Here is a 57,671-nt window from a genome sequence, read left to right on the forward strand (position 1 = left end):
TCTTTATATTGTTTTGCTTTCGGGAATACTTTGGCAGCATTGTCAAGATGCGGCTGGTAAATATCGCACAAAGCAACGACTTCGGCATGAGGTATTTGTAAGAGGTGGTTGATATGGTACATGCCTCTTGATCCTGTTCCGATAATGGCAAGCCTGGCCTTCTGGCCTTTTACTTGCTTTTCTCTTTCCTGAGCAAGGAGATGCAATTGAGGCAAGGAGGAGAGCAATAGGCTTCCTCCACCTATTGCTCCTAAACTTTTAATAAAATCCCGTCTATCAATATCTTTTCTTTCCATTTGTATATGTTTTAATATCTAACCTAATTCATCATCTGACCTTCACATTAAACGGGACAGCGACCTGTTTATAATCCGGTGAATCATAACCATGATTAGTCACAACAACCGTAAATTCAAACTCCCCGGATTGAGGATATTGATAAGTGGCAGTCCAACCGATAGTAGAATTTAAGGACGTTTTCAGCCCCTGAGCTTTCAGCAATCCATAATCCTTATAGCAATCACTTTTAGACAATACCACGTTTCCGTTAACATCGGTAGAATCTATATCAGTACCGACTTTCTTTACTATCTGACGGATTCCCCCAGGCCATAAAGAACAGATATCCGCATCCGTATCCACTCCTATTGTATAGGTAATACCGCTTACAGGATTCAATTCTTCTATAAATTCTTTATTTTCATTAATTGTATAGAACTTTAAACTGTGTACCTTAGGAGCTTTCACGTCATCTTCATTCAGACAAGAAGACATCATCGTCCCCACAAGAAATATAAACATTAAAATATAAGCAGTTCGTTTCATCTTTATTTCTTTATATAGGTTTAACATATTAGTATCCTTTATTCTGAACAAGAGTTTGGTCTATTTCTATCTGAGTTGTTGGAACAGGAAGCAGCAACTGATATTCCTGTATAGGCTCCAATGTCGGTTTATCATCCAAGTCACAAACCGTCATCAATGCTTTGGAGATAATTTCAACGGCTTTACCCGTACGGACCAAATCAAAATAACGATGTCCTTCAAATGTAAGCTCCATTCTTCTTTCATGCAGTATCCAATATATATCCAACGGATAATCATTCGGCAATGCTTCCATACCTGAACGGTTCCTTACCATATTAATATATTTTATCGCCTCCGTTTTATTGCCGGATTGCATCAAACACTCTGCATACATAAGTAAAGCATCTGCGTAACGATATACCATAAAGTTATTATCCGTACCTGTATTTTTAACGGCGGCTCTCATGCTACCTTCCGGTCCGAATTTAACAGGAAACGCCTGAATATAAGGAGAGGCATTAGGAACATAACCGGAATCCAATGTAGATTTATAACGTATATCCTCCTTATAGTTTACAAATTCACGCATCAAATTATGTTCCGCCTGATATGCACTGTTATACGTCGTATTATAGCGGATTGCTATATCGTTAATCATAATCTGAAAATAATAGCAGGGCTGTCCTCCTGAGACATTGAAATTGACCTCAAATATCGATTCTTTATTGAATTTATTCTCTGGCTGGAATACATCATGCATAGTAGGCATCAATCCATACGTTCCGCCTTCCTGGTCAACAATTAATCTCTTTAGAATCTTCTCCGCTTCGGAATGATTATTCATTGTAAGATAAACCTTTCCCAACATCATTAACGCACTGCCTTTTGTAGCCCGGGCCTCCATTCCGATAAGCTCTTTTGCACCCTTTTTATAGCAATTGGTTATCGCGTTTTCCAGATCAGGAATTATCACATTCGTATAAATATCATTTACAGCCGTACGTCCTATCCCAAAAGCATCTGTAGGATTCTTGAACATTTCCGTCACTTTAGGCACATCGCCATAAATTCGCACCAGATTAAAATAGGCCAATGCTCGCAGGAAATGGCATTCGCCTTCCATCGCCAATGCTTCAATACGGTCGGTCTCATTTGTAGGAGAATACCCTGCAAGGATATTCAGCAGTGAATTACAATTATAAATCATTTTATAATTCCAAGTCCATATATTTGCCTGCGAATGGGCATTGGTTTTACGAAATACATGAAACTCATCTGTATTACGGGGATCCTTTCCGTCGTCAGACATTAATTCGAGCACTTTCGTCATATCTGTCGGACTATAAATATTTTGAAGAATCTTATAGCATCCGGATAAACCCGTTTTCAACTCTTTTGTATCATTGTAGTATGCATCAGGCGATAGTGTATCTTCCGGTAACCGGTTCAGGAAATCTTCGCATCCTGTGAAGATACAAGCTAATAATATTATATATAGAATATTTTTCATAATGTTATGTCTTTAGTGATTAAATACCCAGATTTATACCGAAAGATATAGTTCTTGCCAATGGATATGAGGCCGTTTGGTCTATACCTTGAGACAAGGCTGAATCACCTTGATAGTTTGTTTCAGGATTATATCCCGGGAACTTAGTAAACATACAGGCATTATTTATATTAAAGTATATACGTATTGAACCTACATCAAATTTGCGAGTTAACTTACTCGGTATTGTATATCCCAAAGTAACATTATCGAGTTTTACGTAAGATGCACTGTATGTTAAACCTCCATCTAATATAGAACCATCGTAGTTCTTACGGGAAGGTGCAGGATATTTAGCATCCGTATTATCAGGTCTCCAGTAATTATCAAAATAATCTTGTGTAATATTCTTCATACCGGAAGCACGGAATGCCATATCTTGAAATCCGAACATGGATATTTTACCACCTACAACACCTGTAAACTGGAATGAGAAATCAAATCCTTTATATGCAAAATCGTTTGTCATACTCCATACAAAATCAGGAACTGCATTTCCCAATATCGTTTTATCCGAAGCATCCAGAATACCATCACCATTTACATCGGCCGCCTTTGGTGTACCCGGATTTGAACGTTCACGCCATGTTGTACGGTTTGCATTAAATATAGGAGATGTTTTTACATCCTCCCAATCTTTATACGGTCCTAAACTTACCATACCATAAATACCGGCTAAAGGCTTACCTTCTGTTGTATAGCAATTATAACTAATCAGCGGTCGTTTGTCATTTCCTATATCGGTTACACGATTACGGTAATAAGAGATATTGGCAGAAGTGCTCCAGTTAAATTCTCCCACAAAGTTCTGAGTAGTCAGGCTATATTCAAAACCTCTGTTTCTCATAGAACCGATATTCTGCATTACATTCCCAAAACCGGTAATAGATGGTAACGGAAGATTAAACAGCATATCCGAAGTTCTGCGATCAAAATAATCCACAGACAAATTAATACGGCTATGCAAGAAAGAAGCATCTGTCCCTATGCTGAGATCCGAAGTTGTTTCCCATCCTAGCATTCTATTGGCAATACGATTATCAGAATAGGCAGCTGTAACATCCGAGCCACTGCCAAACACATAAGAACTTGAACCTAATGTAGCCAAATGCAGGTAATTCGTAATACCGGAGTTACCAATGCGTCCCCAACCTCCACGGATTTTCCAGTCATTGATATAAGGTCTGAACATAGTAAAGAACTTCTCGTCTGAAACACGCCATGCCAAAGAGAAAGAGGGGAATACTGCCCAACGGTTATCTACCCCGAATTTGGAAGAACCGTCTCGTCTGACAGATGCAGTAAGATAATACCTGCTATTGTAATTGTACATCAAACGAGCAAATGTTCCGACCATATTCTCTCCTGAACGGTTTGTACGGGCATCCGTCAATTGGTTAGAGACGGTTGTTGCCTGATTCAAAGTAGTAATCAAATCCTGCGGGAAGTCATATTTCTTAATATATGCACTTCTTAAGTTCGCTTCTTCAAACGAAATACCAACCATAGCAGTCAATGAATGTTCTTTTATTTTCTTATTGTAAGTCAACACAGACTGTATATCCCAGTATATTCTATTTGAATTTTGATAAATACCTTCCGACCGGGAATTCATCAATGCTGTTGTCGGCACATAACTTGGCAGATAATAATCCCTCTCCCACATGCGGTATTCATTATGGAAATCTGTTTTCCATATTAAATCTTTAAAGAACTTAACCTCTGCATACAATGCGCTTACAACTTTGGCTGTACGTCTCTTATCCCTGATTTTTACGGATTGAAGGGGATTTACAAAAGGAGCAAAGTTCCAGTCCCAAGGGTTATCGAGCTCTGTCCCATAATAAATAGGATTTCCTTCTTCATCCGTTGGATTCAGAATAGGAGGTAACGTTAAGGCATTAAAGAATGGATTATTACTGGCACTGCCTGATAGATTCGTATTAGACAACACGCTTGTATTTTCTAAAGACGGTGCAATATTCAAACCTATTTTCAACCAGCTATTCACTTTTCCTTCCACATTAGCGCGCAAAGAGTAACGTTCGTAGTCTGTATTTTTAATAATACCCTGATTATTGTAATAACCTCCGGATATCATATAATTCATATTTTCCGTACCTCCATTCATTGATAGTTGTACGTCTACAACACTACCATCACCTAACAAAATATCTTGCCAGTCAGTATCATAAGGCGAATTATAGCAAGTATCTGTTACTGCAATCCAACGTTCTTGCTTAGCTCCGGGAACCATTGATGCGGAATGCTGGGAATATTTCCGCCAGTTTTCTATCCTTGTGTTGAAATCATCATAATATGACCATTGCGGAGCGTTCGGATTATCTGTTCCGAAATTCGGGTCTTCCACAATATAAGCATTGGCTCTTGATTCATTCATAAATGTAAGAAAGTCTTCACGCCCCAAGACCTTCATCTTGCGCATGGCATTCTGTACGCCTCCGCTTATATTTACATTAATCTTTGGCTTCCCTTGTTTTCCTTTTTTTGTTGTTATCAAAATAACGCCATTAGCTGCACGCGTACCATAAATAGCGCTTGAAGAAGCATCTTTTAATACTTCTATAGACTCAATATCAGCAGGGTTGATAGAATTAAGCGGAGATTCCGTTACATCAAATCCATCCTGCATCGGGAAACCATCCACAACATATAAAGGAGAGTTACTGGCATTTACAGAACCTACACCACGTATTACAATGTTCTGTCCGCCACCCGGAGCTGAGTTTGTATTAGAAACACGTACGCCAGCCATCTTTCCGGCAATACCCTGAGCAAAGTTTGAAATCGGTTTATCCTGAAGAGCATCTGCACCTACCGAAGTAATAGCAGAAGAAACATCTCTCTTTTTCTGGACACCATAACCAATAACTACTACTTCATCCAGATTTTCAACATTCTCGGCTAATGTTACATTTATAACAGTCTGGTTGCCTACCGTTCTGTCAACAGAAATATAACCCACCGACGAATACTGTAAAACAGATTGATCTCCTCCAACTGTAATAGAGTAATTGCCATCAATATCCGTAACAGTTCCGTTTCCGGTACCTTTTTCCATAATATTAGCACCGATAACAGATAATCCCATCGGATCTATAACCCTACCGGTAACCTTACGGGCTTGTTGTTGCAAAGCACTGGCTGCTACTTCTGAGGGAGCTAACACAATTTGCCTGTCAATAATTTTATACTTAACATTAGTATCATCGAAGAGTGTGGAGAGAACATCGTTTATTGTTGCATCGTTTTTGTTTACGGATACTTTGCGTGAAACATCGACAAGTTTATCATTATACATAAAATAAAACTCGCTTTTCCGTTCAATCGTATTAAGGCATTCTTCCAGTGAAACATTACTCAAACTCAATGAAATTTTGGCCGATTGGGAATACATATTTTCCCCAATAACAGGAAATAAAAAGATAAATAAACAGAACGTTGTAAGTTTCATAATAGTCAACAATTTTCGGCTGTGAGAAAAAAACTGGTCATTTTCTCGTGGTTTTCCATGTTTGTTCATATTTTTGTATCGAATTAAAGTTGTTAACTGCACTCTCCTCTAGCTTCTTGCCGGTTGCATTCAGGAGAATGCTATTCTCAAATACTTTGATTTTAGGGTAAAAGACTCAAACCTTTTACCCTATCTTTTTAATAGTCTTTATTCCATAGGCATTCATTTTGTGGTTTTTATTCTAAAAATGTTTTTACTCTATTTACGTTTATAAATTACAAATGTCTTCTGTTTTATCTCTCCAGTTTTCTCATCTATTTTCCGGGGCAACTCTTTATACATAATAGGAGATGTGGCCTTTATCAAGAAAAGTATATCATTAATAGTTTCATCTTCAAATGTTGCTCTTAATGTATATTTCTTAATCTCCGGATCTTCAATTATAATCTTCACATTATACAAATGACTCAAACGTTCCATCACTTCATCCAGCGGGTCACTACGGAACACGATCTTCGCATCTTTCCAAGCATAACGTTTATATACATCTTCATTTATAACCTCCGATTTATCCAAAGCCAGATCATACCTAAGTGTCTGGTTCGGACTTAACCGGGCAATCAGCCTGTCATCCGGATACTTTACAGAAACACGTCCTTCACCCAACGAAACTGTCATCTTTTTAGCATTGTACGCCTGTACGGAGAAACGCGTACCTGTAGCAACTATTTTCTGAGACTGGCAGGTTACGATAAAAGGAGACGTTTCATCGGCCTTCACTTCAAAATAACCTTCACCGTTTAATTCCACTTCCCGTTTTCCTTTTTTAAAACACAGCGGATATTTCAATGAGCTTTTCGAATTCAACCAAACTTTTGACCCGTCAGGTAATGTAATTGCAGATCGCGTAAACGAATCGGCAAAGACCTCATTATAGACTACCGGAAGCTCCTCGTTTTGCCCTTTCTCATTATATGTGTAGCCAAGAACAATTAATAAAGGTATAAACAGAATAGCCGCTACCTGACGGAATAAATAAAATACTGTCTTTATCTTATTTTTACGTTTACGAATAGACTTCAACACCTGTTTTCTGGCTTTCTCAACATCTATTTCATCTCTTGAAAAAGAGAGGTTCATGCCTGCCCATATTAATCTCAATTCATTATAATAATGTCTATTTTCCTCTGACGCGCCATACCACTCATTAATAAATTGTTGTTCTTCGGCAGTCAATTTCTCATTGGCAAAAAGCTTGCTTAACAGTACTTCTATATCTCTACTTTCTTTCATCATTTTCCGTTTTACATATATAATACGTTTGAGGCTATTTTTATCGCAGTAAAAATGTGCGCTTTTTTAAAAAATAGCAATGATAAATTATAACGGATATTAATTCGGAATAAGAAGGAGAGTATTACATCATATTTACAAACAAGCAAATAATAAAATAATCTTTAAGGAGAGTCTTTATCAATTTAAGGGCTTTGGCTACCCGGAATTCAACTGTCCGCAACGGCAAATCCAGTTCTTTTGCTATTTCCTGGTATTTCTTTCCTTCAAAACGATTCATTTTAAAAGGCTGTAAAAGTTCAGGCGGTATTTTAGAGAAAGCATCTTCCAATTTCTGTTGCAAATCGGCCAAAAGAACGGAAGCCTCTACATCATACGGATTTCCTAAGTCTTCTTTAGCCACTACTTCTATATAATTTTGTTTTACTTGGCGATGTCTAAGTAAATCCATACATTTATTATGTATAACAGTTAACATATATGATCGTAAAGAACCACCTCTTCTTAACTTGCTTCTGGATTCCCATAATTCAATGAATACTTCCTGAACAATTTCTTCCGAATCTTCTTTTCCTCCTACAAATGTGCCCGCAAACACAACAAAATCCACATAATATTCAGAAAACAAACATGAAAAAGCATCTTCATCATTGTCTGCAATCCTATCCAATAGATATGAATCTATCTTACTATGTTTTATTTTATTCATAAGTATTACAATAAGGCTAAAGGAGATTCATTATTAAGACATCTCAAGAAATTCATTAATTTCGTAAAGTAAAATAATTAAACTATAAATTCATAATTTATTTATGTACTTTTTTCAATTACGTATAATATAAAAAGCCGTTCCCCTGTATAGAGAAACGGCTTTCACTCTTTATTCTTTATCTAGTTACTTTCCGTGCAAATGCGCATCCATCGCAGCTGCTGCTTTGCGTCCATCACCCATTGCCAGAATCACAGTTGCACCTCCACGTACAATATCACCTCCGGCATATACATCGCTTAATGTGGACTGCATACTTTCCTCATCTACCACTATTGTCCCTTTTTTACTTACTTCCAATCCTTGAAAAGCTCTTGGGATAAGTGGATTCGGAGAAACTCCGACACTAACAATCACTTCATCTACATCTATCGTTTCTATCGCTCCTTCTATGGCTACAGGACGACGACGACCGGAAGCATCCGGTTCTCCCAGTTCCATCTTCTGCAACTTCATTTGTTTTACCCGTCCTTTGTCGTCACCAACATATTCGATCGGATTATGGAGAGTCATAAATTCCACGCCTTCCTCTTTCGCATGCTTTACTTCTTCCAGACGTGCCGGCATTTCTTCTTCGCTACGGCGGTAAACAATCATTGCGCGTTCAGCACCTAAACGGCGGGCTGTACGGACAGAGTCCATAGCCGTGTTTCCACCACCAATAACAGCAACCTTCTTTCCTTGTAATACAGGTGTATCGCTGTCAGGATTGGCAGCATCCATCAAATTCACACGCGTCAGATATTCATTGGAAGACATTACGCCAACCAAGTTCTCTCCAGGAATATTCATAAAGTTAGGCAATCCGGCACCACTGGCTGCAAAAACACCCTTAAAACCGTCTGCATGCAAATCATCATAAGTGATTGTTTTACCAACGATGCAATTCGTAAGGAATTTAACACCCATCTTACGAAGTCCCTCTATTTCCACATCGACAATTTTATTCGGCAAACGAAATTCAGGAATGCCATACTTCAACACACCGCCGATTTCATGTAATGCTTCAAAGACTGTTACTTCATAGCCTTTCTTTGCCATATCTCCGGCAAAAGACAATCCGGCAGGGCCTGAACCTACTACTGCGACTTTAATGCCGTTTTTTTCTGCCATTTCAGGAATAGAGATATTACCGCTTTCACGTTCGTAATCGGCAGCAAATCGTTCCAAATAGCCGATAGCTACAGCCTCCTTGCCCATTTTCAGATGGATACATTTACTTTCGCATTGTTTTTCCTGAGGACAAACGCGACCACACACTGCCGGCAGAGCACTTGTTTCTTTCAACACCTTAGCCGCCTCCAGGAATTCTCCGCGTTCTATATTCTTAATAAATGTAGGAATACTGATGTTTACCGGACAACCTTGCATACAAGTAGGGTTCGGACAATCCAGGCAACGTTGGGCTTCTTGCATAGCCTGTTCCTTCGTCAAACCCAGATTCACTTCTTCCAAACGCGTATGACTACGATATTCCGGGTCCAGTTCATTCATCTTTACACGGGGAATATCCGTGCGTTCTTTATTCTTTTTGCTCTTACGAAGTGCCTCTCTCCAAGGTTCGGCACGACGGGCAGCTATTAATTCTTCTGTTGTCATGATTCTTTCCGCTGAGTGGTTTTACTATTTCTTTTCTACATCTTTATAAGCACCAAGACGCATTATCATCTCATCAAAATCTACCTGATGGGCATCAAATTCCGGTCCGTCCACACAAACAAACTTGGTCTTTCCTCCGACAGTGATACGACAAGCTCCACACATGCCGGTTCCATCCACCATAATAGTATTCAAAGAGGCTACCGTAGGTATTTCATATTTCTTTGTAAGAGCTGACACAAATTTCATCATAATAGCCGGGCCGATTGTCACGCATAAATCCACCTTCTCCCGGTTGATTACGCTTTCAACACCATTCGTAACCAATCCTTTTGTTCCGTAAGAACCATCATCGGTCATCACTATAACTTCATCTGAATTGGCGCGCATCTGTTCTTCCAATATAACCAGGTCTTTAGTACGGGCAGCCAGCACCACGATTACACGGTTTCCTGCCTTATGGAAAGCTTCTACTATAGGAAGCAGCGGGGCAACGCCTACTCCTCCTCCCGCACAAACAACGGTACCAACTTTTTCTATATGTGTGGCTTGTCCAAGCGGACCTACTAAATCAGTGATATAATCACCAACATTCAAATCGCAAATCTTCTTTGAAGAACCGCCTACTGCTTGTATAACTAAAGTTATCGTTCCTTTTTCCGTATCCGCTCCTGCGATAGTCAATGGGATACGTTCGCCTTTTTCGCCCACCTTTACAATCACAAAATGACCGGCTTTGCGGGAACGCGCAATTAAAGGAGCTTCCACTTCCAGCTTTACTACATTGGCGGAAAAATGTTCTTTACTTACAATCTTATTCATTATAATCGCTACTGTTGATCGTTTATTTTGCTATTTGGGTAGCAAAAATACATTAAAAAAGTCAACATCCTAGTATTTTGCCAAATAAAAAGCCATTACTCAAACAAACCCTCATCCCTTACCAGCATAAGGATAGCAGAATGAGGTACGATCAGAAACTTCTCTTCGTTAAAATTAATCTCATAAGCTGCATTTTGCAAGTAGACCGCCAAATCGCCTTCATGAGCCTGCAAAGGCAAATAATGTACTCCTTCTTCTTTCTTTTTCTGCCATATTTCCTGCTCCTCCGTCTGAGACGGCAAAGGATAACCCGGCCCTGTCTTTATAATATATCCGGTCTGAATTTTCTCTCCTTCCTGTACTGAAGGAGGCAGATATAAACCTGTTTTTGTCTGGCTCTGCGGATTTTTAGGTTTAATAAGCACTTTATCGCCTATCATCAAGAATTTATCTATGTCTTTTTGATCTATGGATAGTTGCATAATAAATAGAATTAAATAGTGAGTTGCAAAGATATAAAAAAAGAGACGTAGCCAAACCACGTCTCTTTCCATTCTGTATATCAATATAATTATAAAGAGCGTCCTTTATATACATTTGATTGTTCGGAAGGATACAAATTACCAACAAACGACATTCTGTTGCTATTAAAGTTAGGACTTACTGTCGCCGTACATTTATTTGTTCCTTTCGGCATACGGAAATTAACACTGGCTGAAACGCCAACACCTTGAACCATCATGCTAAATGTTATATTTCCTTTTTTGTCTGTTTTCATTTCCACATTAGATGCATTACCATCCACCGTAATACCGCCGATTCCGTTCGGACCTGAGAAAGAACCGTTAAATGCCAACTGAATTGTCGCTTTATTTCCTTTCATTGATACAAAGTTCGTTGACGGGGTTACATAGGCAAAACTACCACGTTTAAATTCCACACGTTCGGCTTCCAAAACGAAGTCTCGATCTTTCAATGCCTGAACAGCCTGTTCAAACAATGCGTTACTCTCCGCATCCTCAGCTGCCTTCTTAGCGGCTTTTTCTGCTTTTTTCGCTTCCTTTTCAGCTTGCTTGGCTGCTTTCTCAGCAGATTTATCTTGTTGAGCCATCATTGAACCTGCTCCAAACAATAATACAGCAAGCAATAATAATACTTTTTTCATACGCCTTAATTATTTAATTATTAGTTATCGACGAACTATGATACAACTAAAATACAAACATATCCCTTTATATGTTCATATTTACAACTCGTTTTTTCGCATTTTTAACGTGATGTATCAAAAAGGCCCAAGCAACAAGGGCTGCAAGGATATCCGAAAAAGGCCCGGTTAGCCAGACACCTTCTAATCCATACAGAGAGGAAAGAACAAAAATAGCCGGTATCAGAAACAATACTTGTCTACTCAAACTTAAAAAAATAGCTTTCCATGCAAAGCCAATACTTTGGAAGAACTGGCTTATGGCAATCTGTGAACCAACAACAAAGAAAGCCGCCAGATTTAACCGTAAGCCATTGGCTGCAATCGTCACCAATTCCGGATCGGTAGTAAAACCTCTCACTATAAATGACGGGAAAAGTTCGCAACATAGCCAGCCGGTTGTCATAATACTTGTAGCAGTAATAATAACCAAACGCAAGGTCTGATGTACCCGCTGATACAACCCCGCTCCGTAGTTATATCCGACAATGGGTTGCATACCCTGGGCAATACCAATAATCAGCATTATCAATAACATGCCTACACTCGTAATAATTCCGATTGCGCCAATAGCCAAATCACCACCTTCCCTCAGCAATGCATTGTTCAGAAATACACTCACCATACTTCCGGCCAACTGCATGGAGAAAGGAGATATTCCGATTGCCAGAATACTCAATACGATCTTCCAGTCAAAATTCAGATACCGGCGATGAAAACGAATCAGGCTTTCTTTGCTCAAAAAGTGGCTTAATACAAATGCAGCACCTACTGCCATAGAGATAACCGTAGCAATAGCAGCACCACGTATGCCCATATCGAAAACGAAAATAAAGATCGGGTCCAGAATCACATTCAAGATAGCGCCCAGCAACATATAAGCCATTGCTTTCTTTGGATAGCCGGAAGCACGCATAACGGAATTGAAACTAAAACTAAGAGATGCCAGCAAATTACCGGGAATAGCAATATACAAATAGGCTTCGGCATACGGAATGGTCTGTTCACTACCGCCAAACCAGAGTAACAAATCTTTCAGAAAGATCATAGAGGGAACAATCGTCAACAGACTTAGCAAGAGTGTCAGGCTCAAGGCATTTCCCAATACATGTTCAGCTTGCTCCATCTCTTTTCTTCCCATAAAGATAGAGATACGCGTAGCGGAGCCGATCCCCACCAACATTCCAAACGCCTGCATGAACAACATTATCGGAAAGGTAAGCGTAAGACCTGATATAGCTAACGGCCCTACTCCTTGCCCGATAAAAATACGGTCTACAATATTATATAGCGCATTTACCATCGTACCAATTACGGCAGGGATAGCATAATGTAATAACAGCCGGCCTACTTTTTCATGTTCGAGCCGCCATGTAATTTCATTCGTCATATAAGGTAATCTTTATTTCTTGATTTCATCGATTAGTTCGGCTACACTTGCAACTTGCTTCTTTGTTCCATCCGGCCAGACTATATCCAAACATTGGGAAGACTTACAATTTATATTGATATAGTCCGCACTAACGGGAGATGGGCGATATCCATTACGGATCAATGCATTGCCAACCCAATAAGAAGTCTGAAAATCTCCTTCTACACCGACAGGCTGTACAGGAGCTTTTACATTCAGTTTCCCAGTAGAAGGATCAAAAACAATTCCGTCTTTACCAAAGAATGTTCCAAAAGCTCCGTTCATAATCAGGTCTTCCGGTGTACCACATGCCATCGCACGCCCTTTCTCCTGTAACCATAAGCAATCGCCCATTTGGATCGCCAAATCCAGATCATGGGTAGACAGTAAGACCGTTTTCTGTTGTTCGGCTGCCAGCTTATGAAGCAAAACCATTGTCTCTATACGGCTGGTTACATCCAGAAAAGCGGTAGGCTCATCTAATAATATAATAGGGCACTGCTGTGCCAAAGCTTTAGCAATCATTGCTTTCTGCCGTTCGCCATCACTTAGCTCGGAAACGTAATTGTTGGCTTTATGCACAATACCTACAGATTCAAGCGATTGCATAATTATTTCTTTATCCGAAGACTTTAGCTGCCCGAAAAAGCCCGTATAAGGATGCCGTCCCAAAGAAACCAGTTCATAAACAGTTATACCACCCGCGTTTGTTTTTTCTGTAAGTACCACACCAACAGTAAGGGCAAATCTATGCTGAGAATATGCTTCCAACGGATCTCCCATCAGCCGGATAGCCCCGCTTAACGGAGGCTGGAATCCACAAAGCGTACGCAATAAGGTCGATTTACCGGCTCCATTCAATCCTAACAAACATGTCACCTCTCCCGCATATAATTGCAGGTTCAGCGCATCATGCACTACTTTGTGCCGTCCGCCTTTCAATACATAACCAATGCTCAGATCTTTTGTTTCTATAGCTGCTACTTGTGTCATATCGCTTAGTTAAAGTATTGAATGTTTTTCCGGTTAATGATTACATATATAATAACAGGTGCTCCCAACATGGGAGTAACCGCATTTAGAGGCAGAATATTATTACTGCCCGGAACAACCATCAGCATATTACAAAGTAAGGCGACACAAGCGCCACATAGCATCGTTACCGGAACAAGTAATTTATGGTTGGATGACCCAAGCATAAGACGGGCTATATGAGGTACAGCCAATCCGATAAAAGAAATAGGTCCGCAGAATGCGGTTGTTGTAGCCGTCAGCACTCCCGTACACAATAATATCAGTATACGTGTGCGTTTTATCTTGATACCCAGATTGGCTGCATATAATTCACCAAGCAATAATGCGTTTAACGGCTTAATGAGTAGAATGGCAAACAATAATCCAAAGAACGTACAACAAGCAAAAAACGGCAATTGCTCTAACGATACACCGGAAAAGTTACCCAGCCCCCACATTACAAAAGCATGTACCCGGTCTGCCGAAGAATAATAGTTCAATATGGATATAAAAGAAGAAACCAGATAACCTATCATGATCCCGATAATCAGCAGCATGACATTATTCTTTACTTTTGCGGAAAAATAAATTATAATTCCGAGAATAATACACGCCCCTAAAAAGGCAGCAAGGACAAGTGCAAGATAACCGCTGATAGGCCAGTCTACCACCTGGCTTAAAGAACCTCCGAAATACAGTAGAAGAGCAGCCACACCTAAATTAGCTCCGTCGCTAATGCCTAAAATAGAAGGTCCGGCCAAAGGATTCCGGAACAAAGTTTGCAACAGCAATCCGCTTATAGCCAATGACGATCCGGCAAACAAAGCAGTGAAAGCCTGTGGCAATCGAGACTGTAGCACAATGTTTTGCCATGCAATCCTGTCAATATCTTTTCCCAGAAGAATATTAATCACACTATCCACCGGTATGGATACCGCACCATAGACTAAACTGCCTATAAATAAAACAACCAGAATGAAACTTAATAAAGGATAATAAATCAGTGCCTGCTTATTCATTCCACAAAGGTATGAAGATTTTTGAATTTCAGGTTTATTGTTCTCTATCGTTTCGTTCTTTCTCCTTTATAAATCCGTTCCGGTAAGCATACAGTAATTTCTCCAAATCTTCAATCTGTTTCTGAAGTTCAGCGCCTTTATCCGTATCGCGTACCATCTGACGATGAGAACTAAGCTCCACCACAATGGTGGTAGACTTAATATCCAATCCTTCTTCTATCGCCTTTGCAGTAGACTCAAAAGGCTCATGTTGTACCAACTGAAAGCCCCGTGAGTGATAAACCAGCGTATAACCGGCTATACCCGTTTCCGGATGATATGCTTTAGAGAACCCGCCATCAATAACCAACATTTTACCATTTGCTTTTATCGGATTCTCGCCCTGAATAGAACGCACCGGAACATGCCCGTTAATAATATGCCGGTGCTGCCCTGTTACGCCGAACTCGTCCAACAACATATCACATATCTTTTCTTCCTTCCGCAAGACATAATAAGCACCTTTTTCTTCCTTTTGCGTTTCTTTTTCTTCTAAAAAACAACGTTCGAAAGTCGTCATGCAGCTTTTATCAAACAAAGGAGAATCTTTGCCACACCACAAATACCAGATATAATCCATTGCAAACTGTTTATCCGGCGTATCTTCCGAGTCAAAATAAGCAGTACGGACAAGCTGGTCTACTTTATCAAGCAAGGCTTTACCCTTATATATTTTACCTTCAATACATACGTCTTTCAACGTTCCATCCGCATTCAAAGGGACAGACGCATGGTAGAGCAGATTTGAATTGCACACCTGATACATACTTCCATGACGGAATAAGCATCGCATATGTTTCTTCAATTTATCACTGCTCTGGAAAGAGTGATGAATCTTCCGGATCAAATCTTCTTCATCAATAGAAAGCCGGTAAGGATCTTTCGGATCAATTGTAGGCAAATTCTTATCTCTCAGTTCATAGTCATTGCCATTGAGACGGATAGTTCCTTTTGACAGGTTTATATGATGCAACAACATGCGGTCGTCCATGTCAAACTCCGGACGGCGGCGAATAATCTCGCCTTCCAATTTGAACTGGATGATTGTGATGGCTTTGTGCATCTGTGAAATCAAACGTATAGTCTTTTCATCAAACACATTATCCGAAAACTTGGTACGGGGGATAAACAAGTCACACGGATCGTCACCATACATCTCCATAGCAAACGTAGCCAATGGGAGTAAATTAATTCCATAACCGTCTTCCAGAGTTGCCAGATTGCCATAACGCAAACACATACGGATAACGTTAGCAATACTTCCCAGATTTCCGGCTGCTGCTCCCATCCAAAGTATATCATGATTACCCCATTGAATATCAAAATTATGATAATCGCATAACGTATCCATAATTATGTGTGCACCCGGACCACGATCGTAAATATCACCAACGATATGCAACAAATCTATTGTAAGCCGTTGAATCAGGTTACACATGGCAACAATAAAATCATCCGCCCGCCCGGTTGAAATAATGGTACTGATAATCTTATCAATATAAGCCGATTTATTCGGTTCCGTAGACGATTCATGCAGCAACTCCTGTATAATATATGAAAATTCCTTCGGTAATGCTTTACGTACTTTGGAACGGGTATATTTAGATGACACATTACGGCAAACCTTCACCAGTTGGTTCAATGTAATAAGATACCAATCATCCAGATCCGGTTCTTTCGATTTAATCAGTTCCAGTTTCTCTTCCGGATAATAGATAAGCGAACAAAGTTCTTTCTTCTCCTGATCCCGCAAAGTATTGCTGAATATCTCATTCACTTTACGCTTTACAGCTCCGGAAGCATTCTTTAATACATGATTGAAGGCCTGATGCTCTCCATGAATATCCGTAAGAAAATGTTCCGTACCTTTTGGCAGGTTCAGAATCGCTTCCAGATTTATTATTTCCGTACTTGCATCCGCTATCGTAGGAAAACTGCGTGCCAGCAATTGCAAATAGCGCAAATCATAAAGCACGTTTTCGGGCATTATATCTTTATCCATATAAATTCAGCGTATTTTCAGCAAAGATATAGGTTTTACTAAAAAGAACAACTGTTTTTACATGCCTTCGCCGCCTCCAGTATTTCCGCCTTCGTTACTTTTCATATCATCGTTACTGATACCGCGTTTTACTTTCTTGATAGAATCCTTCAAAGTACCGAAACGATAAGAAACACTTATACGGAATTCACGGGCACTACGCCAGGTCGTAGCCACATTATGAAATCCTTCGCCGGTTGTTGTTGTCTCCATCTTCATGTTCTTCCAGAACGGGTTTTGTGCTCCAACGGAAACAGACAGTTTCTTTTTCATGAAATCCTTGCTGACATTCAACCCTGCAAAATAGAACGGAGAATATTCGCTCTGCAACATAATCCACGGAGTGAAATAACCACCGTGCAAGTTTATACGGAAATCTTTCGGCAGATTAAACTGCGTTCCTGCAAAGATCCGGCCACTGAATCCGCTATTCTTCAAATCCATTGCCTCACTCTTCAAATCGGTATAGTCCACTCCGCCATTCATATAGATGCGGAACAACGGTATAGGATTCCAGTTACCATACAGGAAGAAACCTACTTGCTGCTTCTTACCAATGTTTCCGTATGTATTCCAGAGTGCGCCGTTATAAACAGAACGCGGATCACTTTGGGGGAAATTAGCAATTTCACTATACTGTTCGATCGAGTTGTTCACGAATGTATAGCTCAAGCTGGCATTGACGCTGAATTTCTGCGCAAACTTACTAAAGTTGAAGTTTATATTATTACTCTTTTCAGAATCCAGATTCGGATTACCTTGCGATATGTTCTGAGGATCTGTATCGTTTATATACGGATTCAAATACCAAATACCCGGACGACGGATACGCATATTGTAACCTAAACGTATCTGGGTAGACATATCCACCTGATAAGTCAAAGTGGCATTCGGAACAACATCAAAATAATGAGCATCAAAATCCATAACGGGAGCTTTCGCAAACTTGGCATTCAAACTGGTTCCTTCCGCACGAACACCTGCTTTTACTCCAAACTTATCAAACTTCATCAAATATCCCAGATAAGCAGAATAAATATGCTGTGTATGATGGAAGTTACTATTCAGTGATGAAACATCTTTCCAGTTTTGAGTAGATTCATCATAAACTTGTTCCAATGTTTTACTCTTGCTCTGACGGTTGATGTATTTTACACCTGCCTCAAAAGTCTGGTCTTTCCATGTCGGAGTAGTATAATCTACCTGGCCTGTATGCTCTGTTGTGGAAGCATCGTTAATATTCCATTGCGGATAATCTTTTGCTAGCGGATAATCTACCACGTTAAACAACTCTGTACGGCTCTCATTATCATTCGGCGAGTTACTAAAGCGATATGATAGAGTAAGCAATTCATCCTTCTTATGAGTAGAATGCTGAAAATCCACATTTACATCCGTAGAACCATATGTACTTTCCGAATTACTATTGCGTTCATATTTATACAATGTCTCATAGTCGGAAGACGAAGCTTCCGCTCCATGCATCATAGCCGATAATTCAGAAAGATTCTTTGATTTACCCCGGAATAAATTAGCTCCTACACTCAACAAATTTAAAGAGTCAATCTCATAACTGGCTTCCAGATAACCATACTGGAAAGGACCTTTATTTTTACTCCGTCCATGTTCTTCCAGGAAATTAGACATGCCATTCTTCAATGTATTTCTTGTAGAATAAGAATCATTCCATGGAGAATTACGTTTATTGTAGCCATAATTGGCAGTAAGACCCAGCTTTCCGGCCTTCAACGATACATAACCGCCGCCACCAAAACTGCCTAATGTACTGGCATTGGCACGAACAGTTCCGGTATAACCTTGCAAAGCGTTTTTTGTAGTGATAATATTGATAATACCACCAACACCTTCCGCATCGTATTTAGAGCCGGGATCGGTTATAACCTCAATGTTCTTTATGGAACTGGCAGGCATACTTTTCAATACATCGGAAGCATTACTTCCGCTCAACAAATTGGAAGGCTTACCATTCATATAAATTTTATAGTTGGAAGATCCTTTCAATTGGATTTTATCCTCACCGTCTACTGTAATCATCGGGACTTTTCGCAGCATATCCAACGTATTACTGGTTTTCGCTTCCGGATCGTCTTCCAAACTGTATGTCAGTTTATCTACTTCCACTTTTACCAATGGTTTCTGTGCAACTACGGTAACTTCGTCTAGCCGTTGGTTGTCGTCTTGCATATATAGTTTTCCTAAATTCAGCGGACTGTTTTTTTCGGAAATGGAAAACACCTTTTGAGCCGGCTTCTTTCCAATAGATTGCATGGAGACGATATATTTGCCCGCAGTTTTCAACGAGGCTTCAAATTTACCATCAACATCACATGCCAACATTTTAACAGAATTCTGAGGAGCGCTAGCCAATGCTATATTCAGCGTGGCGTAGGGAACCGTCTCATTTGTCAGCGAGTCAATCACTTGTCCTTTAATAGTTAAAGAACCTGTCTTGTCATTCTGGGCACACAGAGGGAGTGCAACTAATAATACCAGAAGTAAGGATAAAAGTTTTCTTTCCATTGATCCAAAATATATCAAATGATACAAACCTATGTACGAAAGCATCGTAAACGCGACAAATGTAACTTAATAAAAACGTATTGCAACTATTTTAGTTTTAAAGAAGCCTAAAAGATGTATTCTGATGTTTGATAAATCTCCTATTACCTTATTTTTGTAAGAACCATTAACACGTAAAACTTATGAGACAACTATCTGTTCTATTAACTGTATTATTATTTGCTTCTGCTATGAGTGCACAATCATTAAAAGAAATTCCATTGAGCGTTCCGAATAAAACGCGTGGAATAAATGTTATGAAAGCGTTTGACAATCGTCATTCCGACCGGGAGTTTGCTAATAAAGACCTGAGCATACAGGATATTTCCGATTTGCTTTGGGCCGCCAATGGCATCAATCGTCCGGCAGACGGAAAACGTACAGCTCCTTCCGCCTTGAATAAGCAGGATATAGACATCTATGTATTTATGAAAGACGGAGTTTATCTTTACGACGCCCATAAGCATAGCTTGAAACCTATAGCCGAAGGCGATCACCGGAATATTATCGCAGGCGGACAGGATTTCGTAAAAACAGCTCCGGTATGCCTGGTATATATTTCCGATTTGTCACGTTTCGGAATGGGCAATACCGAACAGGTTAAATTAATGGGAGCAATGGATGCAGGCATCGTTTCACAGAATGTAAATCTATTCTGTGCCGGAGTAGGCTTATCAACCGTTCCACGCGCATCTATGGATCAAAGCGCTTTGAAAAAGCTATTGAAGCTATCTGACAGCCAGATTCCAATGATGAATAACCCGGTAGGACATCCTGTTCGCTAAGTATTTACCATGCAATTGTAGTGCACATTTAAGATAAGTCTTCGTAATGGTTTTTTCAAATCATCCCGATCATTTGGGAAAACCGTTACGATGATGTACTTTTACCGAAAAATAGACGAAATGCCTACTTTATTTATTAGCATCATTTGCCTGTACTTATTAGGAAACATATATATCTTTCTGAGAGGAAGGCAAGCACTAAAAGCCCAGTCTACAGGTGTCAAAGTTTTACTATCCCTTATCTTCTGGGGATGCGCTTTATCTTTTTTCGTAAGCTTCCTGCTACGGGATGTTGTAATGTCTGACTTTATCGGACAAACCTTACAAGAGACAGGAACAGGCTGGTTGGTGTTCACTTTATATATGGTAATATTACTAGCCCTGTTTGATTTATTACGACTTTTCCACATACGTATAAGATCCGGCTTCTATATTGCTTTAGGAATAACACTCAGTTTATTAGGATACGGATATTATAATTATCAACATCCGGATACAAAAGTTATCAACATAGTTATTAACAAGTCCGTCAACAATGAAGACAAGCCGCTGAAAGTGGTAGCTATCAGTGATATTCACTTAGGATATGGCACGGACAAAGCGATGCTTCAACAATACGTAGAACTGATAAATGCCCAACATCCCGATTTGATCCTGATAGGAGGCGACTTGATAGATAACAGTGTTGTTCCCCTGTATGCAGAACAGATGCAGGAAGAACTGGCCCGGCTAGAAGCGCCCTATGGCGTCTACATGGTTCCGGGAAATCATGAATACATCAGTAATATCGAAGCAAGTAAAAAGTTTATTCAATCAACGCCTATTATTCTTTTACAAGACAGCGTCGCTACTTTACCCAACGGCATCCAGCTTATAGGAAGAGACGACAGACACAACAAAAACCGATTATCTTTAACGGAGCTAACAAAAGACGTAAACCCTGAGCTGCCGGTTATCTTGCTTGACCATCAACCCTATCAATTACAACAAACCGTTGCCTCTAATATCGATTTACAATTCAGCGGACATACGCATCACGGACAAGTATGGCCTATGAGCCTGATTACAGACCATTTGTTTGAGCTGAGTTACGGCTATAAGCAGGAAGGCAATACCCACTTCTATGTTTCTTCCGGCTTATCCCTTTGGGGACCTCCTTTCCGGATCGGAACGGATAGCGAACTTGTTGTATTCAATATCTCTTTTAAATAAAACCGGCATGAAAGTATTCATTCAGTCTATCGTAGCACAATTATTGCTAAACCCTTATATCTTTTGGCGAGGTTATCAGGCAATACCGGCTAAGAAAAGTTGGCGGATACCTTATATATTGTTCTTTGTCATAGAACTTGCCGTTTATTTCTTCGGTTTCTTTTTCCGAAAAGATTTACCGGATAACATCATGATTGGCATCCAGTATTTCTGCAACACCTGGTACATATCTTCTATCTATATTACACTGTCCTTAATCGTTTTGGAGATATTGCGACTTTCCAACCGGTGGCTTCATTGGTTTCCGAAAATGATTAAGGAACATTGGAAACAGACGAAACTCACTCTTTTCTTTGTGATTACAGCCGGCGTAACAGCCCTAATGTTCCATGCTTACCACACGGTAGAGAATCCCATCGTTAAAGATGTATATATCACCCTGCCCAAAAGCGCGGGAGACAACCGGGATAGCCTTACCATCGTTATGATGAGCGATTTACACATAGGAGAAGTAATCGGGAAGAAACTTGTCCGGAAATATGTAGCCCTTAGCAATGCCCAACATCCGGATATGGTTGTTATGGTAGGAGACATCATGGATTACGAGTCCCGCTTTGCCGAAAAAGAACATATTGAAGAAGACTTACAACAACTCAAAGCGCCGCTTGGCGTATATATTGTTTATGGCAACCACGAGTACCGTGCCAACCGGAATGCCAAATATCGCTGGCTAAAGAAAACAGGAGCTACTTTATTGATTGATTCCGTGGCAATGCCAGACTCCTCATTCTATCTGATAGGACGAGACGACCGTATCAATAAAAAAAGGAAACCGCTTCATGCCTTGATGGAAGGACTTGATAAAAGCAAACCTCTTATCGTTTTAGACCATCAACCCTGGTCTTTCGCAGAAATGAACATGAACGGAGTTGATCTGGGATTGCATGGTCATACCCACAACGGCCAACTTTGGCCCTATCCTCTATTAATGAAGTTCATCTATGAATGTCCTTACGGCTATTACCAGAAAGGGCCGACGCAGTTTTACGTGTCATCCGGTATCGGAATAGCCGGACCTCCTTATCGCGTAGGAACAGTATCGGAACTGGTGGTTATACACATAAGGTTTAAAACGTGAACATACATGTTTCATTTTGTTTCATGTCGGTGGAACAAAAGTTTCATCCCGATGAAACAAATGTTTCAAGCTGATGGAACAAGTGTTTCATGCCGGTGGAACTTTTGACATATTACCTGCAATAAAAAAAAACCACCTGACACACAGGCGGCTTTCCTTATACTATCCGGGACAGAGCCGGTAAATTATTTACTTCGTATCCGGGTTTTCTTCTTGCTTCTCCGGAGCGCTCAATGTTTTATCATACAGTTCCCTGTTAGACAAGACTTCCAATGCTTTGTCCAAAACATCGTCATCTTTCAGGTTTTGCAGTAATTCTCCTTTCTGATAATAATAGCGTTTCACGATTTCAGCAGCCATCAGCTTCTTGATTTCGTCTTTGTTACGCTCGAAATCCCTGTCAAGATCGGGAGTCAATTTGGCTTCCAATGCTTGTAAAGCGGTAGAATCACCCTCCAAATAACCTTCAAACCCGGCAATCTCTTTCAGGTTCTTCAAGGCTTTTTCGCTCTGACGGTCATAAGTAAAGTTCTTTTCCTTAGCATATTGCTTAAAGGCCTCGAAGTCTTCGTCCGTAAAAGTAAACTCTTCTGCGGGCGAAATAGTTTTATGCTTTTGTACCCAATCCGTTATAAAATCGAACAACGTCCAGTCCGTTGCCAGGTAATATATAATGGTAGGTATTCGCTTATCCTTTATTTCAAACTCCGGACGAACGCCGCCACCATCACGTACCGGACGACCGTGGGAGGTATAAAATACAGACGTTAAACTATCAGGTATCACATCTACGCTTCCATCCGCTTTACGATGCGTATAATCCAGTTGCTGAATACAACGGCCACTGGGAATATAATATTTACTCATCGTTACTTTCAGCTTGCCATCATAAGGCAAATCACGGGTAGACTGCACCAAGCCTTTTCCAAACGAACGCTGCCCTATCAATACAGCCCGATCCAAGTCCTGTAACGCACCGGATACGATTTCAGAGGCAGAGGCAGAATTTCCATTGATAAGAACAGCAATAGGCATCACCGTATCAATCGGTTCACTGGATGTGCGGTAAGTGCGATCCCATTGTTTAACCTTTCCTTTTGTTGACAGGACTTCACTGCCTTTAGGAACAAACAGGCCTACAATCTGTACGGCAGACTCCAATACTCCGCCGCCATTATTACGTAAATCCAAAACCAGAGATTTGATAGCATGATTCTTTTTCAAATCCAGAAAAGCATCCCTTACTTCCTGTCCGCTTTTATCGGTAAATCCTTTTAAATAAATGTAGCCGATACTGTCGTTACGTACGCCATAATAAGTAACCTGATCTACAATAACCTGTTTGCGTACTATTTCAAACTTCAAAGTTTTTTTCTCTCCGGGACGCTGGATGGTCAATTTTATCTTCGTATTAGGCACACCTTTCAACAATTCACTTACTCTATCATTCGTTGCCTTCGATACATCCACAGTATCAATAGCCAAGATATGGTCTCCGGCTTTCAGTCCTGCCAACGCGGCCGGCATACCATCAAAAGGCTCGGCAATAACCACACCGCCGTCTTTATCACGTTGACGAATAATAGAACCTATGCCACCATATTCTCCGGTAGTGATAAGTTTCAAGCCTTCCATTTCCTGCTCCGGATAATATTCCGTATAAGGATCTAATCCGTTTAACATAGCATCAATACCCCGTCGAAGGGTCTTTTCCACGTCTACCGAATCTACATAGAACATTTCCACCTCTTTCACAAGGGCATTGAATATGTCGAGGTTCTTACTTACTTCAAAACGATTATCTTTCTGAGCCTGTACCGGCAAAACTGTTCCTGTCAGCAACAACAGGGCTAGTAATCCTATAATACTCTTTCTTTGAATCAACTTACACATAGAATATTTAGTTAAATAAAGGTGTAAATGTATATATAATACACCGTGTTACGCCAATATCGCTTTTACTTTTAACTTTATTTGTTCCCATTTATCTGCCGGTATTTCCGGTCCGACAACGTCTATCACATAGCCGGCAAGCAAAGAACCGATGCGGGCCGATTGCTCTAAAGTTGCTCCTTCAGAAAGGCCATACAGGAAACCGGCAGCAAAATTATCGCCGGCTCCGGTTGTGTCTACAGGCTTGCCGCCCTCGGCAGGAACGGTAAAGAAATTGCCTTTACTGCCTACAATCGCACCTTCTTTGCCTAAAGTAACGATAGAGACTTCAACCATTTCGGAAAGCACCTTCACGGCTTCGCAAGCCTTCAATCCCGTATAGGCTTCGGCTTCGGGTTCGTTAGAGAACAAAATATCCACATATTGAGGAATAATATCTTCAAGGAATCCTTTGAAAGCGTTTACAATGTTGAAGTTCGACAAGTCCAACGCAACCTTTAATCCCAGCTTCTTGGCTTTCTGCATGGTAGTACGCACTAACGGTTCATTCACCAACAGATAACCTTCTATATATATACATTGGTATTTGGAAAGCACCTCTTCGCTGATTTCATCCGGCGTAATTGTTGCTGCCGGCCCTAGAAAAGTACCCATCGTACGCTCTCCATCCTTGGAGATCAAGACTGTGCAACTGCCTGAAACACCTTTTGTCTTGACAAAGTAAGGCGTAACTCCGGCCGTTTCCAAAGCTTTTTCATAAAACTCGCCTACCGAATCCGTTCCTATCTTACCGATAAAACCAGTATTAGCACCTAAATATGCCATCGTTCTCATCGTATTGCATACCGAACCACCCGGAGCCTGACTTCTTTCCAGATGTTCCTGCGCTTTACGAATAGAGAGCATTTGTTCCTGGTCTATCATGTCCATAGCTCCCTTCTCTATACCTACGTCGTTGAGCACCTTGTCATTATCCAACTTTAACAGAACATCAACCAACGCATTACCTAAGCCTATTGTATTCATTTCCTCATTTTTTCTGCAAATATATTGCATATTTCAAAAACATCCTCTACTTTTGCAGTGCAAAATCAGAAAGGGTCTTTTTAGGCTCTTATCACTCAAATTCTTCCTTAGCTCAGTTGGTTAGAGCATCTGACTGTTAATCAGAGGGTCCTTGGTTCAAGTCCAAGAGGAAGAGCTGAAAAAAAGACATCGGGAAAGACTGAAAAACATATTCTTCCTTAGCTCAGTTGGTTAGAGCATCTGACTGTTAATCAGAGGGTCCTTGGTTCAAGTCCAAGAGGAAGAGCTGAAAAAGACATCGGGAAAGACTGAAAAGACATATTCTTCCTTAGCTCAGTTGGTTAGAGCATCTGACTGTTAATCAGAGGGTCCTTGGTTCAAGTCCAAGAGGAAGAGCGGTAAGAGATACTTCACAAGAGTATCTCTTTTTTGTTATAGCCTGTTTGATTAGCACATAGAAGCAGGCTGCTGTAGCCTTTAGTCTACTAAAAAGACGATTCCATATACCAAAGAACGGCTTCCGTCTATAAACCCAAAAGCATATTCCTTACAAAGCTACCTTCGCTGCATAATTATAATTCATTATGTATCGAACAGTAACTATTTTACTTTTATTGATCAGCCTGACATCAAGAATACACGGTCAGCAAACAGAGAATGTACAACCGTCGCAAACAATACGCGGAACAGTTATAGACAAAGCATCCGGCCATCCGATGCCGAACGTTACGATACTGCTGCCCGATATTCCCGGTACAGGCTCCACAACCGACGGGCAAGGACAGTTCTCTGTAAGCAACATCCCAATCGGACGGCATACCGTACAGGCTACCTTCCTGGGATACGAGCCCTCTGTTTTCAGGGAGATACTGGTTACCTCCGCAAAGGAGGTCTACCTTGACATAGCACTCAAAGAGAACGTCAAGGAGCTGGGCGAAGTAATTGTACGTCCGCAGATAAACAAAGAACAGCCTCTTAACAAGATGGCAGCCACCGGAGCCCGCATGCTCAGCGTAGAAGAAGCCAGCCGCTATGCCGGCGGGATGGACGACCCGGCCCGCCTGGTAAGTTCCTTTGCAGGAGTAGCGGCAAACGTTTCGAGCAACGGGATCTCCATTCACGGCAATGCGCCGCACCTGCTGCAATGGAGGATGGAAGACGTGGAGATACCCAACCCCAACCACTTTGCCGACCTGTCGATATTGGGCGGCGGCATCCTGTCCTCACTCAGCAGCTTGGTATTGGGCAACTCGGACTTCTTCACCGGAGCTTTCCCGGCGGAATACGGAAACGCTGTCTCCGGCGTATTCGACATGAAGCTGCGGAACGGCAACAGCCGGAAAGTAGAGAACACCGTGCAAGTAGGCGTACTGGGTCTCGACGTCGCTTCCGAAGGCCCTCTGAGCAAGCAGCACCGGGCTTCTTACATCTTCAACTACCGTTACTCCACGACAGGATTGCTGAACCGCATCTATCCCGGCCTTGATCTGGGAGGTACGCTGGATTATCAGGACCTCAACTTCAAGCTAAACTTCCCCACACGCAAAGCCGGCACGTTCTCTATCTGGGGGACAAGCCTGATAGACAATTACGAAGACGACTTTGACGAAGACCCGAAGGAATGGGAACACTCACGCGACAATTTCCAATCCAAAGCCAAACAATACATGGCTTCGGGAGGAATAAGCCACCGCTACTTCTTCTCCAACGATGCCACGCTGAAAACAACCCTTGCAACCACCTACTCCGGCATGAACGCAACGGAACACGCCTGGGACACTGAGCATACCTCCACCCCGTTCCTTATCCAGAAATACAACAACACCAACCTGATACTGACCTCCGCCTATAACCGGAAGTTCAGCGCGCGGCACACCAACCAAACCGGGTTTACCTATACACGGATGTTCTACAATATGAGGCTGAACCTCGCCCCGTTCGAAACCGCCCCTTTGAACACCGTATCGGAAGGGAAAGGGCAGACCGGCCTGATAAACCTCTACACCAGTTCGTCCTTCGGCATCACAGACCGGCTCACCCTCAACGCCGGGCTGAGCAGCCAGCTGCTGACGCTCAACAATAGCCGGACGCTAGAACCACGCGTGGGGCTGAAATGGACGCCCGCAAGCAAAGCATCCTTTGCCCTGGCATACGGGCTGCATAGCCGTATGGAAAAGATGGACGTGTACTTCGTGAACTCCAAAAGCTCCGGACAGGAGCAGGCCAATAAAGACTTGGGCTTCACCAAAGCCCATCACCTGATGCTGACGTTCGGCTATAAGTTGTCCGACAACCTCCTCCTTAAGGTCGAGCCGTATGCGCAATTCCTCTACAACGTACCGGTCATTGCGGACAGCTCGTATTCCGTACTCAACCGCAGGGAGTTCTATGTAGAGGAGGCTCTGGTAAACAAAGGCAAGGGACGCAACCTGGGTGTAGACATCACGCTGGAGAAATACCTGGACAAGGGGTTGTATTACCTGATAACCGCCTCCGTGTTCGATTCGCGATACAAAGGCGGCGACGGCGTTTGGCACAACACGCGCTACAACCGCCGCTTCATCCTTAACACGCTGGTTGGCAAGGAGTGGATGGTTGGCGCTAACAAGCAGAATATGCTGAGCGCCAACGTAAAGCTCACTCTGCAAGGTGGCGAACGCTACTCTCCGCTGGACATGGAGGCAACGATGGCCCATCCGGACAAAGAAGCGCAGTATGACGAAACGCGAGCCTATTCGCAGCAATACCCAACCATGTTCATTGCCAACTTCACGGTGAGCTATAAGATAAACAGGCGGAAAGTGGCCCACGAGTTTGCCGTCAAAGCCTTGAACGTAACCGGTACAAAAGAATATTACGGCTATCATTACAACCTGAAAGACAAGGTAATGGAATTAAACGGGCAGAGCATCCCCATCAGCAATATCAGCTACAAACTGGAGTTCTAAACCGGATTGACGGTGAGGCCGGCGTTGGTTCCGTCCAATAGCCTGGTGTGGGATCGTCCAACAGCCTGGTGTTGGTCTATCCAATAGCCTGGTGTTGCGTTCAACATCAAACTAAAAGATGGGACGAAAAGCCACATTAACAAATAAATCCGTACATTCGGCACTGTCTTTAGACAGCAAACCGTTACACAATAACAAGATGAGCAAGCAAACCTTTTTATATCAACTCCTTACGGACCCTAAATATAGGATACTCCGCCACGCAGTGCTGCTTATGGCCGTAGCTTCGGTGTCGCTCAACCAGAACATCTACACCTACGGAGCGAAAACAGAACTGCTGGGCTACCACATCTACGTAGCCGGGCTCTATACGCTGGTTTCTTATATCATGGTAGGCTACCTGCACCTCCTGTGGTTTGTGCCCCGCTTATTACTAAAGAAGAAATACTTGGCCTACCTTGTCTGCTCCGCTACGTCCGTCTTCCTTATCATGCTGATACGCTATGCGCAGGAGTACTGGATATTTACTTCCTCCGGCATTAGTCCGGCACGAAGCTCTTACTTTAATATAGTAAGCCTGTTGGACAGCCTGTCGGACTTTATGCTGAACATGCTGTGTATCTCGGGCATCTCCATGACGGTTCTGCTAAAGCAATGGATCGTAGAGAACCGGCGTGTAGGGCAACTGGAAAGGGAGCAGATGCAGGCGGAAGTGAGCAGCCTGAAGGAGCAGGTAAACCCGGCGTTGCTGCTGGATACGCTGAACCGGATCGGCGCACTGTCTAAAAGCGAGCCGCAAAAGGCGGCGGACATGGTACTCCGGCTAAGCCAGCAGTTACGCCACCAACTCTACCCGACAGATGACAGATAACACGGAACATATCATATCCGACTTCCTGCTGAATCCCCGCAAGAGGGTCTACAGGCATCTGCTGTTGCAGCTGGTCGTTTTCCTGATCACCATCAATGTGTTCTGGGACACGCCGGACGCGCTTATCATAACTCCGGCCAGAATCCGGTCGTGGGCAGGCTACTTCCTGGCCATTGATATGCTCATCTATGTAAATGTCTACCTGCTTGCTCCGCGATACCTGCTCAAAGGGCGGCTTCTTCCCTACCTGATAACGGCATTGGGGTTAATCGTGTTGGCCATCGTCACGATAGGTACACTCCAAACGTTCTTTGACGACACCCGGTTCGAAAGCATGCCCGCCAGCCCGTCGGTGGCGGTATTAAACATCGTATCTTCCACCATCTCATGCGGACTGCTGGTAGCCGGTTCGTCTACCCTTGTACTCCTTAAGCACTGGATAGTAGACAACAGGCGCATCAACGAGCTGGAAGCCGCCACCCTGCAATCCGAGCTTAAGTTCCTGAAAAGCCAGATCAACCCGCACTTCCTGTTCAACATGCTGAACAACGTGTATGTGCTCATCCGAAAAGAACGCCCCGAAGCCGCCGACGTGGTGTACCGGCTGGAAGACCTGCTGCGCTACCAGCTTAACGACAGCATGCAGGACAAAATACGGCTCAGCTCCGACATCCGTTTTATGAACGATTTCCTGAATCTGGAAAAGATACGCCGCGACAGCTTCTGCTTTACAATCACGCAGGAAGGAAACATCGACGGCGTATGGCTTCCTCCCCTGCTGTTCATCCCCTTTGTGGAGAATGCGGTAAAGCATAATACGGACAGCGAGAATACCTCCTTTGTGCACCTCCGCTTCCGTGTGCAAGATAACCGGCTGATATTCCAATGCGACAACTCGAAACCCGTTGCAGAAGGTGATGACGACGACAAAAGTGCGCGCGTTGGAGGGTTGGGCTTGAAGAACATCAAAAGACGGTTGGAACTGCTATATCCCAACCGCCACTCACTGGAAATCATTGATAACAAACAAAGTTACACCGTTAAACTGGAATTAGATATATGAACTGCATTATAGTAGACGATGAACCGCTGGCCCGTGAAGCGGTAGAGATGCTTATTAACGACAACGGGGGATTAACGCTTGCCGGCTCTTTTAACAGCGCCACTTCGGCGGCCAGGTTCATTAAGGAACATCCCGTAGACTTAATCTTTCTGGACATTCGCATGCCCAAGGTGACCGGTCTGGAGTTTGCCCGTACCATCCCCAAAAGCACGCTGGTTATATTCACCACCGCCTATGCCCAGTATGCCATAGACAGTTATGAAGTGGATGCCGTAGACTATCTGGTAAAGCCCATCATTCCCGAAAGGTTCCGGAAAGCCATAGAGAAGGCCGAAGCTTACCATGCCCTCCTGTTGAGCGCCGAGAAAGACGATATAGAAGAGGCGGCGGGCGAGTTTATGTTTGTCAAGTCCGAACGCCGCTTCTTCAAAGTAGTTTTCAATGACATACTATTCATCGAAGGGCTGAAGGATTACGTTATCATCCAGCTTCCGGACCAGCGCATCATCACCAAAACCAGCATGAAAGCGATCCACGAACTGCTACCCAAAGCCTTCCTCCGTATAAACCGCTCCTACATTGTAAACACGCAGCATATCGCCTCTTTCGACAGCAACGACATCTATATAGACAAATACGAAATAGCCATCGGAAGTAACTACCGGGATACTTTCTTTGAGGAGTTTGTATTATCTTTGCGACATGGGAAAGAATAAATTAGCAAAGTTTGACGACATGGCGGGTTATCCGCATGTATTTCAATACCCGTTTGCCATATTACAAGAAAAAGGATTCGATCTGAAAGGACATTGGCATGAGCAGTTCTTTAAGAACAGCAACCCTATCGTGTTGGAACTGGGCTGCGGCAAAGGTGAGTATACAGTCGGCCTGGCAAGGCTATTCCCCGATAAGAACTTTATCGGAGTAGATATTAAAGGAGCCCGTATGTGGACCGGGGCTAAAGAATCGCAAGAAAGCGGCATGACCAACGTTGCTTTCCTTCGTACCAGTATCGAATTGATAGCCCATTTCTTTGCCGCCGGAGAAGTGGCCGAAATATGGCTTACCTTCCCCGATCCGCAGATGAAGAAGGTAAACAAACGCCTCACCTCTACCCGCTTCATGAAGATGTATCGTGAGATTCTTACAGACAACGGCATCATCCATTTAAAGACGGACAGTAACTTTATGTATACCTACACTTGCGAGATGGTAAAGGCCAATCAGTACCAGGTATTGTTTTCTACTGATGATTTATACCATTCCGACTTGGTGGACAGTATCCTTTCCATTCGCACGTATTACGAACAGCAGTGGCTGGATCGCGGGCTGAACATCAAATACATTAAGTTTGTTTGTGAAAAGAAAGAGAATCTGGTAGAGCCGGAGGTAGAAATTGAATATGATCCTTATCGCAGTTTCAACCGGAGCAAACGGAGTGCGCTGGCCTCAGGTAGATGAGGAAAGAGAAATTAAGTAAACAAGAAGTTAAAATACAACATAAAAACTATGGCAATATATCCCAAACTGATTATGGACGCACTTACTAATGTGCGTTATCCCGGAACCGGAAAGAATCTGGTGGAAATGGGTATGGTAGAAGACAATATACGCATCGAAGGCAACAAGGTGAGTTTCTCCCTTCTGTTTGAAAAGCCCAATGATCCGTTTATCAAGTCTGTTGTAAAAGCTGCTGAAACGGCAATCCTTACTTATGTAGACAAGGATGCGGACATCAAAGGAAATATCTCGGTAGTAGCGCGTCAGGCTGCGCGCCCCGAACCGGACAAATTGCTTCCGCAGGTAAAGAACATCATTGCCGTATCATCCGGGAAGGGAGGGGTAGGCAAAAGCACTGTTGCGGCCAATCTGGCTGTCGCATTAGCCGGATTGGGCTATAAGGTAGGCTTACTGGATGCCGACATCTTTGGTCCGTCCCAGCCCAAGATGTTTCACGTAGAAGATGCCCGTCCATATATGGAAGAAGTAGACGGGCGAGAATTAATCCAACCGGCAGAGAATTACGGTGTAAAGCTTTTATCTATCGGTTTCTTTGTGAATAAAGACGATGCAATACTATGGCGAGGGGCAATGGCTAGCAATGCATTGAAACAATTAATAGCCGATGCTAATTGGGGAGAACTGGATTACTTCCTGATTGACTTGCCACCGGGTACTAGCGACATCCATCTGACTATGGTACAGACATTGGCTATCACCGGAGCGGTTGTGGTTACTACGCCTCAGGAAGTAGCTCTTGCCGATGCCCGCAAAGGAATCAGTATGTTTTTAGGAGATAAAATAAATGTGCCTGTATTAGGTTTGATAGAAAACATGTCTTGGTTCACGCCTGCCGAATTACCGGAGAATAAGTATTATCTGTTTGGCAAAGAAGGCGGTAAACGTTTAGCCGAGCAGCTAAATGTGCCGCTATTAGGACAAATTCCTATCGTACAAAGTATCTGTGAAGGAGGTGACAATGGAGAACCGGTGGCGCTTAATCCGGATACAATCACCGGAAACGCATTCCGTGCATTAGCCGAAAACGTTGTAGAGCAAATTGATCTGCGTAATGAGAACCTCGCCCCTACACAGCGGGTCCAGGTTACAAAGAAATAACCTCTTTTGCTTTGAATATAGCAGAGCTAACGATATAAAAAGCAAAGGGGATGTCCGACTTTTTGGACAACCCCTTTGTTTTTAAAGTGGTGTATCGTGCAACCGGAAATGGGTTGGAATAAAACTATCTTTCTTGAAGTTATCTTTGCTACGATGTAAGTCCCTTGAATAAGATTTTCATAGCTATGCACCGTTTCACATGGTTTTGTGACTTGGGTACGATTTCTGAGAGCAAGGATAATAATTATAATGATAGCATAGTAATAACTAGCTAATTATTCCTCCGACTTTACATAATTTTTGGAAAGCAATATTTCCTGACATTCTTTGATATTTATTGAGTCCTTTTTCTAGTCCATTACATAATTCTTGATGTATATATGTTCCAATGCTTAATGCTGGATTATTGTATAGGGCTTTAGTATATTGTAGGTCTTGCATGCATAGTTGTTCTTTGTTTTCTCTGATATCTGAAACTGTTTGATTTAATCTATTGTATTGCTGTAAATAATAGAATGAACATTTAGCATTGATGGAGTCTTGAATTTTCATTTTTATGAAAATTTGCTGTGTTTTGATTTCTTGGGCGATTTTGAAGAACTTATCTATTGTTTCAAAATTTGATGCCCCTAATTTGTCGGCAAACATGTGGTTATATTTTAGCCAGTTATTTTCTTCAAAGATAACTTTTGAATAATATAATGGCTGTTCTGATAAACAGTTTCCAACAATTGCTTCAGCTTTTAGATTTTCTATATTTTCTTCAATATCTTGAATTTGAAGTTTTAATATAGTTGCTGCTGCTCGAAGTTCATTTCTCTTTTTATTCCAATATATGATTGCTGTAACACAAACTGTTACCGCCATTACAATAGTCTGTAAAAGGTTGGATTCTAAAAAACTTTCTTGTTCCATAAATTTTTAATTAATATAATATCCTCCTGTTCTCTGTGCTCCTTTAAATGCTATTAATCCTGATTTTACTAAAGAATTTAAGTGGCGTTTAGCAGTAGGCACACTTTTTCCTATTAGTTCAGCAATCTTAGATGAATTGAGCCCCGGATATTGCTTGATGATATTTAGTACTTCTTGTTCTTTTGAGTTTACAGTATCATTTACAGTATCATTCTTGATACTGATGCCTCTTTTGAATATAACCGTAAACATCCCGTCTGTATGAAATTCCGGTTCAGGAAGATTGGCTTCTTTCATAGCTTCCTGCATACGGGGAATGCCGGATGCAACCCTTTCAACCAAATGCATACGGGTAAACAATCCGAATATTAGTGGATTTCGTGTCATACTCTTGTGTCCGAAATCTTTAGCTACGATAGGTAAAAGCCCTCCGGGATTAGAAACCTCTACCCGGTCATCAAACATTTCTATTGTAATGGTTGCTCCCTGTTCGTAATAATCACGATGTGAGAGAGCGTTAATAATGGCTTCTTTGAACACAGTAAGAGGAATTTCCCAAATTTCTTCTCTTGGTCCTGCTCCCTCAATTTTATAAGCTACTTGCAGTTTACTTTCTAACCACGCCATAGCCTGCAAATATTGTTGGTATAGTGGACCGCCTAAGGTTTTATCATCTATGATATATACCTTAGTAGTTCCTTTGAAAAGAACACATCTTGTTACTGCGTGTGGAAATTTTCGTTCAGGTTGTTTTCCAAAGAACATGGCTGCACCGTTCTTGGCTACTCCTTTATCCGTAAACAGTTCCAAATTCTCAAATATCTGTTTGTTGGCAGTCGATGAACTTAGCTTTGCTTCCGTGCGAAAGTCTCTTATCGCTTGTTCGTCTGCATCTGTGTAAATGTTGAACCACGAACAGGGGATAGCATCAAAGAATATTTTGTTACATTCTTGAAAGAAGCTGCGCATATCTTCGACAGTACGAAGTTTCTGTGAATTTGCTCCTTCATGCACAAAGATAGAACCGGAAAATATATAAGGCTTGTCTTTACCTGACGGAATATCAATTACCCAAACTGTCTTATCTTCGATACTTACCGCATACATCTCACAATGAAGAACCGGGGATATTTCACTGATAGAGCCTTGAATGGCTGAACGTTTGTCATTCTCTAAATCTGTACCAATAATCTGTCCGTAATCATCTACACCAATAAGTAAATATCCTCCGTCTGCATTGGCGAAAGCGCAAATTTCCTCTGTCAGCTCACGAACTTTTGAAGGTACACGGACTTTAAACTCTACATTATAGCCTTCTCCACTATCAATGAGTGATTGTATGGTTTCTGTATCAAGCATAAATAATTAATTGAATTACAAAGATATAATTAATCTGCCAAGATGTAGAGTTTATCCTTTTGAAAAATAACGAAGCCCCTATTTTACACCGCTTTCCAAATAAACAACGTGTAATTTTGCTAAAAATGTGGGAGTTTTAGGAAAAAGAAAATCCCTGAAATGTTTAATTTTCAGGGATTTACCAAATTTGAAGTCTTTTAAAAGTGGTGCCACCAGCAAGAGAACTATTATCTTCTCTCTATTGATAATCACCGTTTTATAGTTTCTTCCATTTGGAAATCCACACGATTTAGCACACGATTATGTTTTATCGTTTTGCTCGCTATAAGAACGATTCTATTTTCAAATATCTCTTTGTTTCTATATCGCCTGGGATTCTCCTTGCAGAGTTACCACGCTGATATTTAAAACTTTATATTTTTAGTTTCAAGCATATCCCATGATTTAATCCACTAATTTGCTACATGCTTTTGCGGTAGTTTGCTCATGGAGAATACTGAGGGCAAAAATAAGTTTTTTTACTGAGTTGGCAAAATTATCAATATAGGAATTTGTTTTATTGGCTTCATTACGTTTACATAGTTGGCAGATAGTATCATCATAAATAATTATTCATTAGTAATAATATAAAATTCATTTCCAGTTCTTTTTAGCAACAAGTCAGTTGCACCAAGTAATGACAATAATTCAGAATTACCAATTAGTTTATTTTTTTCTATTCCTGGCTGAACAACATATATATTAAACTCAATGTCGCAATAATTAGACAATAGCATATTTTGGATTATTAGTAGTTCATCATCACCACCTTTCTCAAAACGTGAAGGATTTCCTTGTACAAGACGTTTACTGTTCCTGCGGTCCATGTGGTTCAATAGTTCTATTACATTGTGCCTCCAATGATAACTTCTTTGTGCTTGTCCACATACTTCATATAAATCTTTTAATCGCCCGCCTGGTTCGTCTTTTGATGAGAATTTACAATGGTATAATTCAAATATAAGTTTATTATGCTCCGATTCGTAACCTTTTATTGCGATAATATCGCTTGCTTCGTTTGCGTCATCATCATCAAAAATAATATTATACTCTGGTTCTTCTTTTAATTGTTGAAGTATCTTGTGTTGTATAGAATTTTCTCGTTTAATCTTTTTTTGTGACTCCTTTGTGATATCAATACCGTCCCAATTGTATGCAAATATTTTCTCTGTATCAAAAATTGGAGATTTGTAGTTGAACAGAAAAAATAAATCATTGTACATTTTTGAATTATCCTGAAACCATATAGTAGGCGGATATTCAAAAAATAAATCAATAATATCTTTACTTTCTTTTCTTTGATTTACAATAATTGGATTGCCTTTAGTGAGGGTATACTTATATCCACGTCCATTTTTATCTTCCTCTAATTCCAACTTATATGAAGAAATGCCAACTCCTGTTACAATGTCGAATTCAACTGTATTTTGAGTATAAGACACTAACTGAATATTGCAATCTATTAACAAATTAGAATTGTAAACTGCTGATTGTGGGTCGTAATAAAATTTTTCATTCCATTTAATGGATATTGGAATTTTCCCTTCCAGAAATTTCGATATTCTTTTAGGCTTTTGAATAAAGTCAAAGATATTTTTTGTGTTAATTGTTTCATCTAGTAATTTCATCCCGGTCTTATCACACCAATCACAATAATCTGGAATTGATTTGACTAGCTTTGTCCACACACGTCCTTTGTTTGAGCAACCAATAGTTATTTTTTCTCCATCCTCATAGCCAGTTCCAAACAAATTTGAACTATGCATTCCTTTTTCAATTTCACTTAATCCTTTAACTATTCCATTTCCCGCATACATTGTAAAGCTAATCGGACCGTCCAAATGCGATTTCAGTCCAAGGTTAAATAATTCTAACTGAAATACATTATGCAAAACCCTGTATATATCCCCTTCATTATAAAGAGAAATATTATTACCAACTAATGCTTCTGCAAGTTTATCATGGGTTGAACCATTATTGGAACTATTTATATATAAAAGTTTTTGTTCTGGATTCAAATAGGCAATATAAAGCTCATATTCGGTATTTATTAAATCATCGATTTTTCCCCAAGGAACTTTCTCTGTATTCCGTACAATAATTACCTGCAAGTTTTTTTTATTATGCTTTACTGCTACTGTTTCATATTTTTTATTCTTAAAATAATCGATATATTTTTCAGGGTGCCAAATAGCCTTACTGTCATAAAGTTTAAAAACAACAGTACTCATGGCAGGCGTGATGTTCCGTATTGGAATTTTGTATGGTAATGGTACATCTGAAAAATCTTTAAAGAAACTTTCTTCCTTAAAAATATTCCCAATAATATTTTCGTTGGATTGACTTATAATTTTATCCCAATCAGAATCCTTACGATATAATTCATTTAGTACACCTTTAAAACTATTATCTACGATATTGGCAATAATAGTAGCAGGTCCTAGGTTACTGCCTGTTGTTCTCGTAAATCTTCCGATAAACTGAAATGATGTGGTGATGTTTTTATGCATCTCATGCATGGCACAAATCTTCAATTGAGGAAGATCAAACCCTTCTCCAAGCATATCTACACAAACAATAATTCGATGCTTTTTTTCTTTGATACCTTCAAGTATTTCTCGTTGTAAAGTTTTCGATATACCACTATGAATAAATACAGGAGAATAGTCTGAATAATATTTATATATTTGCTCGTAGATGTCTTCTGCTTTTTTTCTTTCATCAACACGTGCCATTAAAATATGATCATATCCAGACTCAAGATCTCTCTTTAGAGTTTCAATAGCTTTTTCTGCAATTTTTTTATCGGCTGTTGCTGGATTAAAATCCACAATAGGAGCAAATATGATTTTTTCATAATATTTGTCTCTTTGCGCTAGAGACAAAGGGTAATTGTATATAGTTTCCCCTTCAATACGACCTCCATCATTTCTGAATGGGGTTGCAGTAAATAATAATACAGGTTTCCCTACTGATTCAAAATTCAATTTTATCTCTTTCCATGTTTTTGCTGCAATATGATGTGCTTCATCTACAATTAAATTATTGCATTGCTGAACAATGTATTTGAAAATGTTATTTTTTCCAGTCTTTAAAAGATTGGTTAGGATTTGAGGTGTGGAAACAATCACATTTGCATCTAAGATTTTTTCAGCTTCTTCAAGTGTATCAATAGTTGTTTTAAGTACAGACACTTTTGGGTAGAGAGTTGTGTCTGAAATAATATTAAAAGGTTCAACTTTAAGAATTCCCAGTCCAATAAACTTATTAGAGATTTGTGTTCGTAATGAATCTGTTGGAACAACAACTAGTGTCTTTTCATTTTGATTAGCTATTGATAAACAAAGCATTGTTTCCGTTTTTCCTGTCCCTGTTGGCATTACAACTAAAGCAGGTTTGTTCGAAATGCTCCAATGCGATAAAATAGAATGCAACGCTCCAATTTGTGGTGGGCGTAGTCCATATTGTATTATTTCACCTATTTCATTTCGCTTTTCTTGCTTGTACTGAAACCCATTATGCCATGAAGAAACTATTTGAGAAACAGATGGTTGTTTTGCAATCAATAACTTTTTCGGGCAATTTTGGATGACTTCTATAGTTAATTTCTGGTCTTCGTCTAATTGAAGATAAAATACAGCATTGTAGCCTTCTTTTGGATATTTGTCTCTGTTCTTTGATAGGAAATAGATAAATCCATGTATAGTACGAAACTCATATCCAGAAAAGGTGTCTTTTTCATACTTTTCTAAGATACCTTTCTCTTTTCCTATATAATAAGTCTTCTTATTCTTTCCAACAGGAATAGATACTCTGACTGAAAAATTAATAAAAATTTGTTCTTCTGGAAATAAACTATACATAATGGCTTTATTTAGAAATTGTTCTTTTTACAAAGTTAATAAATAATCAGATATAAATGTAATTAACTGTTCTTTTTTGAATTATGAAAATGTGTCTTGAGTGTATTTAGATCACTATTTTAGAGAAGTTTGTACAAATGAATAGGAATTGCAGTTTATCTGAATACTCTTTTATCTCTCCCTCAGCTTCAATGAGGATATATGTATTACCATTTAAAATAAATAAGCGTCTTACTTATTTCTGTATGTACTCTTATACTAAAATTGAGACAGGAATTACAATCTACGCCCTTTCTTTTTTGCCTTTCTTTTAGACTTTAAGATTTCTTCTTCAGAAGAATATTGAAAGTCTGTGCCTAATAGAGTAATAGAATGAAATTTGCTATTTGATTGATTGTTAGTGAATTTTATATGAGTATATCTTTGAGGTTTGGTGATAATATGTGTACTTGTACCTAAAACTAGACTCCCTTCTTTTTTGTTTGCAAGATTGATAGAAAACAAGTTCTCTTGATTGCATTCTTGATTGACTTCTATTTTGCTTTTACTTGATTGAATTTCTTGTTCATGTAGTTTAAGTTGTTCTGAGATAGAACTGTTTTTCATCGTGTTGTGATAATCAAATGATTCTGTTTGCTGGCGATTGTAGCTGAATAGTTTATCAAATCCTCGTTCTGCTTGTTGGAATAGGTTCATACGATCAAAGCCTCCTGTTACATTTCCTTTTTTGGTGTTCTTATGATTGGTGAGCGGTGATAGCTTTTTCTTATTGGATTGGTCTTTTCGACTGACAATCAAATGACAGTGCATATTCAATGCATTATTTGAACGGCTACGGTCAAAATGAATCTTACCATAGAACTTTATATCCGAAGCAGATAGCTCTTTATTGAAGTTCTTGGCATATTCAGGAATAAACACCTCCCGGATATACCGTTTCATTGCTTCGACTTGTTCCTGCTCTGTATTGCCCATTACTCGGAGCTCCTTTTCCGATGGGCTGACATGAATAGCATAAAACTTAGCATCTGTTTTTAGAAGTTGCCCGATATTACTATCTATATCCTTTATAACCTTTGACTTATAAATGTTATCATCTGTCAAATTGAAAAAACCTTCGGTATAGATACCTTTTTCCATCCGTTCCAAATCTTCATGTTCCATATAATTAGCAAGTTGTCGGCAACTCCCAGCATTATTATATGTTCCATTTGATGGTGGAGCAAAGTCTATGTGCATAATCTTATGTGTTTATCAAATTATTGATTTCGGCTTTTAGGCTCTCTTTCCGTTTGCTATCCATCACACCACAAGCGGATAACTCCGAATAGAGTTGTATCAGGTGAAGCAACTTTTTATAATCTCGTTGGTGTATCTGGTAGAGTGCATTAATTTGTTTGGACTGGTTGTTTATCACATCGGCATGATTGCCGAACTGTTCGCTTAACTTTTTCAGCACGGCTGTTTGTCTCTCTTGACTGGCTTCCAGTTGAGAGAGAATAAGAGTTTCTAAAGTTTTGCCGATAGCATCGAAACGCAAAGCTATAGAATTTGTTGCCCGTATCATGGGATTCAGTTGTTCTTCCTCATAGTGACGGATGAAGCGGATAATATCATCCTGCCTCTTATTTATTTTCGCCAGTTCTGATTTTACTGATTCAGGTGCTTCGGATGGGTTGATATGTGCCTTATCTATATACCCGAACGCCAACTTTACAACTTCACTCTTTTTCAGTGAATAGCGTTTGCATATCTTCTCTACCAAAGCTGCCGTTTCCTTGTCTATGGAAATGGTAGTGAATATCGTTTTCCGACTACTATTTGGCATGGTAATTACTTTTTTATAGAAATATGAATAGATAAATACCTGATAATAAGCATTGCAAAGAAAATGCTTATTACAGGTGTCATTACAGCGTGTTCTTGTAACACGCTAAAGCCGAAGGCTTTGCCCCGCAGGGCAAGAGGGAAGAACAGGACTTGTCCAGTTCCCTCTTGCTCGATTTAGCGAAACAGGCTGAACCGATAGGTGAAGCAGTTTGTGCTAAATCGGGGTGGCAGCACAAAGGAATAGCCCGAACACAGGCTTCTTTCCTCTGCTGCTTTTTGCTATCAGGGCTGATTCGCTAACTGATTGGCTTTTTCAAACTGTTTGTAGGTTTGAGAATCGGCATATTCCCGGACGAAAGCCCGAATATCGCTAGCTTTATAGTACGTTTTCCGTCCGATGGTAAAGTAGGGAAGTACACCTTTTGCCCGATAGCGTTGTAGGGTTCTGAAAGATGCTTTCAACAGAAAAGCTAAGTCTTGATTATCTAATAGCCTTTCGTTTTCATCGAATACAGTATCGGTGTTGATTAGGGATTTCAGGTCTTGCCCGATTTCTGTGAGTTTCTTGGATAGCTTCTCCATCCATTTCTCGAAGTCTTCATTGTCTATATACATTTTGCTTCATTTTTAAGTTGAACATTTTGTTTTCAATCGATTGATGATGCAAAATTCAGCAAAACAAAGTAGGAAAAAAAGAGGAGTAGTTACCTACTCCCCGAAAAACAGTTTTCAAACTGCTATAAATAAGCGTGTTGCAAAATCATCTTTTCTAATCTTTACGATTGTTACGCTTGTTATTCTCTTTGGTGATGGCATTTCGCAAAATATCCAAAGCCTTAGTTAGATTATATGGTTTGCGGGCAAACATTTCATCCACCTTGTCATAGATACTTCCAAAACAGATATTGAAAAGTTGCTCAAAACCACGGGCTAAATGAATTAGAGGAACTGGTTTGCCATCTTTCCCAATAATCTCTCCTGAAAGAAATAGAGCAATTACGATCTCGGCAATGCCAATAATCCCCAAGCCTTTTGACTTAGGGATTACATATAGCTCTGATTTCGTTGGTGATGCAGTGGAAAAACGAAATGTTTCAGGATACCTGATTTTGAGGTTTAGCAATTCCAATTCAGCATCAATAATGGCTAATGCCTTTTGGGTATAAAGAACTTTAGGCGCATTTTCCCCCCTGCTCGTACTGATACAACTCTTTTAGGGGTGCTATCTCAATACGAGTGAGATTCAGCATCCGAAAGATATGGGAGTAATCTTCTGAACTGCTAACTGTTACTGTGTACCTGACAAATTCCTCATAAGCATCTTGCATTTCAACGTTAGTTACTTTGTTTGAGGTATCGTTCAATAGACCGACAAGCCTCGTTTTTGATAAATCATTCATAGGCATGAAAGTTAGATAATTAATTGAATATTAATCTCAGACTAATAAAGTCTGTCATACGTTGCTGAATGATTTCAATATTTCTTTAAAACATGAATCCTATCTTTACTGAAATAGAGCTATGATTCAATTTTTCTACGAACTCTGCTGTAAATAGTGATTGCTCTTGTGTTTTCAGTCGTTCAAGTTTCTGTAATTCATATCCTAAAGCGAAAAATATTTTCTTGTTTCCATAAATAGAATATTGTATGCCTATTGAGGGGCTTAGATAAAAACCACCATTGGTATTTTTATCTGGTGCAAAACTATATCCTATGCCACATTCCAGATATGGAGTGAACCTTTTCGGCTTTACTATCATAAACTTAGCATCTGCAAATAGCGGAATAAGAGCTTTCTCGTAAATGGATAAACCTGTTCCAACTCCAATAGAGAAGCGTTTGTTGATGGAATAATTTCCTAACACTTGCCATGTTAATGGCATAGTAACAGGTTCACTCATGGCAAATCCGGTTCCTATGCTTGTGGCAAGGGTGAAGCGGTCTGTTTGCTGCGCCTTTACCATGAAACTGGTACAGCAGTATGCTATGATAAGAAAAATAATCTTTTTCATTGAATGTTTACCGTTATGTGTTTTACAATTTGTAAGGCGGTTGTTAGTCCTGACACATCTTCATTGATACCTCCTGAACTTCCATCGGGGCTACTATGCCCAATCAAAGTTGCATCAAAAGACTTTTTGCCTGTTGATAAATCAATATTTGCAGCATACACAATTGCTGGCTGCCCGCTTCCCTCTTTACCTCCCGAATAATTTGCCTCTCCTTCTTTAGCCGATTTGGGAAATGCTTCGTTAAAGTCAGTGGAGTGATTAATCTCAATTTTTACAATGAATTGCTTTAGCGTACTTGCCGGATTGAGTTTAACATCAAAACTCCCTTGTGGGGTTGCCCCTGAAATACCATCGGTCAGTGGTTCTTTTTTTGTTGGCAGATATAGCCCGTCATTATATTTCACTCCACGTGAATAACACCAATATGGCAAGGCTTCCTTCCTTCGGTTTCCTCCTGATGCCTGCCACGATTGAGTAGCAATCTTATGAGTTACATACACTGTTGAAAGATAATTCCCTTGTACATCTTCCAGCCAAATGGCGATTTGGGGCGGATTCTTCTTGTTAATACCTAAGAACAAAGGGAAGTCATGCAACCATTCTTCACCTTGTTCGATGCGGATTTTCACATCTCCTTTTTCATACTCAATGAGTTCCTTTTGACAGGAACAAAGGCTAATAAGCCATAAATAAATGAATGTCAATCCCATTTTCTTCATGTTAGTTTTATTAATAGGTGATTATAATATTTGTTACCAAGTGGGAACATTGCAGATAAAAAAATATCAAACCAGTAATGATTCAATCTTCTTGCGGGGAGAATAGGGTACTGGATTCGCGTACCCTATTCTTATTATCAATGTAGGATATTCCCTATTGATGGGTAATTCTTCTTGTAGAGTAAGTACTAACTTTGTAACTTCACAAGGCTGGTTCAGGAAAGCATAAGAAATCCCCATTTCAGTAATGTTCAGCAGGAAACGTTGTAGGGTACGCCCTAAATTGACCCATTCTTCAATCGTATTCTTCTGCGTGGTGCATACAACGAAATGAGACGAGGTTTCTATCTTCTTTTTATCTGATTTACTTTGAACTTTGGGCTTTAAAAACTGGTTCACTATGGGACGTGCCAATATCGTGGGAAGTGGTGGGTTGCCAAAGACCTGATAACACAAACCATCCAGTGTAGCTTCAACCTGTTTTCTATTAAAGCGCATCCACGAAAGGAGTTCCTTTTTGAAAAGGGTATCATTCATCTGGGTTTCATTTCCTTTCATGATGCATTCGGTTATTATGTTGGCAAATGGTGTACCCATTTCGGCAAAATAGAATTGAACAGAATTTTCTTTCCGTATGGTTTGAAGCTGTTTCAGAACTTCATCAGATATTTTCTTCCTATTAAAAATACTACGGTTTGTTTGCCGTTTTTCTATTTGAGAGAAAAGAGCATCTTCAATCATAGCTTCGGTTTTCGTGAGTTCAGCCGTTATTCCTTGTCTGCTACATTCAATAATATGTGCGGTATAACCAAAATGACTGGCGGAAATAAGTAAGTTCTCAACTGCACACCCTAAACTGATGAATAATTCCCGGTTGTCGCTATCAACAACTGGCAATGCTACCTCAAGATTGGGTATGATTGTAATTGTACTGGCAGCTATATGGAATTTCCACGGCTGTGTGTTATGCCCCGAAGGTGCTTTGGATGCATAACTGGCTATCTGTATATAATCAGTGTTCATCATGAAATACTTTATCAATTAAGACTTCAATACCTTCGCTTATCTGTTTCCAGCCGGAATCATTATTCAGAGGGATGCTATTGTAAACCGGACAAAAATCTTCCAACATCACCAGATAAGTAATAGATGCTGTCAGGATAGAAGCCATTACCGCGATTTCCTGTTGGGGGTGTCCTATTAGTTGGCTTACTTTCTCAACTAGGTTTACCCCTATCTTTTCCCGTTGCTCTCTCAGTTTTACAATCATGTCGTTATTGCAAGATAGTTCCCAGCGATAGAGCCGTTTCAATGTCGGATTACTCCTTAGTTGTTCTATCTGCCCCTGAAACATCTTTTTCACAAATGCAGATAGCTGTTCACGTTCAGGGAATTCGAGTGGAAAATTTAGCCAAAAATCATGCTGCCGAATATAAGCTGCCATCAATCCTTCTACCGAACCAAAGTAGCGGTATATCAATATTTTTGAAACACCCGATTGAGTAGCTACGGCATTAATGCCAATTTTCTCAAAACCATCATTGGCAATCATTTCGCCGATAGTATTTAACAAACGTTTTTCGGTGGCTTCCCTGTCCCTTTCTACAGTTATACTCTTTTCTTTCATATCGCATAGTGTTACTATTCGGGAACAAATATATGTTACTTATTGGAAACATACAACTCTTTCTTGCTTTATTTTCTTCATTCTGCTCAAAATGAGTAAAATGTAATTAGACACTTGTTGACACAGAAGACATTGAAAGACAGTTTTATTTAGCATTTGGCAATATCTCTATATTTGCAGGCAGAATCTAAAACACTGATTAATATATGGATATAGTAGCAATAGAAAGAGCTTCCTTTGATTCTTTTAGAAAGAAACTGGAACAGATATTATCGTTGGTAGATAGTGGCTCTCTATCTTCCTTTGATACGTACATAGAAAAAGAATGGATAGAGGGTAGGACATTGGCAACATCTTTGCATATTTCCCTGCGAAGTCTGCAAACATTGAGGGAAAGGGGCAAACTATCCTTTTCAACTGTCGGAAAGAAAGTCTATTATAAAGTAGCCGAAGTACAAAAGCTACTGGATTTAGGAAGAATAAAAATAACCACTAAAGAATAATTGCTTATGGATTTATACACGAATGAGGATAGCCGGAAATTATTGCTGTCATTGGATAAGGCTCTACCTTATATAGAATATGCTTTGAAAAACGGTAAACCAGCATTTGAGGGAGAACGGTATCTGACGAGCGAAGAACTTTGTTCTATACTCAAAATCAGCCGTAGAACTCTACAAGATTATCGGGATGATGGGGTATTCCCTTTTATTCAACTACCGGGCAAAGTGCTATTCCGCGAATCGGATATTAGGAAAGTACTGGAAGATAGGTTTCGTTCAGCCTATGATATAGAAGATTATCCCCTTTAGCTTTTAATAGCGAATACAGAAAAACGGCTACCGTCCGATTGGATCAGGTAGCCGTTTTCATCTTTAGGTGGTTTTGGTAGAGAAGTTCTCCCGTACATTCTGCATATCCCGAAGAATACTTTGATCTAATACTTTTGCGTATCGCTGTGTCATTTTTGTATTGGTATGACCGAGCATTTTAGCTACATTTTCCAGTGATACATTATTCGCTAAGGCAATAACGGTCGAAAATGTGTGCCGCCCAGTGTGCGTGCTCAGGCTCTTTTTTATACCGCAGAAATCAGCGATTTCTTTCAGGTAACTATTCATTTTTTGATTGCATGGCACGGGTAATAGCGTATCTTTCTTTTTCGCCAGTGGATGCCCTTTGTATTTCTCCAATATTGCTAAAGGAATATCCAAAAGAGGAATATTACACATGATCTTCGTCTTCTGCCTGGCTTTCCTTATCCACAAATTCCCCTGATTGTCAGGTACAAGATGTTCAGGCTTTAACTCTGATACATCGATGAAAGCTAAACCAGTCCAGCACTGGAACAGAAAAATGTCACGTACCAAATCCAATCGGGGAATATCAAAGACTTTGTTTTGCATGACCTCTAATTCCTCTTTGGTCAGAAACTCCTTGTGTACTTCCTGCTCATGGAAACGGATATTGATAAATGGGTCTTTCTCCATCCAATCATTTGCTAATGCCATATTGGTTATTTTCTTCACTACTTTCATGTAGCGGATTACAGTATTCTCCTGTAAGTCCTTCTTAGCTTTCAAGAAGTGAATGTAGTCCTGAATGATGGCATGGCTTATTTCTTTCATGGGAATATCTTTTAGGTGATACTCCTTCAAAGCCATCTCTTTGAAATACCGTAAACAAGTATCAAATCGGGAGATAGTTACTTTGGCGTAATCCTTGCCAATCAATTCACGGCATTTGTCATTATGCTCCTGAAAAATTTCAAAGAACATCATGTGCTTTTCGTCCAGTCCGAGAAAGCGTCTTTTAATCTCCATCGGATTGATAAGTTTATTTTCATCTTCCAAAGTTCGATGAATATCGTACAGGCGCAGTTTAACCGATTCAAGATAACGGTTTACCTCTACTGATTTAGCGTCTTTGCCCGTACACCGTTCCTTAGCTTGCGACCAAAGTTCTGGCTTAACGGTTCTTTTTAGCTGCATTTCAGCTAATTGACCTTGAATTGTTATCCGCAACATGATTGGTGTCTCACCAGATTTCACTGTTCTTGTCTTGCGGATGAAGAACAGCACGTTGAAAGTCTGTCGTTTCATACTTCAAAAAATTAATGTTTAAAGTTACTGAATCGTGCAGTATAGCAGGAATTAAACGATAAGACAATCAACGACTTAGGGTACAATTCGTGGACATTTTTTTCGAGACTAAAATTGTCCACGATTTAGCACAGCGGAAGTGCGTAATTCTGCCAAAAATATGCGGATTAGGGGAAAAAGAAAATCCCTGAAATGTTTAATTTTCAGGGATTTACCAAAAGTGAAATGCTTTTAAAGTGGTGCCACCAGGAATCGAACCGGGGACACAAGGATTTTCAGTCCTTTGCTCTACCAACTGAGCTATGGCACCATAATGTAGTTTTTGTATCGTTGTTTCGATTACGGGTGCAAAGATAGAGACTTTTTTCAAATACGCAATAACCCGTATGCTTTTTTTGAGAAAATATTCCGTAGAATGGAACAGACCGGATAGTAAACTTCTCGTAAAAAACACAAATCCGGTCCAGTCTTTCTTATTTTAATGTAACGAATTCCAGCCTTGAGCTTTAAGTTCTATCTCTCCACCATCACGACCTACGAGATAATTACCCAGTTCCGGCTTTGTAATGTGACCTATGACTTTAACGCCTTTCATTTCCGAAACTTTGTCATGTTCGGTCAATGGAACAGTAAATAACAATTCGTAGTCTTCTCCACCGTTCAACGCAGCGGTTATCAGGCTCATATTAAATTGCTCTGCCATTACTGCCGTTTGATAGTCGATAGGAATGCGGTCTTCGTATATCTGGCAGCCCACATTGCTGGCAGTGGAAATATGCAGTAATTCGGAAGATAAACCATCCGAAATATCCATCATCGCAGTAGGCACGACATTTGCCTGCGCTAACATTTCTATTATATCTTTACGCGCTTCCGGCTTCAACTGGCGTTCCAGCAAATACTCCTTGCCTGTAAAGTCAGGAGTAAAATCTTTCTGCCCTTTAAATACACTCTTTTCACGCTCCAATAATTGCAATCCCATATACGCGGCACCCAAATCGCCGGAGACACAGATCAAATCCGTCTCCTTAGCCCCGCTACGATATACAACTTTTCCCTTTTCACCTTCACCTATGCAAGTAATACTGATAGTAAGACCCGTTAAAGAAGCCGATGTATCGCCTCCCACAAGGTCTACGCCATAAATATCGCAGGCCAGCTTTATTCCGCTATAGAGCTCGTCAAGGTCTTCTACGCTAAAACGTTTGGAAATACCTAAAGAGACGGTTATCTGCTTTGGTTTTCCGTTCATGGCATAAATATCGGAGAAGTTCACCACTGCCGATTTATATCCCAGATGTTTCAATGGAACATACATAAGATCAAAATGGACACCCTCAAGCAATAAATCGGTAGTTACCAGCACTTGCTTGTCTTTATAGTCCAATACGGCGGCATCATCTCCCACCCCGTTTAACGTAGAGTTATTCTTTAATTCAATCTTGTCTGTCAGGTGACGGATCAAACCAAATTCACCTAATGTTGATATTTCTGTTCTGTCGCTCATATTTTATTAACGTGATATACAGTTCTTTTGAATGGTAGTAATATGTTTTTTCAGCATTTCGTTAAATGCATCTTGTTTGTCTAAACAAAAATTAATTGTGATAGGTAAATAATAAAGCATCTTTTTCCACTCATCCGGCAGCAAAGGATTATTTTGCAACCGGGCGGCATCCTTCTCCGTAACTAAAATAAGCTTGCCGGGAGACGTCATTTTATCAAAAACGGCTTTTATCTGCTTCATATCTTTTTTGCCGAAAGCGTGATGATCAGCAAATGTAATTGCCGTTACTTTATCCGAATATTTGCCGGCTTCCTTTATAAAATATTCCGGAGACGCAATTCCTGCCAATAGCAAAATCTCATCGTCCCTCTGAATATCTTTTACTGTAAGAGGCTTCGCTTCTTGAGGAAACAGGGGTTCTATCTCTCCATAACAAACACGGGTAAAGAATAGTTGTTGATGAGCCATCAATTTCATATTACCTCCCATGATGCGATAATCAATAGGTTTTAATTCGTCACTACATTTAGTAACAATAACCACGTCAGCACGGCGGATACCACTTGCAGGCTCACGCAAACGTCCTAAGGGTAATAGCTCATCATAATAATACAAACGATTATAATCGGTCAATACAACAGACAATGAAGGGATTACATACCTATGTTGAAATGCGTCATCCAATAAAATCACATCAGGTCGTTTTTCTTTAGGAAATGCCAACAAATTACGGATACCACGCCGGCGGTTCGCATCTACAGCAACTTGAACATCCGGAAACTTTCGTTTCATCTGATAAGGTTCATCCCCGATCTCATCACTGGTACTTTCCGGCGTAGACAAAACGAATCCGGTAGTTTTACGCTTATATCCACGGCTTAATACTGCTACTTTATATAGAGGACTAAGTAGACGGATAATATATTCGGTATGAGGAGTCTTTCCGGTTCCTCCGGCCGACAGGTTCCCAACACATATAACAGGTACCGGAAACTGTTCAGATTGAAGCAACCCCCAATCGAACAATCGATTCCTAAACCAAACTCCTATACCATATAAAAATGCTATTGGAGAAAAGATGTGATTTAATTTAATCGTATTATCTGTCGGCATATTTGATTTATAATGGTTTTATATCGTATGGAAGACGAGCCTGAACACCCGAGATTGATTTAATTCTCTTCAAAGTCGTGAAATATTCATATTCATCACCCAGTACGCTTTTAACCAAAGACATCTTTACTTCGCCCAACTGTTTTTCCAGAAAATCCTTTAAGAAATCTTTAGACGTAGAGACATTGGTTACACTGTAATCGCTGATTTCAGCAAGCGTGGCTGCCATTTCCACAGCCTTTTCCATACCACCCAATTCATCTACCAATCCTAATTTTTGGGCTTGTTCCCCCGTCCATACACGTCCTTGTCCTATTTCGTTGATGGCCTCTTTCGTCATATCACGTCCATCGGCACAACGGGAGATAAAGGTGTCATATCCTCTCTCTACAAAACTTTGTATCAATATTTTCTCATCTTCACGCATCGGACGCGAAACATCTCCTAAATCCGCATATGTATTTGTCTTGACAATATCAGAGGTTAGCGACAGCTTATCAAATAATCCGGTTACATTCGGAAACATTCCGAAAATTCCGATAGAACCGGTCAATGTGTTAGGTTCTGCCACTATCTTATTAGCAGCACAAGAAATATAATAACCACCGGAAGCCGCCACATTACCCATAGAAACAACAATCGGTTTCACTTTTTTCAATTCTACCACCTGACGCCATATCTGTTCGGAAACAAAAGCGCTTCCACCCGGTGAGTTTACACGAAAAACAACAGCCTTTACGTCATCATTATTTTTTAGCTTAATAAGCTCACTTGCCACTTTTTCCGTTATTAATTGCTTTGTATCATATGGAGAAGTGGTTACTTCCGGCATAATCTCACCTTCCGCATACAGAATAGCGATCTGATTTGATTTTTCTTTTGTTACGACGTTAATCTTTTTTATTTTGCTCACATCGGCAGTTTCCAGATTCTTCCCGCTTTGTCCGGCCAATTCTTTCACATAAGCCTCTGCTTCAGGCTTATATTTCAGCTCATCCACTAATCCGCACTCAACAGTCTTTTCAGGCGTTGCAAAAGCGAAACCCTCATTCGCAAAATGATTAATATCGCGTACCGTTATATGGCGGCTTTCGGCAATACCTTCCGTTATATTCCCCCAGATACTGTTAAGATATGAATTGATTTGTTCCCGGTTGGCATCACTCAGTTTATCAAGCATAAAAGGTTCTACAGCCCCTTTATAAGTACCAACCTTGAATATTTGCATCTGGATACCAAGTTTATTCAACAAACCCTTATAAAACATCGTTTCGGAATTCAGGCCAACCAGATTTAATGAACCCTGCGGATTCAAAAACACTTTATCCGCCACCGAACAAAGAAAATAAGCTCCTTGCGTATAAGTATCCGAATAAGCCACGACAAACTTGCCGCTTTCTTTAAAATCTATCAAAGCACGGCGAAGAGCTTCCAGACTGGCAGACCCTGTATTGAGCCATTTAGCCTCAAGGTAAATGCCTTGTATATTATTATTACCTTTCGCTATACGGATTGATTTCAACAGGTCTTTCAGAGATAAGACATTTTCTGTTTCGCCCATGAAGACAGCAAACGGATTTTCCGTCGCGTTATCTGAAAGTGTTCCATCCAGCTTAATCTTAAACACGGTATTGGGCTTGGGAGAATAACCTGATTCACTACCCAGAGAAGCAGCCACTCCAATCAAAGAAACTACAGATATAACTGTAATCAAACCTATTGCCACAAAAACGCCTAACACAGAGGCAAACATCATTTTGAAGAATTGCTTCATATTTTATATATATTAAATTGCAAAGATAGCTAACTTATTATTTATGACCACTTTTTTAGCCCGTTATTTATTTTTTGTTATTCCGGAAGCAATTATTCCAATCTCACTCTCATTAAAACAAACCTGTTCATATACATCACGTAGCAAATCAGCATTCATTTTCTCAAAATCCTCTTTCAACGGAGTGATAAATAACCCGCCCATATCTGCAGCTCCGGGACTGGACAACAAATGTTGCCCGCCTTCCGCTTCATACTGCCATGGGCGATGTTGCCTGCGTGGGATAACTGTGATTGTCCAGATTCCATTCTCATAATGTCCGAATATATTCATTCGCGGTTCGGTTTCATCAGGTACAATATTCAGAGCATGATATAACTTGCCAAACAACGACTGAGCGGCAGACTGTGTTTTTGCTTTAATAACAAAACCATTCCGGAGGTAATGGGTCAGTTGTAAAAGAACGCCATTCTTTTCCTCCAAAACTAAACTGCCAAAACGTTTTAGTTGAAGTTCCAATTCATCGTCTATCGGCATAAATGAACGTATTCCCGCTTGAAAATGGAGATGATCCGGAGCAGACGCGCCACATTTAGGCCCGTTATAAAATACAGTAAACGCATCCATACGCCGTACCAATTCCAGAAAGTCCGGAAAATGAATCAATATGCTTTGAGGTAAATGTTCGCGAGAAGGAATAGTAAAATGTTGCGGGAAAATAGGATACGGATTCGTCAATACCAGATAATTAGCACCAAAAGGCAATCTTTCCTGCTCTACCGGTAAGTTATCCGGACAAAGGAAACATTTCCGTTTTTGTATAGAAGCCGAGTCTGTCTTGGCTGCCGACGACACAATACGTGACGGATTATATTGCACACGTATCACAAAACCTCCCATATCAAAAGATTTCACCTGCACGGTTTTCAGTGCATTATAATTAGTTTCGGCCAGAGGCCATGTTACTAACTGTTTCGCCAATAATTCGGCAACTTGCGACGAACTGATCCATACATTCGGTTTCATGGTTCGAGTAATTGTAAACGGGCTTGTAATTCCCAAGTCCTTATTTTATCTTTGTATGTATTATATTTATTCATTTTGTTAATATCGAGAGCCGCGTCCGAATTATCCTCCCATCGGCGGCAGAGATAAAGAACATCATAAATACGTCCGATACGATATTCACGGCTAATACGCAATCCTACGGCATAATCTTCGCCATAACTTGTATTCGGGAAGTTGATATTTCTCAGGAGCGGGGTATAGAATGCGCGCGGCGCCCCCAGTCCATTAATACGCAAAGCATTATTCCGGCCATTCTCCGGAGTCCATTCCTTATGGCTGATAATGCCCGGAGGGATCATTTCCATATTGAAGTCAGTCATCATATAGGTGCCCACAACCATTGCGCATTGTTGCTCATAAAAAGCGTTGACAATCTTTTGCAACGTATTTTCGTCGCTATACACATCATCGCTATCCAACTGAACGGCAAATTTGCCACATGCCGGATGATGAACTCCCATATTCCAACAACCGCCGATACCTAAATCGTCACGTTCCGGGACAAGATGGATAAGGCGCTTATCATTCGTAAAATGCTGTATTTTCTCGGTTGTCCCGTCTGTAGAATGATTATCTATCACAATCAGGTTAAAGGGAAAGGTCGTTTCCTGCATCAATACGGACCGGATAGCATCCTCAATTGTCCGCGTCCGGTTACGGACAGGGATAATGACAGAAGCCTCCGTCTCAAAACGCTGTTCACAAAGATGAACTTCCTTAAAATGAAACGGCAAATAAGCGCCTATCATTTTGAGATGGTCGGTACAGGCTGCTTCCATTTCCAATTGTACGGTACGGTTCTTCGGATCTACATAATCGAATATCTTTTCACCGGATTTACGAAGGTCATATTCTTCCTCCGTATATAAATATTCGTCAATATGCACCAGCTGATATTGTTGGGATACTTTAAGACGTAAATCATACAGTCCCGCAAAATGATAATTTTCAGCCATACCGGAAACCGCATCTATCAGAGCCGGACTTTTATAAAACAGCAAAGAACCGAAGTTGAAATCGTCCCGCAAACTGCCTTGCTGATATTCAATTACCGGATGCTGAATACGCTCGCCTTTGCTCAATTCATAATAATCGGAATACACCATACCTGCCCGGGAATCTTCGGCTATAGCAATAAACCGCTCCAAAGCAAAAAAATCGAATCGCAGGATTGTATCTTTGGTATATATAAGTGAATAGTCGGCTGTAGAATATCCGGCAATCTTACGCATGGTTTCCGTACTCCACAATTCGTCCGTCTGTATGACAGAACAGGAAGGAATCGTTTCCGACGGGATATTCTTTGCCAGCAAATAAATTTTATCCACTAATGGCGAACGGCTAAGTTGAGATACTGTATGGCGGGCGGCTTCCATGTTCCCATATGGAATAAAGCAGTTAATTCTTGTCATATCTGTACATATTGATTTCTTGGTAAACAAAGAACATTTGCTCCTTGTTCCAGCGATGTATAATGCAAATATACTTTTTTCCCTCCTACTTTTTATTACTTTTGTAAAGAAACAAAAAAACAGGATTGCGAATATCCGTTTACAGAGCCAATAAGCACAAAACATTCCTCAATCTACAGACACTTCCAAATATTGGGAAGTTTTGTATTTTAAGCCCTATCCTTATGCTTCTTAACATATTGTCACGTTTGCCCATATAAAATAAGATAACTACATTGATGGCGTCTTTGAAGAATCAAAAATAACAACATGAGCATCTTTAGTGGGTATTTATTAATACGGAATGCTACTCAGGTAGTAACATGCTCCGGATTTGCCGGTAAGAAAGGCAAAGAAATGTCAAACGTAGGCGTTATTGAAAATGGAGCTGTAGCTGTAGAAGATGGCTATATAACCCATGTCGGTCCCACCCAAAAAGTTTTGAAACAAATAAAAGCAGATAGATATACCGAGATAAATGCCAAAGGATGCACACTGATTCCCGGATTCGTAGATAGCCATACTCACTTCGTTTTCGGCGGATACAGAGAAAATGAATTCGCCGAACATCTGAAAAAAGGCAACAACATATCCGTTACGGAATATAATAAAGGGGTTTTGAATACGATGAAAGCAACCCGGGAAAGCACTTACGAGAAATTATACGAGCCGGTCCAGAACCTGCTTGACGAAATGTTCCACATGGGCATAACTACCGTAGAAGGTAAAACCGGATACGGATTGGAGAAATGGACGGAAATAAGGCAACTTCGTATCATGGACGAACTAAGGGATGAACACCCTGTAGATATTATATCCACATTTATGGGCGCACACGCCATACCTCCGGAATATGAAGGACGTTCCGACAAATATGTTGATTATATAATAGAAGACATATTGCCCGAAGTTCATAACGAACACACTGCCAAGTTTTTTGATGTATTCTGTGAACCCGAAATTTTCTCAATAAAACAATGCGAACGTCTGCTTAAGGCCGGAAGAAGCCATCGTTTCAAACTCAAAGTACACGCCGACGAATTTACATCTTCCGGAGGGGCGGAACTGGCTGTTAAAATGAAAGCTTTCAGTGCCGATCATCTTATAAACATATCGGATAACGGTATCAAAAGCCTGGCACAATCAGATGTAATAGCCACTTTGCTACCTCTTACGTCTCTCTCTTCCGGAAGACCTTACGCACCTGCACGCAAATTGATAGAAGCGGGCTGTGCTGTAGCACTTGCAACAGATTTTAATCCATGCAGCAATTTTTCATTTTCCATCCCATTGCTATTTGCTTTGGCATGCCTCAAGATGAGAATGACTCCCGAAGAAGCGCTTACAGCTCTTACCATAAACGGGGCTGCCGCTCTCAACATGGCAAAGAAAACAGGCAGTATTGATATAGGGAAAAAAGCGGATATGGTACTGCTTAAGTTTCCATCTTATAAATTCCTGCCTTATCATGCAGGAATGAACATAGTGGAAATTATTATTAAAGACGGGATACTTTATATGCTTTAAAAGTATAAACCAGATATCAGGAATAAATTGTATAATCTAAATTATAATACTATGCTTGCTGATTTGACCATTAAAAAGTTTTTAGCCGAAACAGCCGGGAATAAGCCGGCCCCAGGTAGCGGAAGTGTATCGGCTTTATGCGGTGCTATTGCAACAGCGTTAACAGAGATGGTTGCCAATCTCACTATTGGAATGGAACAATATGCAGATGTGGAAGGGCAAATGAAAACTATTGCCGTAGAAGCAGCCACCATCAGAGAGCGCTTAATTGAATACATAGACAAAGACAGCGAAATACACAATCAGGATGCAAAAAAACATGCGGCTCTCATTCAGATGACTATAGCCGAAGAAATCGGCTCGGTCATGGAAACAGTCATCTATGTCGCACATAAAGGGAAACGTGATGCTATAACAGACGCCTGTATTGCCATGATGACAGCCCGTACCTGTGTATTGGGTGCTTTGCTTAACGTACGCATCAACTTATCGTCTATCAAAGACGAGGATTTTGTTAAGCGAATGACGCAGAAAACCGACCATCTGGAGGCAGAAGCCATCCGTATAGAAAACAAATTACTGAGTTGGGTTAAAACCAAACTGTGACGTGAGTAACATAATTACACATGGACAATAAAAATGGCGTGAATATTTCCGGTCATTCAATGTTTGTTACTTTCAACGCATGGGTAAATTTCCCGGGAACAACGCCTTTGCTTGCAGCCCAGGCATTAACCATCAACTGAACAGGAATAATAGATTGAATAACAAAAAGCTCATCCCTCCGGCAAGAGCAACCAAATTCATACAAGCGGCTATTTTCTATATCGCTGAAACGGTCTGTAATGAATATAACCTTACCTCCATACTTCAATATATCTTTTATAAGGGTAAGGCTTTGCTTATAAGTACCCGATTGTGAATGAGAAAACACAATAGCAACAAATCCCTTCTTAACCATTTCTAACGGTCCGTGACGAAATTCGCCCCCTTGTATAGCCAAAGCCGGAGTTTTAGCAGCTTCCATAAACATCAAAGCCCCCTGGCAAGCTGCAGTAAAAGCCGATCCGCGTCCTATTAACAGGATAGAAGAAGAGCTATTCAGCACATCTATCGCGACCGGCAGCCATTTAGGGCATGTTAAAATCATATTGCCAATTGCCCCTATTACCTCTTCAACATCCAGAACTAATTCATCAGCCAAAGCCTTCACCAGTAAGTATGCCACCAGATAGCAGGAGACAAATGTTTTAGTAGAAGTCATTTCCTCGCATCCGGCTTTACACGGCAACACATATCCGGCCATACGTACCAAAGAGCTTTGTTCCTCATTGCAGATAGCGATGATTTTCACATCCTGCTCTACTTTTTTCAATAAATGAACAATCTCATAGCTTTCTCCGGATTGTGAGATACAAACCAAAAGGCATTTCTTATTAATAATCGGATATTGGTAATGTAACAGTTCTCCCGCATTAATTGCCAAAGCAGGAATGCCTCTTGCAGAAAGCATGCTACTTGCAGCCTGAGAAATAAACCAGGAACTGCCCATGCCGGTAAATATAATTTTATCATAATCGCCGGAAT

At 40.4% G+C, this 57,671-nt stretch carries 49 protein-coding genes and 4 tRNA genes (1 of these 53 only partly in view); 16 read left to right on the plus strand and 37 right to left on the minus strand.

Annotation, left to right across the window (positions count from 1 at the left end; translation table 11 throughout):
* The 15 genes from C1721_RS02845 to C1721_RS02915 all read right to left on the minus strand — a co-directional run.
* Positions 1-296 (minus strand): twin-arginine translocation signal domain-containing protein (locus C1721_RS02845; protein ID WP_159063524.1); only part of this gene is annotated, 296 nt, incomplete at its 3' end.
* Positions 297-327: 31 nt separating this feature from the next.
* Positions 328-825: a hypothetical protein gene (locus tag C1721_RS02850; RefSeq protein WP_159063523.1), complete on the minus strand. Its 498-nt coding sequence runs from the start codon at positions 823-825 to the stop codon at positions 328-330.
* Positions 826-853: 28 nt separating this feature from the next.
* Entirely contained in the window at positions 854-2,317 is a 1,464-nt protein-coding gene (locus C1721_RS02855; protein WP_102406993.1) for a RagB/SusD family nutrient uptake outer membrane protein, read from the minus strand.
* 19 nt (positions 2,318-2,336) lie between these two features.
* On the minus strand, positions 2,337-5,831 hold the full coding sequence (locus C1721_RS02860) for a TonB-dependent receptor (RefSeq protein WP_159063525.1): 3,495 nt from the start codon (positions 5,829-5,831) through the stop codon (positions 2,337-2,339).
* 258 nt (positions 5,832-6,089) lie between these two features.
* Complete coding sequence (locus C1721_RS02865) at positions 6,090-7,124, minus strand: FecR family protein (protein ID WP_159063526.1); 1,035 nt, start codon at positions 7,122-7,124, stop codon at positions 6,090-6,092.
* A gap of 124 nt (positions 7,125-7,248) precedes the next feature.
* Positions 7,249-7,833, minus strand: a complete 585-nt coding sequence (locus C1721_RS02870) for an RNA polymerase sigma factor (RefSeq protein WP_102406999.1) — start codon at positions 7,831-7,833, stop codon at positions 7,249-7,251.
* Positions 7,834-8,019: 186 nt separating this feature from the next.
* Positions 8,020-9,492: an NADPH-dependent glutamate synthase gene (gene gltA / locus C1721_RS02875; protein WP_102407001.1), complete on the minus strand. Its 1,473-nt coding sequence runs from the start codon at positions 9,490-9,492 to the stop codon at positions 8,020-8,022.
* Positions 9,493-9,516: 24 nt separating this feature from the next.
* Positions 9,517-10,314, minus strand: a complete 798-nt coding sequence (locus tag C1721_RS02880; protein ID WP_102407003.1) for a sulfide/dihydroorotate dehydrogenase-like FAD/NAD-binding protein — start codon at positions 10,312-10,314, stop codon at positions 9,517-9,519.
* Positions 10,315-10,409: 95 nt separating this feature from the next.
* Entirely contained in the window at positions 10,410-10,796 is a 387-nt protein-coding gene (locus C1721_RS02885; protein ID WP_102407005.1) for a co-chaperone GroES, read from the minus strand.
* 89 nt (positions 10,797-10,885) lie between these two features.
* A complete protein-coding gene (locus tag C1721_RS02890; RefSeq protein WP_102407007.1) occupies positions 10,886-11,479 on the minus strand; it encodes a DUF4251 domain-containing protein in 594 nt (197 codons plus the stop codon).
* Positions 11,480-11,546: 67 nt separating this feature from the next.
* A complete protein-coding gene (locus C1721_RS02895) occupies positions 11,547-12,908 on the minus strand; it encodes an MATE family efflux transporter (RefSeq protein WP_102407009.1) in 1,362 nt (453 codons plus the stop codon).
* Between the two features lie 12 nt (positions 12,909-12,920).
* Positions 12,921-13,922 carry an ABC transporter ATP-binding protein gene (locus tag C1721_RS02900; protein WP_102407011.1) on the minus strand — a complete coding sequence of 334 codons (1,002 nt, stop codon included), beginning with the start codon at positions 13,920-13,922 and terminating at the stop codon, positions 12,921-12,923.
* 5 nt (positions 13,923-13,927) lie between these two features.
* Positions 13,928-14,962, minus strand: coding sequence for an iron ABC transporter permease (locus tag C1721_RS02905; protein WP_102407013.1), 1,035 nt, complete (start codon positions 14,960-14,962; stop codon positions 13,928-13,930).
* 34 nt (positions 14,963-14,996) lie between these two features.
* Positions 14,997-17,003 (minus strand): fructose-1,6-bisphosphatase, encoded by a 2,007-nt coding sequence (locus C1721_RS02910; RefSeq protein WP_102407015.1) that lies wholly within the window; start codon positions 17,001-17,003, stop codon positions 14,997-14,999.
* A gap of 57 nt (positions 17,004-17,060) precedes the next feature.
* Entirely contained in the window at positions 17,061-19,583 is a 2,523-nt protein-coding gene (locus C1721_RS02915; RefSeq protein ID WP_102407017.1) for a TonB-dependent receptor, read from the minus strand.
* Positions 19,584-19,765: 182 nt separating this feature from the next.
* On the opposite strand from C1721_RS02915, the gene C1721_RS02920 reads away from it, so the two are divergent.
* The 3 genes from C1721_RS02920 to C1721_RS02930 all read left to right on the plus strand — a co-directional run bounded on the left by C1721_RS02920 (position 19,766) and on the right by C1721_RS02930 (position 22,757).
* A complete protein-coding gene (locus C1721_RS02920) occupies positions 19,766-20,407 on the plus strand; it encodes a SagB/ThcOx family dehydrogenase (protein ID WP_102407019.1) in 642 nt (213 codons plus the stop codon).
* Positions 20,408-20,527: 120 nt separating this feature from the next.
* Positions 20,528-21,619: a metallophosphoesterase gene (locus C1721_RS02925; protein ID WP_102409207.1), complete on the plus strand. Its 1,092-nt coding sequence runs from the start codon at positions 20,528-20,530 to the stop codon at positions 21,617-21,619.
* 7 nt (positions 21,620-21,626) lie between these two features.
* A complete protein-coding gene (locus C1721_RS02930; protein WP_102409208.1) occupies positions 21,627-22,757 on the plus strand; it encodes a metallophosphoesterase in 1,131 nt (376 codons plus the stop codon).
* Positions 22,758-22,946: 189 nt separating this feature from the next.
* On the opposite strand, the gene C1721_RS02935 is transcribed toward C1721_RS02930, so the two are convergent.
* Complete coding sequence (locus tag C1721_RS02935) at positions 22,947-24,650, minus strand: S41 family peptidase (protein ID WP_102407021.1); 1,704 nt, start codon at positions 24,648-24,650, stop codon at positions 22,947-22,949.
* Positions 24,651-24,698: 48 nt separating this feature from the next.
* Positions 24,699-25,676, minus strand: a complete 978-nt coding sequence (locus C1721_RS02940; protein ID WP_102409209.1) for an adenosine kinase — start codon at positions 25,674-25,676, stop codon at positions 24,699-24,701.
* Between the two features lie 101 nt (positions 25,677-25,777).
* Between C1721_RS02940 and C1721_RS02945 the strand changes: the two genes are divergently transcribed.
* The 9 genes from C1721_RS02945 to C1721_RS02985 all read left to right on the plus strand — a co-directional run bounded on the left by C1721_RS02945 (position 25,778) and on the right by C1721_RS02985 (position 33,177).
* A tRNA-Asn gene (locus C1721_RS02945) sits at positions 25,778-25,851 on the plus strand.
* Positions 25,852-25,888: 37 nt separating this feature from the next.
* Positions 25,889-25,962 (plus strand) — tRNA-Asn (locus C1721_RS02950).
* Positions 25,963-25,998: 36 nt separating this feature from the next.
* A tRNA-Asn gene (locus tag C1721_RS02955) sits at positions 25,999-26,072 on the plus strand.
* A 188-nt stretch (positions 26,073-26,260) separates the two neighbouring features.
* Positions 26,261-28,624: a carboxypeptidase-like regulatory domain-containing protein gene (locus tag C1721_RS02960; protein WP_102407023.1), complete on the plus strand. Its 2,364-nt coding sequence runs from the start codon at positions 26,261-26,263 to the stop codon at positions 28,622-28,624.
* Between the two features lie 118 nt (positions 28,625-28,742).
* Positions 28,743-29,495 carry a histidine kinase gene (locus C1721_RS02965; RefSeq protein ID WP_102407025.1) on the plus strand — a complete coding sequence of 251 codons (753 nt, stop codon included), beginning with the start codon at positions 28,743-28,745 and terminating at the stop codon, positions 29,493-29,495.
* The gene (locus tag C1721_RS02970; RefSeq protein WP_102407027.1) at positions 29,485-30,558 is read left to right on the plus strand and encodes a sensor histidine kinase; all 1,074 of its coding nucleotides are present in this window, start codon (positions 29,485-29,487) and stop codon (positions 30,556-30,558) included. Before C1721_RS02965 ends, C1721_RS02970 begins: the two co-directional genes overlap by 11 nt.
* On the plus strand, positions 30,555-31,274 hold the full coding sequence (locus C1721_RS02975) for a LytR/AlgR family response regulator transcription factor (protein ID WP_102407029.1): 720 nt from the start codon (positions 30,555-30,557) through the stop codon (positions 31,272-31,274). Before C1721_RS02970 ends, C1721_RS02975 begins: the two co-directional genes overlap by 4 nt.
* Positions 31,261-32,019, plus strand: a complete 759-nt coding sequence (trmB, locus tag C1721_RS02980) for a tRNA (guanosine(46)-N7)-methyltransferase TrmB (protein WP_102407031.1) — start codon at positions 31,261-31,263, stop codon at positions 32,017-32,019. Before C1721_RS02975 ends, trmB begins: the two co-directional genes overlap by 14 nt.
* Before the next feature lie 48 nt (positions 32,020-32,067).
* Positions 32,068-33,177, plus strand: a complete 1,110-nt coding sequence (locus tag C1721_RS02985; protein WP_102407034.1) for an Mrp/NBP35 family ATP-binding protein — start codon at positions 32,068-32,070, stop codon at positions 33,175-33,177.
* Positions 33,178-33,444: 267 nt separating this feature from the next.
* Here the strand turns inward: C1721_RS02985 and C1721_RS02990 are convergent, their stop codons facing one another.
* The 12 genes from C1721_RS02990 to C1721_RS03050 all read right to left on the minus strand — a co-directional run bounded on the left by C1721_RS02990 (position 33,445) and on the right by C1721_RS03050 (position 45,542).
* Complete coding sequence (locus C1721_RS02990) at positions 33,445-34,092, minus strand: hypothetical protein (RefSeq protein ID WP_102407036.1); 648 nt, start codon at positions 34,090-34,092, stop codon at positions 33,445-33,447.
* 6 nt (positions 34,093-34,098) lie between these two features.
* Positions 34,099-35,451, minus strand: a complete 1,353-nt coding sequence (locus C1721_RS02995) for an AlbA family DNA-binding domain-containing protein (RefSeq protein ID WP_102407038.1) — start codon at positions 35,449-35,451, stop codon at positions 34,099-34,101.
* Between the two features lie 608 nt (positions 35,452-36,059).
* Positions 36,060-39,353, minus strand: a complete 3,294-nt coding sequence (locus C1721_RS03000; RefSeq protein ID WP_102407041.1) for a DEAD/DEAH box helicase — start codon at positions 39,351-39,353, stop codon at positions 36,060-36,062.
* Between the two features lie 276 nt (positions 39,354-39,629).
* Entirely contained in the window at positions 39,630-40,592 is a 963-nt protein-coding gene (locus C1721_RS03005; RefSeq protein ID WP_102407043.1) for a DUF5712 family protein, read from the minus strand.
* Between the two features lie 4 nt (positions 40,593-40,596).
* Complete coding sequence (locus tag C1721_RS03010) at positions 40,597-41,181, minus strand: BfmA/BtgA family mobilization protein (protein WP_102407045.1); 585 nt, start codon at positions 41,179-41,181, stop codon at positions 40,597-40,599.
* Between the two features lie 284 nt (positions 41,182-41,465).
* Positions 41,466-41,798, minus strand: coding sequence for a helix-turn-helix domain-containing protein (locus tag C1721_RS03020; RefSeq protein ID WP_102407049.1), 333 nt, complete (start codon positions 41,796-41,798; stop codon positions 41,466-41,468).
* A 154-nt stretch (positions 41,799-41,952) separates the two neighbouring features.
* Positions 41,953-42,387 (minus strand): hypothetical protein, encoded by a 435-nt coding sequence (locus tag C1721_RS03025; RefSeq protein ID WP_102407051.1) that lies wholly within the window; start codon positions 42,385-42,387, stop codon positions 41,953-41,955.
* Positions 42,356-42,589 (minus strand): hypothetical protein, encoded by a 234-nt coding sequence (locus C1721_RS16250; RefSeq protein WP_102407053.1) that lies wholly within the window; start codon positions 42,587-42,589, stop codon positions 42,356-42,358. Before C1721_RS16250 ends, C1721_RS03025 begins: the two co-directional genes overlap by 32 nt.
* Before the next feature lie 79 nt (positions 42,590-42,668).
* A complete protein-coding gene (locus C1721_RS03035) occupies positions 42,669-43,196 on the minus strand; it encodes a hypothetical protein (protein ID WP_102407055.1) in 528 nt (175 codons plus the stop codon).
* Entirely contained in the window at positions 43,193-43,915 is a 723-nt protein-coding gene (locus C1721_RS03040; protein WP_102407057.1) for a T9SS type B sorting domain-containing protein, read from the minus strand. Before C1721_RS03040 ends, C1721_RS03035 begins: the two co-directional genes overlap by 4 nt.
* Before the next feature lie 66 nt (positions 43,916-43,981).
* The gene (locus C1721_RS03045) at positions 43,982-44,941 is read right to left on the minus strand and encodes an Acg family FMN-binding oxidoreductase (RefSeq protein ID WP_234347271.1); all 960 of its coding nucleotides are present in this window, start codon (positions 44,939-44,941) and stop codon (positions 43,982-43,984) included.
* Positions 44,928-45,542: a TetR/AcrR family transcriptional regulator gene (locus tag C1721_RS03050; protein ID WP_102407059.1), complete on the minus strand. Its 615-nt coding sequence runs from the start codon at positions 45,540-45,542 to the stop codon at positions 44,928-44,930. Before C1721_RS03050 ends, C1721_RS03045 begins: the two co-directional genes overlap by 14 nt.
* A gap of 206 nt (positions 45,543-45,748) precedes the next feature.
* On the opposite strand from C1721_RS03050, the gene C1721_RS03055 reads away from it, so the two are divergent.
* Together C1721_RS03055 and C1721_RS03060 are read left to right on the plus strand one after the other, a co-directional pair.
* Positions 45,749-46,045: a DNA-binding protein gene (locus C1721_RS03055; RefSeq protein WP_102407061.1), complete on the plus strand. Its 297-nt coding sequence runs from the start codon at positions 45,749-45,751 to the stop codon at positions 46,043-46,045.
* 6 nt (positions 46,046-46,051) lie between these two features.
* The gene (locus C1721_RS03060) at positions 46,052-46,354 is read left to right on the plus strand and encodes a helix-turn-helix domain-containing protein (protein ID WP_102407063.1); all 303 of its coding nucleotides are present in this window, start codon (positions 46,052-46,054) and stop codon (positions 46,352-46,354) included.
* 63 nt (positions 46,355-46,417) lie between these two features.
* Here the strand turns inward: C1721_RS03060 and C1721_RS03065 are convergent, their stop codons facing one another.
* From C1721_RS03065 to C1721_RS03095, 7 genes are all read right to left on the minus strand, one after another.
* Complete coding sequence (locus tag C1721_RS03065; protein WP_102407065.1) at positions 46,418-47,644, minus strand: site-specific integrase; 1,227 nt, start codon at positions 47,642-47,644, stop codon at positions 46,418-46,420.
* A 237-nt stretch (positions 47,645-47,881) separates the two neighbouring features.
* A tRNA-Phe gene (locus C1721_RS03070) sits at positions 47,882-47,954 on the minus strand.
* A gap of 168 nt (positions 47,955-48,122) precedes the next feature.
* Positions 48,123-49,151, minus strand: a complete 1,029-nt coding sequence (gene thiL / locus C1721_RS03075) for a thiamine-phosphate kinase (protein WP_102407067.1) — start codon at positions 49,149-49,151, stop codon at positions 48,123-48,125.
* 6 nt (positions 49,152-49,157) lie between these two features.
* On the minus strand, positions 49,158-50,264 hold the full coding sequence (lpxK, locus tag C1721_RS03080; protein ID WP_102407069.1) for a tetraacyldisaccharide 4'-kinase: 1,107 nt from the start codon (positions 50,262-50,264) through the stop codon (positions 49,158-49,160).
* 7 nt (positions 50,265-50,271) lie between these two features.
* Positions 50,272-52,038 (minus strand): signal peptide peptidase SppA, encoded by a 1,767-nt coding sequence (gene sppA, locus C1721_RS03085; protein WP_199830394.1) that lies wholly within the window; start codon positions 52,036-52,038, stop codon positions 50,272-50,274.
* A 63-nt stretch (positions 52,039-52,101) separates the two neighbouring features.
* On the minus strand, positions 52,102-53,064 hold the full coding sequence (locus C1721_RS03090; RefSeq protein WP_102407071.1) for a DUF4922 domain-containing protein: 963 nt from the start codon (positions 53,062-53,064) through the stop codon (positions 52,102-52,104).
* Positions 53,061-54,518, minus strand: coding sequence for a glycosyltransferase family 2 protein (locus C1721_RS03095; RefSeq protein ID WP_102407073.1), 1,458 nt, complete (start codon positions 54,516-54,518; stop codon positions 53,061-53,063). The genes C1721_RS03090 and C1721_RS03095 overlap by 4 nt, the downstream gene beginning before the upstream one ends.
* A gap of 315 nt (positions 54,519-54,833) precedes the next feature.
* Here C1721_RS03095 and hutI point away from each other — a divergent pair, with 315 nt between their 5' ends.
* Both hutI and C1721_RS03105 read left to right on the plus strand, forming a co-directional pair.
* Complete coding sequence (gene hutI / locus C1721_RS03100) at positions 54,834-56,084, plus strand: imidazolonepropionase (RefSeq protein ID WP_199830424.1); 1,251 nt, start codon at positions 54,834-54,836, stop codon at positions 56,082-56,084.
* A 51-nt stretch (positions 56,085-56,135) separates the two neighbouring features.
* Positions 56,136-56,690, plus strand: coding sequence for a cyclodeaminase/cyclohydrolase family protein (locus C1721_RS03105; RefSeq protein WP_102407077.1), 555 nt, complete (start codon positions 56,136-56,138; stop codon positions 56,688-56,690).
* Between the two features lie 52 nt (positions 56,691-56,742).
* On the opposite strand, the gene C1721_RS03110 is transcribed toward C1721_RS03105, so the two are convergent.
* On the minus strand, positions 56,743-57,671 hold the 3' portion of the coding sequence (locus tag C1721_RS03110) for an SIS domain-containing protein (protein WP_102407079.1). It continues 115 nt past the right edge of the window; the window shows 929 of its 1,044 coding nt (coding positions 116-1,044); its start codon lies off the right edge, out of view; it ends in the stop codon at positions 56,743-56,745.

It is taken from the genome of Parabacteroides bouchesdurhonensis, from assembly GCF_900186615.1.
Classification (GTDB): domain Bacteria; phylum Bacteroidota; class Bacteroidia; order Bacteroidales; family Tannerellaceae; genus Parabacteroides; species Parabacteroides bouchesdurhonensis.

Coding starts and splice junctions, on each gene's coding strand:
- C1721_RS02850 (WP_159063523.1), bottom strand. CDS start 825: ATGAAACGAACTGCTTATATTTTAATGTTTATATTTCTTGTGGGGACG.
- C1721_RS02855 (WP_102406993.1), bottom strand. CDS start 2,317: ATGAAAAATATTCTATATATAATATTATTAGCTTGTATCTTCACAGGA.
- C1721_RS02860 (WP_159063525.1), bottom strand. CDS start 5,831: ATGAAACTTACAACGTTCTGTTTATTTATCTTTTTATTTCCTGTTATT.
- C1721_RS02865 (WP_159063526.1), bottom strand. CDS start 7,124: ATGAAAGAAAGTAGAGATATAGAAGTACTGTTAAGCAAGCTTTTTGCC.
- C1721_RS02870 (WP_102406999.1), bottom strand. CDS start 7,833: ATGAATAAAATAAAACATAGTAAGATAGATTCATATCTATTGGATAGG.
- gltA (WP_102407001.1), bottom strand. CDS start 9,492: ATGACAACAGAAGAATTAATAGCTGCCCGTCGTGCCGAACCTTGGAGA.
- C1721_RS02880 (WP_102407003.1), bottom strand. CDS start 10,314: ATGAATAAGATTGTAAGTAAAGAACATTTTTCCGCCAATGTAGTAAAG.
- C1721_RS02885 (WP_102407005.1), bottom strand. CDS start 10,796: ATGCAACTATCCATAGATCAAAAAGACATAGATAAATTCTTGATGATA.
- C1721_RS02890 (WP_102407007.1), bottom strand. CDS start 11,479: ATGAAAAAAGTATTATTATTGCTTGCTGTATTATTGTTTGGAGCAGGT.
- C1721_RS02895 (WP_102407009.1), bottom strand. CDS start 12,908: ATGACGAATGAAATTACATGGCGGCTCGAACATGAAAAAGTAGGCCGG.
- C1721_RS02900 (WP_102407011.1), bottom strand. CDS start 13,922: ATGACACAAGTAGCAGCTATAGAAACAAAAGATCTGAGCATTGGTTAT.
- C1721_RS02905 (WP_102407013.1), bottom strand. CDS start 14,962: ATGAATAAGCAGGCACTGATTTATTATCCTTTATTAAGTTTCATTCTG.
- C1721_RS02910 (WP_102407015.1), bottom strand. CDS start 17,003: ATGGATAAAGATATAATGCCCGAAAACGTGCTTTATGATTTGCGCTAT.
- C1721_RS02915 (WP_102407017.1), bottom strand. CDS start 19,583: ATGGAAAGAAAACTTTTATCCTTACTTCTGGTATTATTAGTTGCACTC.
- C1721_RS02920 (WP_102407019.1), top strand. CDS start 19,766: ATGAGACAACTATCTGTTCTATTAACTGTATTATTATTTGCTTCTGCT.
- C1721_RS02925 (WP_102409207.1), top strand. CDS start 20,528: ATGCCTACTTTATTTATTAGCATCATTTGCCTGTACTTATTAGGAAAC.
- C1721_RS02930 (WP_102409208.1), top strand. CDS start 21,627: ATGAAAGTATTCATTCAGTCTATCGTAGCACAATTATTGCTAAACCCT.
- C1721_RS02935 (WP_102407021.1), bottom strand. CDS start 24,650: ATGTGTAAGTTGATTCAAAGAAAGAGTATTATAGGATTACTAGCCCTG.
- C1721_RS02940 (WP_102409209.1), bottom strand. CDS start 25,676: ATGAATACAATAGGCTTAGGTAATGCGTTGGTTGATGTTCTGTTAAAG.
- C1721_RS02960 (WP_102407023.1), top strand. CDS start 26,261: ATGTATCGAACAGTAACTATTTTACTTTTATTGATCAGCCTGACATCA.
- C1721_RS02965 (WP_102407025.1), top strand. CDS start 28,743: ATGGGACGAAAAGCCACATTAACAAATAAATCCGTACATTCGGCACTG.
- C1721_RS02970 (WP_102407027.1), top strand. CDS start 29,485: ATGACAGATAACACGGAACATATCATATCCGACTTCCTGCTGAATCCC.
- C1721_RS02975 (WP_102407029.1), top strand. CDS start 30,555: ATGAACTGCATTATAGTAGACGATGAACCGCTGGCCCGTGAAGCGGTA.
- trmB (WP_102407031.1), top strand. CDS start 31,261: ATGGGAAAGAATAAATTAGCAAAGTTTGACGACATGGCGGGTTATCCG.
- C1721_RS02985 (WP_102407034.1), top strand. CDS start 32,068: ATGGCAATATATCCCAAACTGATTATGGACGCACTTACTAATGTGCGT.
- C1721_RS02990 (WP_102407036.1), bottom strand. CDS start 34,092: ATGGAACAAGAAAGTTTTTTAGAATCCAACCTTTTACAGACTATTGTA.
- C1721_RS02995 (WP_102407038.1), bottom strand. CDS start 35,451: ATGCTTGATACAGAAACCATACAATCACTCATTGATAGTGGAGAAGGC.
- C1721_RS03000 (WP_102407041.1), bottom strand. CDS start 39,353: ATGTATAGTTTATTTCCAGAAGAACAAATTTTTATTAATTTTTCAGTC.
- C1721_RS03005 (WP_102407043.1), bottom strand. CDS start 40,592: ATGCACATAGACTTTGCTCCACCATCAAATGGAACATATAATAATGCT.
- C1721_RS03010 (WP_102407045.1), bottom strand. CDS start 41,181: ATGCCAAATAGTAGTCGGAAAACGATATTCACTACCATTTCCATAGAC.
- C1721_RS03020 (WP_102407049.1), bottom strand. CDS start 41,798: ATGTATATAGACAATGAAGACTTCGAGAAATGGATGGAGAAGCTATCC.
- C1721_RS16250 (WP_102407053.1), bottom strand. CDS start 42,589: ATGCCTATGAATGATTTATCAAAAACGAGGCTTGTCGGTCTATTGAAC.
- C1721_RS03035 (WP_102407055.1), bottom strand. CDS start 43,196: ATGAAAAAGATTATTTTTCTTATCATAGCATACTGCTGTACCAGTTTC.
- C1721_RS03040 (WP_102407057.1), bottom strand. CDS start 43,915: ATGAAGAAAATGGGATTGACATTCATTTATTTATGGCTTATTAGCCTT.
- C1721_RS03045 (WP_234347271.1), bottom strand. CDS start 44,941: ATGATGAACACTGATTATATACAGATAGCCAGTTATGCATCCAAAGCA.
- C1721_RS03050 (WP_102407059.1), bottom strand. CDS start 45,542: ATGAAAGAAAAGAGTATAACTGTAGAAAGGGACAGGGAAGCCACCGAA.
- C1721_RS03055 (WP_102407061.1), top strand. CDS start 45,749: ATGGATATAGTAGCAATAGAAAGAGCTTCCTTTGATTCTTTTAGAAAG.
- C1721_RS03060 (WP_102407063.1), top strand. CDS start 46,052: ATGGATTTATACACGAATGAGGATAGCCGGAAATTATTGCTGTCATTG.
- C1721_RS03065 (WP_102407065.1), bottom strand. CDS start 47,644: ATGAAACGACAGACTTTCAACGTGCTGTTCTTCATCCGCAAGACAAGA.
- thiL (WP_102407067.1), bottom strand. CDS start 49,151: ATGAGCGACAGAACAGAAATATCAACATTAGGTGAATTTGGTTTGATC.
- lpxK (WP_102407069.1), bottom strand. CDS start 50,264: ATGCCGACAGATAATACGATTAAATTAAATCACATCTTTTCTCCAATA.
- sppA (WP_199830394.1), bottom strand. CDS start 52,038: ATGAAGCAATTCTTCAAAATGATGTTTGCCTCTGTGTTAGGCGTTTTT.
- C1721_RS03090 (WP_102407071.1), bottom strand. CDS start 53,064: ATGAAACCGAATGTATGGATCAGTTCGTCGCAAGTTGCCGAATTATTG.
- C1721_RS03095 (WP_102407073.1), bottom strand. CDS start 54,518: ATGACAAGAATTAACTGCTTTATTCCATATGGGAACATGGAAGCCGCC.
- C1721_RS03105 (WP_102407077.1), top strand. CDS start 56,136: ATGCTTGCTGATTTGACCATTAAAAAGTTTTTAGCCGAAACAGCCGGG.